Source organism: Microbacterium sp. OR16 (genome assembly GCF_047306725.1).
Classification (GTDB): domain Bacteria; phylum Actinomycetota; class Actinomycetes; order Actinomycetales; family Microbacteriaceae; genus Microbacterium.
In genome coordinates this window covers 287,508-344,669 of record NZ_JAZEXK010000002.1, presented here as the reverse complement: position 1 = coordinate 344,669, position 57,162 = coordinate 287,508, and the positions used below count along the sequence as shown (strand labels likewise).

The following is a 57,162-nucleotide window of genomic DNA, read 5'->3' as shown; positions in this document are numbered from 1 at the left end:
CCCGCGCTCGCCGTGACCACCCGCGGAACTCTGCTCGCCGCCTACGACGGCCGCCCGAACCTCGACGATCTGCCCAGCCCGATCGACCTGTTGCTGCGACGCAGCGCCGACGGCGGTGCGACGTGGCAGCCGCAGCAGGTCGTGCGCACCGGCACCGGGCTGCAGGGGTTCGGCGACCCGTCGCTGCTGGTCGACACCGCGACGGGGCGCATATTCATGTTCCACGCCGCCGGCACGCGGGCGGGTTTCTTCGAAGCCGTCGAGGGCACCGAGCCCGTCGACGAGGTGCAGCACGTCGACGTGTCGGTGTCGGACGATGACGGCCTCACCTGGGAGCATCGGCGGCTGACCGCGCAGCTCAAGCGGGCGGGCATCACCGGCATCTTCGCCGCATCGGGCACGGGCGTGCGCATCGCGGAGGGCGAGCACGCCGGCCGACTCGTGCAGCCCATGGTGCTGCTGGATGGCGGGGAGATCACGGCGGCCGCCGCCTACAGCGATGATCACGGCGAGACGTGGATGCTGGGAGCCGCCGTGGGCGGAGGCACGAACGAGTCGTCGATCGCGGCGCTGCTCGACGGGTCGCTGCTGCTGCACTCCCGAGGCACGCCGCACCGGCTGGCGTCGCGCTCGACCGACGGCGGCGCGACGTGGAGCGCCGTCGAGCAGGTCTCCGGTCTGCCCGACCCCAGCGACAACGGGTCGCTGCTCGCCCTGGCGGGTGCGTCCTCAGCGCCCGGAGCGCTGCTCGTCACCTCGAACCTCGACCCCGAGATGCGCCGCAACACGGCGGTGAGCCTGTCGTTCGACGCAGGTGCCAGCTGGCCGCACCAGCATGCGATCTGCGAGGGCAGCTCGGGTTACTCGTGCGCGGCCGCCCTGCCCGACGGCCGCATCGGGGTGCTGTACGAGCGGGAGGGATACTCCGAGATCGTCTTCACCACTGTGAGCCTGACGCAGATCCAGGATGCCGGCCCGATCGACCCGGAGGCCGCCCGGGTCGGCGCACCGCCCGTGCCCACCCTCGAGGTCATCCTGCGTTCGATCACGCCCGGACTGCCCGACGAGTGGGTGCACGTCGGCGAGCACCACGTATATCCCGTCGATGCCGGAGGCGTCGCTGCGAGTGCGTGGAAGGAGGTCGGCCAGGCGTACGGGGCGGCAGGGGGCATGATCCTCGGCACTCGTGAGGCACAGCTGCGCAACTACGGGCCTCCACGACCCGGGCTGCGTGCCGGAGACATCCTCGCCTTCCACGTGCGCGTGCGCATGCCAGCGGATGCGGGGGCGCGGAACGTCGTGCTCGAGCATCCGGGTGGGAGCACCTCGCCGCAGGACATCCCCGCCGGAGGACGGCTGCTGTTCTCTCAGCCCTACCCCGCACTCACCGTCGACGATGCCGATATCGCCGCGGGTGTCGTCACGGCGCGATTCGCCGTTCCCGAGCTCGGGCTCGACCGTGAGCTGCGCTTCGACTGCGCGACGGGCCGCCCGATCGGCTGAACACGCGCTCGATTCGTGGGAGCCCCGCAGAACCGTTATGATTGCAAGGCGCATCCAGTGAAACCGGGTGCCTGGAGACGTCGCATAGTCAGGCCTAGTGCACCACCCTGCTAAGGTGGAGTCCTCGCAAGGGGACCGAGGGTTCAAATCCCTCCGTCTCCGCTGAACAGAACGAGCCCCGGACGAAGTCCAGGGCTCGTTTCGTTCACCGGCGACGGGTGCAGCTTTTTCGCTCCGGGCCCCACGCGGCCGGAGGCTCGGCACGTCGCCCCTGCTCGCTCCTCGGTGGAGTGCACCGCATGACTGCGTTGAAGGTGCTGTTCATCGGTGGAACGGGAATCATCTCCTCTGCCGCGAGCGAACTCGCAGCCCGGCGTGGCATGGAGGTGACGCTGCTGAATCGCGGCCAGTCCCGCCGAGCGCCGGCGGAAGGCGTCGAAGTGCTGACGGCCGACATCTCGGATGCCGAGGCAGTCGACGCTGCGCTCCGCGGTCGCGAGTTCGACGTGGTCGCCGACATGATCGCCTTCACGCCTGATCACGTGCAGCGTGACATCGACCGCTTCGAAGGGCGCACCGGACAGTACGTCTTCATCAGCTCGGCATCCGCCTATCAGAAGCCGGTGGCGCACCTGCCGATCACCGAGTCGACCCCGCTGCGCAATCCGCACTGGCAGTACTCGCGCGACAAGATCGCGTGCGAGGAGCTGCTGACCCGGGCGTATCGCGATCGCGACTTCCCCGTGACGGTGCTGCGTCCCTCGCACACCTACGACAAGTGGACGATCCCGGCGTTCGGCGGGTGGACCGCGATCGACCGGATCCGCCGAGGCGAGGAGATCGTCGTCCACGGCGACGGCACGTCCCTGTGGACGCTCACCCACTCCACGGACTTCGCCGTCGGGTTCGTCGGACTGCTCGGCAACCCGCTCGCCTACGGCGACACCTTCCAGATCACGAGCGACTTCGTCTACACGTGGAACGAGATCTACTCGATCCTCGGTCGGGCCGCCGGGGCGGAACCGCGGCTGCGGCATGCGCCGAGCGCCGAGTTCGAGCGGCTCGCTCCGGAGCGGGCGGGACAGCTGACGGGTGACATGGCTCACTCCGTCGTCTTCGACAACACCAAGATCCGCCGCCTCGTCCCCGATTTCGCGCCGACCGTCGCCCTCCATCACGCGGCGCGGGAGATCATCGAGTGGCATGACGGGCATCCCGAACTGCAGCGCGTCGACCCTGCTCTGGACGCTCCGTTCACCGGACTACTGTCGCCCAGCCGCCGCGGGGGCGCCGACGATGCGGCTACGCCCTAGGCTCGATCGCATGCAGCATCGCACTCTGGGTCGCACTGGTCGCGACGTCTCCGTCATCGGTCTCGGCACATGGCAGCTCGGCGCCGACTGGGGCGAGGTGAGTGAAGCGGATGCCCGAGCCGTGCTCGATGCGAGCGCCGCATCCGGAGTCACCTTCTTCGACACTGCCGATGTGTACGGCGACGGGCGAAGCGAGTCGCTGATCGGGGCGTGGCGGCGCGAGAACCCGGATGCCCCGCTCACAATCGCGACCAAGATGGGCCGCCGCGTCGAGCAGATTCCGGCGAACTACGTGCTGGAGAACTTCCGGTCGTGGACCGACCGCAGCCGCCGCAACCTCGGTGTCGACACCCTCGACCTCGTGCAGCTGCACTGCCCGCCGACGGCGGTCTACTCCGACGACGCCGTGTTCGACGCGCTCGACACCCTGGTCGAGGAGCAGGCGATCGCCGCCTACGGTGTGAGCGTCGAGACGACCGCCGAGGCGCTCGCCGCCATCGCGCGACCGGGCGTCGCGACCGTGCAGATCATCCTGAACGCCTTCCGTCTGAAGCCACTCGACGAGGTCCTGCCCGCAGCCATCGAGGCGGGGGTCGGCATCATCGCCCGCGTGCCGCTCGCAAGCGGGCTTCTGTCGGGCCGTTACTCCCGCGACACGGAGTTCGCCGCGAACGATCACCGCAGCTTCAACCGGAACGGCGAGGCCTTCGACCAGGGTGAGACCTTTTCGGGCGTCGACTATGACCAGGGTGTGGAGGCCGCACAGGAGTTCTCCGCGCTTGCCGCGGGAGCAGGTCTCGCTCCGGCAACGGCGGCTCTCGCGTGGGTCTCTCAGCTTCCCGGCGTCTCGTCCGTGATCCCGGGCGCGCGCAGCGTCGCGCAGGCGGAATCGAACGCGGCCGCGGGGTGCGTCCCCGAGCTCGGCGACGACTTCACCGCAGCCGTGCGAGATCTCTACGACCGCCGGTTCCGGGCGGACGTCCACCCTCGGTGGTGAACAGCGAGATCTCGGCGCAGGGTTTTCTATCACCTCCGCTGGTCGGCGGCCAGGGCCTCGCCCGCGTCGGCCGCGCGCGAGATGGTCGTGGCATGAGCGAGAACGACGGCCCCATCGAGGGCATGACCCACGAGCAGAAGCTGCGCGACCAGTTCCTTCGCGCGCAGCACTCCACCGAGGCCGATGCGGCACCGCGCATCGAGGTGACCGAGCACGACGGCAATGTGCGCATTGACGTCGCCGACACCGCAGCCGTGCGCCCTGGCCCCGGGCCGGGCGTGGACGGTGCCGACGACCCCGCAGACGCGCCTCGCTCGGACTGAGCTCGGCGGCGAGGCCGGCTGTCGTCGTCTCGCCTCTCCGGTAGCCTCGGAGCATGGCGAATGCAACGGCGCAGACCAAGAGACGCGAGGCCTTCGGATCGCGCAACGTCTTCATCTTGTCGGCGATCGGATCCGCGGTCGGGCTCGGCAACATCTGGCGGTTCCCGTACGTCGCCTATGAGGGCGGCGGGGGCGCGTTCCTCATCCCTTACCTGTGCGCACTGCTGACCGCGGGCATCCCGCTGCTGTTCTTCGACTACGCGATCGGGCACCGCTTCCGTGGCTCCGCGCCGCTGGCGTTCCGGCGCATGAGCCGCGCGGCTGAGCCGCTGGGCTGGTGGCAGGTGCTGATCTGCGTCGTGATCGCCACCTATTACGCCGTGATCATCGCGTGGGCCGCCATGTACACCTGGTTCTCGGCCCAGATCACCTGGGGCGAGGGCAACGAGCAGGACTACTTCTTCTCCGACTTCCTGCAGATGGGCGACATCGAGAAGGGTGTCTCGCTCGAGTTCGTGCCGCAGGTGGGCATCCCACTCATCGGCGTGTGGCTCGTCGTGATCATCATCATGGCGCTGGGTGTCAAGCGCGGCATCGGCGCCGCGAACATGATCCTGATGCCGCTGCTGACGCTCATGTTCGCCCTGCTCGTCGTGCAGGCCCTGTTCCTGCCGGGAGCGATGGACGGGCTCAACGCGTTCTTCACCCCGAACTGGGAGGCGCTCGCCGACCCCGGGGTGTGGGCGTCGGCGTACGGCCACATCTTCTTCTCGCTGTCGGTCGCCTTCGGCATCATGGTCACCTACTCGTCGTATCTGAAGCGCAAGACCGACCTCACCGGCTCCGGTCTCGTCGTGGGCTTCGCGAACTCCGGCTTCGAGATCCTCGCCGGCATCGGCGTGTTCGCCGCCCTGGGATTCATGGCCCAGGCGCAGGGCACCGACGTCTCGGGCGTCGCATCATCGGGCATCGGGCTGGCGTTCATCGCCTTCCCGACCATCGTCTCGCAGGCCACCGGCGGCTCGATTCTCGGGGTGCTCTTCTTCGGCGCCCTGGTGTTCGCCGGAATCACCTCGCTCATCTCCGTGCTCGAGGTGGTGGTCGCCGCGCTGCAGGACAAGCTCGGCTGGGGCCGGGTGCGCACCACGCTCACAGTGGCCATCCCGGTCGCCCTGATCTCGATCGCGTTCTTCTCGACCACCACGGCGCTGCAGGTGCTCGATGCGACCGACGCGTTCATCAACGCCTTCGGCATCATGGCCGTGGCGCTGGTCGCGGTCATCCTCGTCGCGTGGATCCTGCGCAAACTGCCGGTGCTGCGCGAGCACCTCAACAAGCGCTCCAGCTTCCGGCTCGGGTGGGTCTGGATGCTGCTGGTGGGGGCGCTCGCCCCGGTCGTGCTCGGTTACCTGTTCATCAGCGAGATCATCACCAAGGTCACGACACCGTACGAGGGCTATCCGCTCTGGTTCCTGGCGATCTTCGGGTGGGGGATGGTGGTCGCGATCATCGTGTTCGCGATCATGCTGTCGCTGCTGCCGTGGAGCAGCCGCTCGCACGCGAAGGATGATCCTGAGTACGACGAGTTCCTCGTCGTCGAGAATTACGAACCGGATGCCGAGACCGGGAGCATCGCCGTGGCGGATGCCCGCCAGAACGGAGCACGATCATGACCCCCACAGCCGTCGTCATGATGATCGTCGCGATGGTCACCGTGTGGGGCGGGCTCGCCCTCGCCGTCGTGAACCTCGTGCGTCATCCCGAGGCCGCCGAAGACGAACCGGCGCCTCCCGTCGAGCTCTGAGGAGAGCCGGCCGGAATGCCGGAACACTGGCCGAATCGGCCGGGTGGTGGTTGAATCCGATCATGCCGTTGGGTGGAATGTCGGGCCTCGAATCAGAGCGTGTGGCCGATGCGCTCCGAGACGACATCATGTCGGGCCGACGCCCGCCGGGGTCGCGACTGGTCGAGCGCGACATCGCGGCCGAGCTGCAGGTGTCACGGCTGCCGGTGCGAGAGGCCATCAAGGCGCTGGTCGCCGACGGGATCGTCGTGGCACGCCCGCGCAGCGGAGCGACGGTCCGCGAGTTCTCACCGCACGACCTGCAGGGCTTCTTCGAAGTCCGAGAAGCGCTCGAGACGCTGTCGTTCGTGCTCGCGGCCCAGCGCGTCGATGAGGCGGGCATCGCACTGCTCGAGTCGCTCGTCGCGCAGGAGGCCGCCGCAGCCGCGCTCGACGACATCGAGTCCGCACGCCAGGCGTCTACGGCGTTCCACATGGCGGTCGTCCGTCTGTCGCAGAACGCGATGCTCGTCGAGCTTGCGGCCTCCCTCGTCACCCGGCTGCGCTGGCTGTTCGGGCAGCATGACGACCTCGCCGAGATGGCGTCGACCCACCGCGAGATCCTCGACGCGATCCGCGCGCGTGATGTCGAGGCCCTGCGCCGTCTGGTTCCCGAGCATCTCGCCGAAGGACGGGCGGCCGCTCACGAGCGCATGTTCGGGGCATCCGCTCCGCGCGAATGAACCCACCCCACCGCTGTGGGTGGGGTGCCGGTACGCTCGATGCGGGAGGTACTCGTGGGACGAACAGCTGATGCCGTCGCCGAGGGCGTCGCGATCGCCACGGCGGCCGTTCGGCTGACCGTGAAGAACCAGATCCTGGTCGGGACGATCGCGCAGGGAGGCACCTTCGAGATCGACCACTACATGGACGAGGCACGGGTCGCGCTGCGCGCGATGGCCGACGAATCCGAGCAGGCCGCAGAGCACCTCACGGCGCTGCGCAAACGCGCCCGCGGCCGGCACTCCGACCCGCACGGCACTCACGACTACCGCGACCGGGACGTGCGAAACCTGCGGCGCCGCGCCAAGCAGTCGCTCGGCGTCGCCACACATCTGCGTGAGATGACCGACGATCCCGAAGCGCTGCGAGCGCTCGTGGAGGAGGCGAGGGCCGCGGCGTGGACCGATGTGCGCAGCAATCTCGATCGTCGGCTGCGCGTCGAGGGGATGCGCGCCGATCAGGATCCCGAGTACGAGCAGATGCGCGAGGCTCGTATGCAGGCGCTCAAACTCGTCGATCTGCAGGCGCTGTCGTCGGAGCAGCGCGCCCGCCGCAAACGGGAGAAGGCGGCTGAGAAGGCAGCGGAGAAAGACACATCTCGGGCCGAGCGAGACGGCAAGCGCGCACTCTGGACACGCCGGGCGTGAGCCTGCTCCGGCGCGATTTCACTTCTCGCCGAAACGTGTTGTAGGCTGTTCTTCGGCCCGCTGAGCGGGCCGTGCGCCCCTAGCTCAATGGATAGAGCATCTGACTACGGATCAGAAGGTTGGGGGTTCGAGTCCCTCGGGGCGCGCACTGTGTTGAGACAGTATTGAAACCCCCGTCGCGGAAGCGGCGGGGGTTTCGCCTTTCCAGTGCAGCTGGGACATGCCGCCGGAAGCTCTGGGGCCGAGCCGGTTGCGCTATGTCTGCGGCCCCGAGAAGACCGGGCGGACGTAGGCTGGAGAGGTGACTGCGTACGTCTCGGCTTTCGACCTGTTCTCCATCGGTGTGGGGCCCTCGAGCTCGCACACCGTCGGTCCGATGCGCGCCGGCGTCGACTTCGCGGATCGGCTGAAGGTCGAAGGCCTGCTCGGCGACGTGTTGCGGGTGCGATGCGAGCTGTTCGGCTCGCTGGGTGCGACCGGGCTCGGACACGGCACGCCGGATGCCGTCGTCGCCGGCCTCGAGGGGCTGCACCCCGAGACCTGCGACCCCGACGACGTGCGCGAGCTGTGGAGCCGCTGGCCGGAGGGGCGCGACCTGCTGCTGGCGGGCGAGCACCGCATCTCGTTCGCGAAGGACGACATCGCGTTCGTGCCTCGCACGCGCCTACCCGGTCACCCCAACGCGATGACCCTGCACGCGCTCGACGCCGACGGCGCAGTCGTGCTCGAGCAGACCTATTACTCCGTCGGCGGCGGTTTCATCCGTCGCGACGGCGAAGAGGTGCGTGTGACCGCAGCCCCCCAGCCCTATCCGTACGACACCGCTGAAGAGCTGCTCACGCTCTGTGACGAGACGGGGATGTCGATCGCCGAGATCGCCCGTGCGAACGAGATGGCGGTGCGCTCCGAAGAGCAGGTCGCGGCCGGCCTCGACGCGGTCTGGGATGCCATGGCCGCCTGCGTCAACGCAGGGCTGCACTCGGAGGGCACGCTGCCGGGCATCCTGAAGGTGAAGCGTCGCGCAGGTGACATCCGCCAGCAGCTCGAGGCGGTCGAAGCCGACGGGCATCCGGCGCTTCCCGGCGAATGGCTCGGTGCCTTCGCCCTCGCGGTGAACGAGGAGAACGCGGCCGGCGGGCGCGTCGTCACCGCCCCGACCAACGGCGCGGCGGGCATCCTGCCAGCCGTCGCGATGTACTGGTGGCGTTTCCTCGCCGACTCCGGTCTGGGAGTCGGCAACGCGGTCACCCCACACGGCGAGCTCGTCGGCAGCGCCCTGCTCGGTTTCCGCTCGTCAGACGGCTCGCCGACATCTCGGACTGAGTCGCTGAGCCTGCCGAAGGGGCCGGCCTCCCCGGACGGTGAGGCCGACGCGCTGGCCGAGGCGAATCGCCGCCGAGGCATCCGACGTTTTCTGCTCACTGCTACGGCGCTCGGGTCGCTGTTCAAGGCGAACGCATCGATCTCGGGCGCCGAAGGCGGCTGCCAGGCCGAGGTCGGCTCGGCCTGCGCCATGGCGGCGGGTGGCCTCACTGCGGTGATGGGCGGAACCGTCCGGCAGATCGAGAACGCCGCCGAGATCGCCATGGAGCACCACCTCGGTCTCACCTGCGACCCGATCGGCGGGCTCGTGCAGATTCCGTGCATCGAGCGCAACGCGATCGCCGCGTCCACCGCCGTCACAGCCGCCCGTCTCGCACTGCGCGGCGACGGCCATCACTACGTCTCGCTGGATGCGGTGGTCGAGACGATGCGTCAGACCGGGCTCGACATGTCGACGAAGTACAAGGAGACCAGCGAGGGGGGCCTCGCCGTGAACGTCATCGAGTGCTGATCCGACGGGTCAGTCCCGCGCAGCCCGTCGAGTGGTGTGGCGGGTGGCCGTCGCTGCCCACGGGTCCTCGGGCCAGGGATGCTTGGGATAGCGACCGCGCATCTCCGCTCGCACCTGTGCGTACGGCCCTGACCAGAACGAGGCAAGATCGGCCGTCACCGCGAGCGGTCGCCCGGCGGGCGACAGCAGGTGGAAGAGCACGGGCACACGCCCGGCCACGAGCCGGGGCGTCTCGGCCCAGCCGAAGCACTCCTGCAGCTTCACCGCGACGACGGGTGGGGCGCTGACGTCGTCGAACGAGGGATAGGCGATGCGGATGCGTGAGCCGCTGGGCACCTCGAGCCGTTCCGGCGCCAGGGCGTCGAACTCGGCGGCGGCCGGCCACGGCAGCAGCCGCCGCAGCGGCGAGGCGAGGTCGATCCGCTCGGCTGGAGTCCCGCCTGCGAGGGCGGTGAGCTCGGGATCGAGCCACTCCTCGAGACGGGCCAGCAGCGCATCGTCGCCGACGTCGGGCCACGGGTCGCCGAGCACGCGGTGCAGAAAGGCCAGCCGGCTGCGCAGCTCATCGGCGGCGTCCGTCCAGGTGAAGACGCCGAGACCGTCTGCCTGCACCGCGCGCTGCACGGCGTCCCGGCCCTCTGCCGCAGACGCGCGCACCGGCACGGACGAGCGCACGATCGCCCCGACCCGCCGCTCGCGACGTGCACTGACGCGGCCGCCGACCAGCTGCGCCTCGACACGATCGGTGATCAGCTGGCCTGCGGCGCGCTCGACCTGCTGCTCGGTGATCGCCGCGGCGGCGCGGATGACCGCGCCCGAGCCGGCGGCGACGCGGCCGGACGCGCGAGCCACGTCGGCGACTGCCAGCCACTCGGCGTCTGCGAGGGGCCCGCCGATGCCCGCTCGCGTTCCGGATGCCAGCAGGAACGTCGCCCCATCCGACGAGCGTTCGACCCGCTTGGCGATCCGGCGGGGGAAAGCGAGCGCGACGACGAGCCCGAGGTCGTCCGTGCGCCCTCGTGCAGAGCGTCCGGGCGGCACGAGCCGCATCAGTCGATCGACCTCGCGCGCCCAGCGCTGCGCGTCGGGACTGCGTCCGTGCCGCAGCGCAGAGATCGCGGATGCGATGTCGGCGTCGCGCACGCGGACGTCACCGGCCACGAGCGCGACGACCTCGGCGGCGGTGCGTGCACCCACGACGTCGGCGCCGTCGCGCAGTGCCCTGGCGAGGCGCGGATCGGCCGGGATGCGCGCGAGCGCGCGCCCTTCGGCGGTCGCCCGACCGTCGTCGTCGACGGCGCCGAGGGCGAGCAGCGCGTCGATCGCCTCGCGCAGACTGTCGGACGGCAACGGGTCGATCAGTCGCAGGCCCGCACCGCCTGGAGCACCCCAGCACGCCAGCAGCAGAGCGGCATCGGTGAGGTCGGCGGTCGCGATCTCGGGGGCGGGGCGCGCCGGGGCGGCGGCGTACGTGCGTTCGTCGACGCACCGTACGACCGCGCCGGGTCCCTGCCGGGTCGCGCGTCCGGCGCGCTGCACGCACGACGATCGGGATGCTGCGGTCGTCACCAGCCCAGTCATCCCGCGAGCGGCATCGCGCTGCGGCTGCCGGGCCAGGCAGCTGTCGACGACGAGACGAACGCCGGGCACGGTCAGCGACGACTCGGCGAGGGAGGTCGTCACGATGATGCGCGGCCGGTCTCGGGCGGCGCGGCCGCGGATCACCGCGTCCTGGGCGGCCGAGGGCAGCTGCCCATGCAGCTCGCGCACGTCGAACTCGGGAGCGAGATCTGAGACGCGGCGTGCGACCTCGGCGACTTCGAGTGCCCCCGGGGCGAAGACGAGCGTGTCGGCGTCGGGCGCGCCGCTGATCAGGTCGCGGGCGGCGGATGCCGCCGTGCGGGCCACGTGATCGAGGAATGAGCGGGTGACGCCGCGCTCGTCGAGCCGCGGCCCCGGCCCGGGGGCCCATCGCTCGGCGAGCGGATGAGCGGCGACGCGGTGCTCGACGACCGGTGCGGGCGCGGTCGAGGTGCCGATCACCGACGAGATCCGCTCGGCGTCGACCGTGGCGGACATCGCGATCAGCGTGAGGTCGTCCCGCAGCTCGCGCACCTCGCCGAGCAGTCCGATCAGCAGATCGGTCTCGAGCGCACGCTCGTGCACCTCGTCGATGATGACGGCGTCGATGCCGTCGAGGCCCGGGGCATCGAGCATCCGGCGCAGCAGAACCCCCGCCGTGACGAACTCGACACGCATCTGCGGGCTCGTTCTGCGCTCGCCGCGGACGGTGAAGCCGACGCGGGCGCCGAGCGGTGACCCGTCGAGCTCGGCCAGGCGCCGGGCGGCGGCGCGCGCTGCCACGCGCCGCGGCTGGGTGACGATCACGCGTCCGCTGGTGCGCGCTGCCAGCAACGGAGGCACGAGTGTCGTCTTGCCCGTGCCCGGCGGCGCGCTGATGACCAGCGCGGTGCCCGCGTCGAGTGCGCGCTCGACGTCGCCGAGGGCCGCCGCGAACGACAGGCCCGCGCCGATGCGGGCGAGGTCGAACGCGCGGGAGGTCACGGTTCCAGTCTGCCCGGCCGAGACGTCGACTCGGCGAACCAGCCGCTGCGGGGTCGATCGTGTACGCCCGCCGGGCTGAAAGCGTACGAAAGTGACCCCGGATGCGGATGCGGATGCGGATGCGGAGTGTCCGGGCCGCGCGTGCACCTGGAGACGCGAAGAGCCGCCTCGCTGGGCGAGACGGCTCTTCAGAAGCGGCGGTTACTCGCCGGCGGTGGGCTCCGCCGGGTCGTCGAGGGTGCGCTCGACGATCGCGGTGGCCGAGCCTGCGGCCGAAGGCGAGGCGGCCGAGGCATCCGTCGCCTGAGCGACACCCGCACCGAAGCTGCGGCCGACGGCCTGACCCTGGATGATCGCGGCGAGGTCGAGACCGGTTGCGGCGCTCACGCTGTCGAACACCGAGCGCATCGCCTTGGCGTTGTCGCCGCCGACGACGCTGGACGCGCCGTCCTCGCCGGTCCCGCCGATGATCGAGACGTTGCCGATCGCCGAGTAGCCCTTCGCGAACTCCGCCATGATCTGCGGCAGCACCTCGAGCACGCGCTGCGACAGGAACGCCTCCTGGTTGGAAGCGATGGCCTTCGCCTCCGCCTCGACGGCGGCGGCGCGCGCCTCACCCTCGGCGCGGATCGCCTCGGCCTCGGCGTTGGCGCGAAGCCGGCGGGCCTCGGCCTCGGCGTCGGCCTGGGCGCGCAGCGCGTTGGCGTCACCGGTCGCCTTCGCTTCGGCGGCAGCGGCCTCACCGGCAGCACGTGCCTTGTCGGCCTGCGCCTGCTGCTCGGCGATGCGCGTGCGGGCCTCGGCCTGCTTGACCTGCTCGATCGCGGCGGCCTCGGCGGCCTTCTCGCGGGTGAACAGGTCGGCCTGGGCGCGGGTCTCGGCCTCGTACCGCTGCGCGTCGGCGACGCGCTTGACGTCGGCGTCGAGCTGCGCCTGCTTGTTCTCAGCCTGCTGCTGCAGCACGGCCTGCTCGGCCTGAGCGCGGGCCAGCTGCTCGGCCTGCTCGGCTTCGGCACGTGCGCGTCCGATGCCGGCGTTGGCATTGGCGGTGTTGGTGTCGAGCGCGGTCTGCTCGATCAGGTTCGCCTCTTGGTTGGCGATGTTCTTCTGGTTGATCGCCCGGTCGGCGTTCGTCTGCGAGATCTCGGCGGCCTGACGCTTCGCCTGGATCTCGGGCGCACCCAGCGACTGGATGTAGCCGACTTTGTCGGTGATGCCCTTGATCTGGAACGAGTCGAGGATGAGACCCTGTTCGGCGAGCTCCTGCGAGACGTCGGCGGCGATCTGGTCGGAGAACTTCTTGCGCTCGCGCATCAGCTCGACGACAGACAGCGTCGCGACGATGCCGCGCAGCGCGCCCTCGAGCTGCTCGGTGGTGAACTGCTCGATCGCCTTGTCCTGCGAGGCGAAGCGCTCGGCTGCTCGGCGAACGTACAGGGGGTCGGAGCCGATCTTGACGATCGCGACGCCGTCGACGTTGAGCGTGACGCTGTCGAGCGACTGCGCCTCGGCGTTCAGCGACACCTGACGCGAGCGCAGCGAGATGATCTCGTGACGCTGCGTGATCGGGTTGACGAGCGACTTGCCGTTGACGATCACCGTGACCGGCGACTCCGCCATCTCGGAGCTGGTGCTGCCGTCGGCATTGATGACGGCGCGCTGCACCTTCTGCTTGCGACCCGAGATGACAAGCGCCTCATCGGCTCGAGCGACCTTGATCCAGCTGCGGGCGAACAGCAGCAGGATCAGCGCGATGACGATCGCGGCGACGACCGCGATTCCGATGACGACCAGGATGCCGATTGCTCCGGCGATCTCCATGGTGACCTTCCTTCCCCCTTGTAGGTTTCAGGTACACCCTGCCAGAGTCTCGGCGGTCACACCCGGCGCAGCTTCTTCGTGAGCTGCAGCAGCGTCGCGAGTTCGGCGTCGTCGAGGGGCGACATCTTCTCGGCGATGGTGCGCCCGTGCACCGTCGCCAGTTGACGGAACGCCTTGGCTCCGGCGTCCGTCGCGGTGATCAGTGCACCGCGCCCGTCGTCGGGATCGATCGCCTTCGTGATGAGCCCGCGCGCCACCATGCGGTCGATGAGCCGCGAGACGCTCGGCTGGCTGATGAGCGACTTGGCGGTGATGTCGCGCAGTCGCGAGGTCATTCCGGGAGCACGAACGACGGTGAGCAGCACGTCGTACTCGCCCTGGGCCAGGTCCGATCCCTCGAAGTCGACGGCCATCTCCGCCAGCAGCTGGTGCTGCGCGCGGAACAGACTCTCCCACGCCTGCAGGGCGAGCTCGCGGTCGGTCATGATCTCAGCGTACTGTCGCGCGCCGACCTCGGATGGCAGCAGTAAGGGCCGGTCGGAGAGGCTTCCGACCGGCCCTTGTCCCTTGCACCAAAGAGAGTCCTGCAATCACATGCGGTGGATGCCACAGCAAACATTCACCGTGTGATGAGCATATAACGGCAAGGTAACGAATGCAACGTTTTGGTTACAAAGATTCGGTTGCGACCGGGACGGGTGCCCGGTGCCAGTGATTCTGCGCTCCGTGCCATTGATATTGATTCCGCGTCGTTGATCCCGTGTTCCGTGCCAGTGATTCTGCAACACGCGGATGCGGCCTTCCCGGCTGCCAGTGCTCCCGGTCTTACTCTGGCCGCGTCAGGTTCACGTTCTCGTTCCAACTGAACACACGTGGTGAGATCGGAGCGATCATGAAGCTGACCCAACAGCTTGTCGGCGGTTCGGGCGCGGTCGTACACGCGCAGATCGAGTTCGTCCGCGACGGCGATCCGAGTCGTCGCGATGCATCCGATGTCGTGGATGTCGCGTTCGAGTCCGTGGCTCGTGTGCGCACGCCGGCATCGTGGAAGCACAAGCGGAACTACGAGGGCCTCTACTGGGCGGCCACGATCGAGAGCCATGTCTGGTTCGAGTCGTTGTACGAGCGTGCGGCGGTGATGAGACTCGATCGGGGTCGAGATGTCGTCGGCATCGCGGCACAGCCGATGTGGATCCACTGGGCGTCGGGAGGCAAGCACGCGCCGGACTACTTCGTGCGCTACCGCGACGGGCGTGGCGTGCTCATCGATGTGAAGCCCGACAGCAATATCCGCGATGACGATGTGACGACGTTCGCGCTCACGGCGGACCTGTGCGACCGACTGGGCTGGGGATACACGGTGGTCAGTGACATTTCCGTGGAGGAGCACCGGAACCTTCGCTTCCTGTCGGGTTACCGATACCGACGGTGGGCATCCGAGCCGGTGAGGAGTCGACTCGGTGAGCACGCGGGAGAGAGGAACTCGCTGGCGGAGTGGGCGGAGCTGCTCGAGGATGCCTGCGATCAGCCGCTCGGTGCGGTGTACTCCGCGATGTGGTGGGGAGATCTGGACTTCGACGTTCGGACTCCGCTGTCGTTGAGCACCAGGGCGAGGGCGGTGTAGTCATGCGTGCCGGGATCGGGACGCGGTTGACCTGGGGAGACCAGGACTTCGTGGTGATCGCGGTCGACTATCGAGTCGCCGTGCTGCGTTCACTGGCTGAGGACTGCCTCCGCGAGGTGGTGATCGAGGAGTTGCTGCGGATGCCGGATGTGGTCTGGCATGAGCTGCGCCCGCCGGCGACGGCGCCGGCCGACGTTCAGCTCCTGGAGGGCCTCCCAGAGGAAGAGCGGCAGATCATCGAGGCCTGGGCCGAGCAGTTCGAGATCGTGAAGGCGCGTGTCGAGACGGGAGAGGATGCTGGGTCGCTGCTGGAAGATGTTCGTGTCGAGATGTCTCGGTTCGTCGGGGAGGTCTCGATTGCGACCGTGCGTCGCAAGTTCCAGCAGTACCGGCGGGAGGGTCTGCTCGGTCTGATCGACAAGCGTCGATACAACGGTCGTAAGCCGGTGCCTGACCCGCGGATCGCGGCTGCGTTGAGCGAGCTCGGCGCGGCGGGCAAGCTGCGATCGTCGGGCACCCGTCGCCGCACGGTCGATCAGGTGAAGTGGATGCTGGAGGAGGACTACGGCGAGCGGTTGGATCTGCCGAGCGATCGGACACTATACCGGCGGATCGCGGAGCATCCGACCGCGGGCAGGCTGAGCGGTTCGGCGCGGGCGAGGGAGGTCGCGGCGAACAAGCCTGATCGGGCGTTCGGTCTTCATGGGTCGATGCGGCCTGGGGAGCATGTTCAGATCGATTCCACGGCGATCGATGTGCCGTCGCGGCTGCTGGACGGCCGGCTGAACCGGGCGGAGCTGACGATCATCCACGATGTCGCAACCCGCTCGATCCTCGCCGCTGTCGTGCGTGCGGTCGCGACGAACAGCGCGGATCTCGCCGGTGTTCTGGCGCGGGTGCTGGTCCCGTACGAGCACCGTCCGCCTGGTGCGCGAGAGCAGCGGCGCAGGATGTCGGCGACCTGGGCGGGGCAGTTCATGATCGATCAGGAGCGTCTGGACCGGCATCGGCTGGCGCAGCCGTACATCTTCCCGGAGAACATCACCACGGACAACGGCAAGATCTTCCGATCTCGGGCATTCAGCCGCGGGTGCGCCCGTCTGGGGATCTCCCTCACATTCGCGGCGCGACAGACGCCGACGGATAAACCGCACGTCGAGCGCACGTTCGAGACGATCGTGACCCGCTTCGTGCAGTACCTCGAGGGGTTCACGGGCGGGAGCGTCGAGCGGCGCGGGCGGGAGGAGCCCACCGACGACACGCTGGCACTGGCCCAGCTGCAGGAGCTGCTGGAGGACTGGGTCGCTATCGAGTGGCAGAACCGTCCGCATGCCGGACTCATCGACCCGCTGCTCCCCGGCCGGACATTGACGCCGAACGAGATGTTCCGCGCATACCGCCGCGTCGCCCCGGAGATCCACGTCCCCTTCGAGCTGGACGACTTCATCGGCCTGCTGCCGGCGAAGACGTGCACGCTGCAGGATTACGGCATCAACCACGACCGCCGGGTCTACAAGTCGAACCGCCTCACCGAGCTACGCGCCGCCGGCGCCGGGGGAGAAGGCGCGACCCGCCCGTGTGTGATCCGTCACGACCCGCACAATCCGCTGTTCGTCTGGGTCGAGCACGACGGGGAGTTCGTCCCGTTCCGCGCCGCCCCAGACAGGCTCGACGACCCGATGGGCGGCGACGTGTGGCGCGAGGCATGGGCAGGCGACGCGGATGGAGATCGGGAAGCACGCGAGGACGCCGAGTACCTGTCCGATCGGATGAAACGTGCCCAGTGGGTACGCCCCGGCGCGAAGCGCAACCGCGCCGTGCGCGCCGCCGAGGTCGACCTCGACCCGCTGCATCTGACGAGCGTCACGAAGTCGGTGGCTCGCGAGGAGCCGGTGGAGGAACCGGACGATGATGAGGTGATCTGGGAGCGCGGCGGCGGCTTCTCGCTCCTCTCTGACGACGACGGCGTCTGGGACCGGCTGACATGACTCTGGCGATGAACACCAAGCAGGGATGGACCGGATTCGTCGACGAGATCCTCGACCAGCCGGTGCCGATGCGCCGGGAGGAGCTGGAGGCGCTGTCACCGGGAGATAGGGCGCTGAACCGGGAGGCGCGTAAGCAGTTCATGATTCGCGGGAGCGTGGTGCACACAGCGCAGTTCAAGGCGATCGAGACGGAGATCCTGCGTCGGCTGATGTTGAATCGGTACAAGTCGCACGGCAAGCTCGGCGTGATCGTGTCGGGAGAGCCGAACATCGGCAAGACGACCACGATCACGCAGATCGCCCGCCGGTTCGAACGCCGCCGCCGGGACATCGGCGCGGTCGGAAGCAACGCCATCCCGGTGATCTACGTGTCCGTGCCGCCGTCGTGCACGCCGAAGCTGATGCTCGGGGAGTTCGCCCACTTCCTGGGACTGCCCGAGCGTGCCCGGTACAACACGGGCGAACTGATGAACACGATCGCCACGCTGATCGGGACGTGCGGTACGGAGCTGATCGTCGTGGACGAGATCCACAACCTGAATCAGAGGTACCGGCAGATGGCGGAAGCATCCGACACGCTCAAGCAGCTGTCCGAGAAGTGCCCCGGGACCTTCGTCTACGCCGGCGTCGACGTGGAGGCCAGCGGCCTGCTGGATGGAACCCGCGGCCGGCAGATCAGCAGCCGCTTCCAGATCATGAACCTGCAGAAGTTCCCTCGCACCGGGAAGGCGAAACAGGCCTGGGCGAACCTGCTGGTCGCCGTCGAGGGATCCCTCGGACTGCTCGAGCAGCAGCCCGGCGCGATCCTCCGGCACGAGCGTGAGCTGCACGACGCGACCGGCGGGATCATCGGGGATCTGACGAGCACGCTGCACATGCTCGCCATCGACGCGATCGACTCCGGCGCCGAGCGCCTCGACCTGGACGCGGTGTTCGGCACCAAGCAGGCCCCTGCAGCTGCGGCATCGGCATGAGCAGGACGCCGATCCCGCCGGATCAGGTCCGGCCGCTCCCGGTCTCGGTGCGGCCGCTGGCGGGGGAGACGGTCACCGGATACCTCGCGCGCCTGGCGGTCGCGAACGCCCTCACGCCGACGCTGGTGCGGATCCACGTCACCCGGATCTCCGGGATCCCTCCGTACCGGCCCGACCTGGAGCGCGCGGCGGCGTGGGCGGAGCGCCTCGGCGGGCTGCCGGCCGGGCACTTCGACAGGGACGCTCGACGCAACGCGATGTATGTCCGCTGCCACCACCACGAGTGGGCGCCGCACCCATGCCGGCGCTGCGGATACACGCAGCAGCCGCGGGCCGCGTGTCGGCGCTGCGTGCACGGGGAGGAGACGACCGTGCGCAGCCGCGGCGGGGCCGTCTGCAACCGGCACCGCCGCTGGCATCTCGACGGCGCCGACGTCGACCTGACCGGGTTCCCCGAGTACATGCGTGCCGAGCGGTGCCTGTCCGGATCGCTGTGGAAACGCGGCGTCGGCCTGACCACCGGGGAACTGCAGCTGGCCGCGACCCTGATCCGGCACTGGGCCGCCGACGCGGACCTCCCACCCCGGTTCCGCGAGCGCATGGCGGCGTTCGGCCTTGATGCGGTGGACCAGGACAGCGTGTTCCTGATCGCGTACCCGGAGATCGTCCGTCTAGCGACGGTGCTCACCGACCTGTCCTTCGCCAGCTACCTCCTCACCCCGCGGTTCCGGCTGGCACAGCAGGTCTGGGCGCTCGAGGCCGCCGTCATCACGATCATGCACAGCTCCACGACCGACCAACTCCACCAGGTCGCCGAACGCATCGTCACCCAGGGGAAAACAGCTGTAGAGACGGCGAACGGGATGCGGCGGAGCCACACGAGCATGCGGCCGGCGACGCTGGAGAAGGCTCTCGTCGCCTCATCACAACGCCACCGCAGCTGCCTGCTGCGCCACCTCAGCACCGTCCGCATCCAGGTGCAACCCTACGAGCCCGGCGTCGCCGCACCCGCCAACCGGGTGCTCGACCGCCGCCGGCCCATGCCCGACGCCCTCCTCCACTGACGACCCGTCCGGATCAGGCCGGTTCTGCGCCGCCCGTTGAGGTGTCGAGGGCGTCGAGGAGTTCGCCGAGAACGATGCGGAACTCGTTGTATCCCTGCTCGTAGAAGATCGCGCCCATGCCCGGACGCTCCTCGTTGTCGTAGCCGGCGATCACCTGGCGGGCTTCACTGATCGCGGTCTCGAGGCGGGTCTGGATGCCGGGGATGGTGCGGATCCACTCGTCGATGACGGTGAACGGGATCGGGGCGTAGTCGTGCGCGTCGACGCCGACGTGGAACTGGTGCCCGTTCGGGCCGTGGTCGCGGGCGTGGGTGTGCCCGTGCAGCAGCGGCATCCCGTCGTCCCAACGGGGCCGGTGTGCCGTGTGCCGGTCTGCGTCTTGCGAGTCCCCGGCGTAGGGGTAGTGGGACGCCAGCAGCCTGTACCCGCGGCGGGTGCCCTCGATCACCTCGGGAAGGATCGTCCACCCCGTCGCCTCGTACAGCGGCCGGAACCGTTCGATCGCCCGCTTCGACTGCGTCGCAGGCGAGACCCGGTCGTGGTTGCCCGGCACCAGGAACCGGCGCCCGTTCAGCCGTGCCGTCAGAGCGAGGGACTGCTCGATCGGGCCGAGCGCGAGATCCCCGAGATGCAGCACCACATCATCGGGGCCGATCGTGGCGTTCCACCGGGCGATCAGCTCCGCATCCATCTCCTCGACCGTGCCGAACGGGCGGCCGGCGAGCTCGCTGATCCGGGCATGACTGAAGTGCGTGTCGGAGGTGACGTAGTCGACCTGATCGAAGTCGAACCAGGGATACTCACTCATCACGGCCCATCCGCTCCTCAAGGTCGATCCCGAACCGGCGAGCGACATCCGCCAGCGGAACGCTCTCCCCGGACGCCGTGCGCTCCCGCACGATCTGCGCGATCTCCGCCTCCTCGGCCGCATTCGCCTCATCGACGTTCGCGGCGAGCTCGGCCAGCAACACCGCCGGGTCGACACCGTGCTCCTCCGCGCGGCGGCGGATCTCCATAGCTGCAGCATTGAGAGTGTGCATGCGCTCTCACGGATGTTCGCCATGCCGCGTGGCCGCGACCGACTCGCGGGTGTACTCGGCGGGGTCGCCAGGCACCAGCCAGTGCTCGGAGCCGTCCGGGCCGATGTAGAAGTCGACGTAGCACTCCCCGCACGGCAGCCGGTAGATGCCCGGCTCGGTCGGTACGCCGGCAACCCTGCGGTCGATCATCCCGTCGATCACCTGATTCCAGCCCCCAGAATCGTTCTCAGCGCCCATCGAACCTCCTCATGCAGGACAGAGCAGTCTGACACTTCGTCTTGGGCGCTGTCTAGGACATGCGTCGTTCGGCAGGAGGACTGAACCGCGCTGAGTTTGATGCCGCGTTTTTCCGGTTGGAAGGAGGGCGTCATGCCTTAGAAGGCCGATCGCGTGGTCAGAGAGAGCGAGCCGTCAGACTCTCCCTCGACCCCCATGTGATCACCCATCGAAGGCGCATCCCGGTGCGCTGTGCGGCCTCAGTAGGTCGGTTGTTCAGCCCGCCTCCGGAGCCGAACTGATCTCACTCCACGTTCTCCCTGAGCCATGGCATGGGATCGATGGGTCGGCCGTTGATGTGGACCTCGAAGTGCAGGCAGGATCCGAAGACATAGCCGGTGGAGCCGACGTCGCCGAGATACTGGCCGGGAGTGACGCAGTCCCCGACTTCCACCGCGCGGGTCCCACTGTTCAGATGCGAGTAGAGGGTGCTGACCGTCTCTCCGTCGAGCAGGCTCTCGACCTGAATGCTCACGCCGTAGCCGCTGTTGCTCTCGGTTGAGAGCGAAACACAGCCTTCGACAGCCGCATAGATGGGCGTCCCGACCGACGCCGCGAGGTCTTGACCCATGTGCGAGCGACCCGGACGCGAGGCGCCGAACCCGTCGCTGAGGGAGTAGGTGCCGGATGCCAACGGCATGAGAACCTGTTGAGCTGTTGGCAGGTTCACAGCTGTCGAGAGGGGCCGGCCGGATGCGACGGCGGCCGTGATCGCCTGGGCGCGAGACGCGGCGATCTCCTCCTCCGTCGTTGCGGAGAAGTCTCCGCGAGGGAGGACCTCGACGCGGATGTCCTCTCCTGCGGTGTATGACTGTGCGTCAACGGTGACCGCGGCCTCGACCTGCTCCGATTCCGCGTCGGATGTTCCCGGAAGGGCGGCGCCGGTGATCATCACGCTGACGGCGAGGGCGGCTCCGAGCGCCTTCGCTCGTGCCCACGGGCTCCGGGCGCGTGGACGGCGGGGAGGTGTCGCAGACACTGCCGGTACGCGGCTTTCAGGTCCGTGCCGCGGAATGACGGGGGCTTGGCGGGTCGTGGTGGCTTTCTGCGACACCGGGCCGCCTTGGTGACGGAGATCGCGACGAAGGAGGGGGCGATCGGGGGAGCCGGGGTCTGCCGACGACGTCGACGCCTTCTCGGATGCGCGCTCGGGTAGCCCTGAAATGATGGTGGTCCTTCCGGTGGAGCAGAATGCTCATCTCGATCGCAGACCCGATCGTTACCGATTTGTAACGGTAGATAGTCCGATTCGCTCAGGTCAAATCGAGATGCGTCTTCACAGCATCTGCCCAGAGAGCAGGATCCACCTCCGTGGAGGAGGCTCAAAAGGTCGGCGCGGTACCCTTGCAGAGATGATTTCCTCGGCTCGGATGCAGCGCTCAGAAGTGCTTAGCGAGCAATTGTTGATAACGAGGATCATTACTGCGGTTGTGCTGGCTCTGCTTCTGATACTTGGTGCGGCCGGTGCATCGCACTCTGAGAGCGAAGGCCCTTCGACCTCACCGCTCCTGGTGAACACACTCGTCGATCCCCACGTCACCGTGGGGGAGAGCGGCAGCGCCGTCGACGAGCACCTGGCGGGCTCCGCTAGCGACGAGACAACGGGGGTTCTTGTCGGGGCGGCACTGTGCGCTCTTGGCGTGCTGTGCGGGCTCGTCCTCGTGATCTTCGCCCGCATGCTCTCGCGCCGGCGGGGAGTCGTGTATCTCGCTCCTCGGTGGGCGGCCCTCTCGCTCGTCCCGGTACGCATCATCGTTGCCCGGACCGGGGCACTGTCGTTGACACAGCTGGGTCTTTCCCGAACCTGACATTTCGGCATGCCGTCCTGTGCGGACGGCACCTCGCACCCGGGTACCCGCCCGGGGCCTGTTCCATGCCGTTTGATCCTGTTTGGAGTACTTGATGAACCCCTCTGGAAAGCCGCGCGCCACTGGTCGCAGCGCGCGTCCGATCCTGATCACTGCAGCACTCGTTGTCGTCCTCGTGCTGGGAGCGATCATCTACGTGATGATCAACAACCAAGGCTCGACGACTCCGTCACCCGAGGCGCCGGAGGGCCAGACGGCCGAGCCCCCGGCCGTCGTCGACGCCAGCTCGCACATCCTCGACGACGGTGGGGAAGGTGCGGTCGAGGTCGTGGAGTTCCTCGATTTCGAGTGCGAGGCCTGCGGGATGTTCTACCCGATCGTGGAGGATCTTCGCGAGAAGTACGCCGGGGAGATCACCTACGTGGTGCGCTACTTCCCGCTTCCGGGCCACTTCAACTCGACGAACGCGGCTCTCGCCGCAGAGGCCGCCGCCCAGCAGGATCGGCTTGAGGAGATGTACAACCGGCTGTTCGAGACGCAGGCGGAGTGGGGCGAGGCTCGGGAGTCCCGCGCTGATCTCTTCCGTGGTTTCGCCGAGGAGATCGGCCTGGACATGGCTGCCTACGACGCCGCCATCGCGGATCCCGCCACGCTCGAACGAGTCGAGTTCGACTTCAACGCGGGGCAGGAGCTCGGCGTCAACAGCACGCCGACGTTCTTCCTCGAGGGCGAGCAGCTCCAGCTGCAGCAGCTGGACGACCTCGAGAACGCCATCGAAGCAGCGGTGAACGGTGACGAGTGATGCGGGCAGGCCTGTCGCATAGACGAGTGATCGTCGTCGGCAGTGGTCAGGCCGGCCTCGCAGTGGCGGCCGCCCTGGTCGCGAGAGGACTGCATCCCCAGCAGGACTTCGTCGTGATCGACGGGGCCGCGCCAGGCCTGCGCAGCTGGGCTTCCCGGTGGCATTCGATGGTGCTTCTCAGCGACGTCCGTCACAGCGCTCTGCCGAGCCTGCCCTTCCTGGGCGATCAACGACGTCGGCCGCGTGTCGACGAGATGATCGAGTACCTCAGCTACGTCGAAGGCGATCTCGGCGTGAAGACCATCTGGGGTGTGCGCGCGACAGGCGTGGAGCGGCGCGGGTCCGGCTCGGTCCTGCACCTGTCGACCACGGAAGGCGAGGTGCAGACTCGCAACGTCGTGTGTGCGACCGGCGCCGCCGCGCATCCGCGCATCCCGACATGGGCAGCGGAACTTCAGGTGCCCGGAGTCGTGCTGCACAGCAGCGAGTACCTGTATCCGCGGCAGATCTCCACGAACGATGTGCTCATCGTCGGCGGCGGAAACAGCGGTGTACAGCTGGCCCGCGAACTCGCCCCCTCACATGCGGTGACCCTGGCTGTCCGCACGGCTCGTCGGCACCAGCCGGCAACGCGCTATCCGCGCCGGCAGCTCCTTGGTCGAGGATCGCGATCGGAGCCGGTGTTCGGGGATAGCTACGAGCAACTGCGTGACGCTGGGGTGAGGATCTGCCCCGCAGTGGCAAAGGCCGGGAAGAGCACCGTCACCTTCGTCGACGGAACGGTGGCCACGCCGAGCTCTGTGATCCTCGCCACCGGATTCGTTCCCGGAGACGACTGGCTACCGGACAGCGCCCGGATCGATCCTCCCCAGCGGGCCATGACCGGGATACCGGGCTTGTTCGTCGCCGGGATCCCCCAGTACGGCGGCAGAGGCTCCGACACCATCGCGGGGGTCTGGCGGGATGCCACGGCCATCGCCCGCCGCATCATCGAACGCCCGTGAAGAAAGCAGAACTCATGACATCCATCCGCCGCCGAAGGCTCTCGGCCTCTCGAACGTCGAGCAACCGGCGCCGTGGTTTCGCCGCGTCCGCCAGCCTGTCTGCTCTGCTGGTCATCGGCGGAGCCGTTCTCGGCACGGCGAGTCCCGCCGCTGCTCACGACGAGCTGCTCTCCACCTACCCCGAGGCATCCGCGACCGTATCTGGCGCCCCGGCGGAGATCTCCCTCACCTTCACGGGCGAGCTGCAGACGCTCGAGGGTGCCACGGCGATCGAGGTCATCGCAGAAGACGGCAGCAGTCTCGTCGACGGCGCTCCCGAGGTCCTCGAGGCGACGGTCACGCAGAACCTGTCCGACCAGCTGGTCGTCGGAGAGGTCACGGTGAGGTGGCGGGTGGTGTCCAGTGACGGACACCCGATCAGCGACGAGTACACGTTCATGGTGGAGACGACGGGGACGCCGACGAGCAGCCCCACGCCGACGAGCAGCCCCTCCCCATCGGAGGAGAACACGGAGACCGCGGCGCCGGCCGCGACGCCGACCGCCGAGTCCGGCTACGGCGACATCCACAGCCAGCCGAGCACGGATCTCGATGCGCTTCCCGTCCTGGTCGTCGCCGGGGGAGCGGCCCTCCTGGGCAGCGCAGCACTCCTGATGTTCATGGCCGGTCGTGATCGGCGCCGGCGTGATCGGGCGGCACAGCAGAAGAAGGAGAAGGAGAATGCCGATGAGTCCTAATCGGCCAAGACACCTCGCGGTCGCTGCCATTGTGGCGGCGGGGATCGTGGTGATCGATCAGGCCACGAAGGCGGCCGCACTCGCGACGCTGAGCGAGGAGGCGCGGATCCCGCTCCTGGGCGACCTGTTCGGTCTCCAGCTCGCGTTCAACCCGGGTGCGATCCTCTCCCTCGGGTCCGGATTCACCGGTCTGCTCACCCTGGTCGGAGCGGGCGCAGTGGTCTGGCTGATCATCGCCGCGCTCCGCGCACGCACGGCAGGGCTCGCGGTGGCTTTCGGGTTCATCCTGGGCGGCGCGCTCGGGAACCTGATCGACCGGCTGTTCTCACCGCCCGGCTTCGGGGTCGGGCACGTCACCGACTTCCTCGCCTACGGGACCCTGTTCATCGGGAACCTCGCCGACGTCGCGCTCGGCATCGGCGTCGTCCTTCTTCTCGGCATCACTTGGACCCGGCGGCGCAACGTCGAGCTGGCTCCTTCGGCACGAGCGGAAGCAGGTGCCGCATGAGCGCGAAACAACGCACGCCGTCCACGTTCCAGCGCAACGCGCTCGCACCGGGGCTGCTCGCGGGAGCGGTGCTCTTCACCACTCCGCTGTGGACTAACGGCGGCCTGTTCCAGGTGGTGCTGTTCGTCACAGCGATCCTCGCGGCGATCGTGGCCTGGTTCGCGGGACAGGCGCGCCAATGGTGGTGGATCCCGGTATTCGTCGCGGTCCTCGTCCTGTGGAACCCGGTCGTGCCCTTCCCGTTCACGGGGCCGATCTGGGCGGCGGCGCAGCCGGCCGCAGCCATCGTCTTCCTGATCGCGGGAGCACTGATCAAGGTGCGTCGCACATGATCCGCCGGATGATCGCCGCAGTCACAGCGCTGCTCCTGGGCGGCATCGCCCTGACGGGGTGCTCCGCGAACGACTCCCTGGCGCAGCAGTACCAGGAGGGGAACGAGAAGGGGTACATCGCCGGAGACTTCCGCGTCGTGGAGATCTCGGCGGGGGAGCGGGGCGACCCGGTCGTCTTCGAGGGCGTCACCGAGACTGGGGAGACGGTCTCCAGCGACGACTACCGCGGCGAGGTGCTGGTGGTGAACTTCTGGTACGCCGCCTGCGGGCCGTGCATCGTCGAAGCGCCGCTGCTCGAGGAGATGTGGCAGGAGTACCAGGACCAGGGCGTGTCGTTCCTCGGAGTGAACACCTACGATCAGCCCGCCACGGCGCTCTCCTTCGCTCGGGACAACAACGTCACCTACCCCAGCGTGATCGACGTCAACGACGGCAAGGTCAAGCTGGCATTCGCGCAGGTCACCCCGATCCAGGCGACTCCGACGACGCTCGTGGTCGACCGTGAGGGGCGGGTCGCCGCGCGCATCATCGGGCAGCTGCAGAGCGCATCCATCCTGTCGACCCTCGTCCGCGACGCCCTCGGGGAATCGCCGTGAAACCCGGCGATCTCGTCGCTGACGGGGCGCTGTGGGTCGCGATCCCGATCGCGGCCCTTGCGGGTCTGATCTCCTTCTTCTCCCCGTGCGTGCTGCCGCTGGTGCCCGGCTACCTCGGATATCTGGGCGGCGCCTCGACCGCCACCGCTGTCGGGGGCGCATCGACCCGCACGGCGACGGCGGAGCGCACGCGGCTGCTGCTGGGGGTGACGCTGTTCATAGCCGGGTTCACCGTCGTGTTCGTCACCGTGACGATCCTGGGCGGCACGTTCGGGTTGCTGCTGCTGCAGTACGCGAACGCCCTGACCCGTGTGTTCGGCGTCGTGGTGATCATCCTCGGCCTGGTCTTCATCGGGTTCTTCGGCGTCGCGCAGCGCACCCTCCGCCCGCGCATGCAGTCCCGTGCCGGGCTGCTCGGCGCGCCGCTGCTCGGGTTCGCGCTCGGCGTCGGGTGGACACCGTGCATCGGCCCGACGCTCGCGGCGATCCTGTCGGTCTCCTGGAACCTCGGCGACCCGGCCCGTGCGGGCCTGCTGGGCCTGGCCTATTCGCTCGGCCTCGGCCTGCCCTTCCTCGTGCTTGCCCTCGGCTGGGGGTGGGCGTCTCGGTCGGTCGCGTTCCTGCGCCGACACATCCGCACCCTGAACATCGTCGGCGGGGGAGTGCTCGTCCTCCTCGGCATCCTGATGGTGACCGGGCTGTGGACCGCGCTGATGTCCGCCCTCCAGCAGGTGGTGATCAATGTCCCCCTCCCGCTCTGAGACCGACACCGACGCGCCCGTCGACCCCCTGCGGCCCGACGACCACGCCGACGGCGACGGTTCCGCCATCGCCCAGCCGGCGCTGGGGGTCATGGGGTGGGCGAGATGGGCGTGGCGTCAGCTGACCAGCATGCGCACCGCTCTGCTGCTGCTGCTCCTGCTGGCAGTCGCCGCGGTGCCCGGATCGCTGTTCCCGCAGCGCAGCGCCGACCCCAACGGGGTGATCCAGTGGCAGCGTGACAACCCCGAGGCCTATCCGATCGTGGATGCCATCGGGCTGTTCGACGTGTATCAGTCGCCGTGGTTCTCGGCGATCTACCTGCTGCTGTTCGCCTCGCTGATCGGATGCGTCACCCCGCGCACGAAGCACCACTACAAGGCCCTGCGATCCCAGCCGCCCCGCACGCCGGTGCGGCTGTCCCGGCTCGATGACTACGAGGAGCGCACCGTCCCGGCCGCCGATCCCGCGAGCCAGGCGCGAGAGGCCGTCGACGTCGCCGATCGGCAGCTGCGTCGCGCCGGCTACCGGGTGCACCGCTACGACGGCCGCGGATGGCTCTCCGTGTCCGCCGAACGCGGATACCTGCGCGAGACCGGCAATCTCGTCTTCCACACGGCGCTGATCGGCGTGCTCGTCTCGGTCGGCCTGGGAGGCGGCTTTTCCTACACGGGCCAGCGCGTCGTCGTCGAGGGCACCACCTTCGTCAACGCCCTCAGCGACTACTCCTCGTTCGACGCCGGCCGGTTCATCGACGGGACCGGTCTCGCCCCGTACTCGCTCACCCTCGACGAGTTTCAGGTCACGTATCAGCGGCCCGGCACGCCGGGGGCCGGGCAGGCAGGGGACTTCTCCGCCGATGTCACCGTCCGCATCCCCGGTGAGGAGGATCGGACCGAGAGCGTGATCGTGAACTACCCCATCTCCGTCGCCGGCGACCGCATCCATCTGCTCGGCAACGGCTACGCTCCCACGATCACCGTGCGCGACGCGGCCGGTGAGCTTGTGTACACCGAGTCGCAGCCGTTCCTCCCGCAGGACTCGAACATGACCTCCCTCGGCATCATCAAGATCCCCGACGGGCTGCCCGAGCAGGTCGGCCTGGTCGGGTTCTTCTACCCCACCGCGGGCGTGCTGGACTCCGGCGCCTACACCTCCATCTACGGCGACGTCGTCAACCCGCTGCTCACCTTCAACGTGTACAGCGGCGGCCTCGGCATCGACGACGGCACCCCGCGATCGGTGTACACCCTCGAGACCGACGGCCTCACCCAGCACACCGGCGGTCAGACCGGAGTCGACTCCATCGAGCTGACGCCGGGGGAGACCGCGGAGCTGCCGAACGGGTGGGGCACCGTCACCTGGGAGATCGCGTCGCCCGAGGATCCGGTCAAGCGATTCGCGTCGCTGCAGATCCAGCGCGACCCGACCGCCGGATGGGTGCTGGCCTTCTCGATCCTCGCGATGCTCGGCCTCTTCGCCGGGCTCTTCGTGCCCCGTCGCCGCGTCTGGGTCAAAGCCCACCCGACCGACGACGGCGTCCGCCTCGAGTACGCGGGACTTGCCCGCGGCGAAGACCCCACCCTCCGCAAAGCCGTCGTCGACATCGCCGACGCCCACACGGAGGCGCTCACCGGCGTCTCCGACCCATCCCCACAGAAGGAGAGAACCGATGAACTGCCCCGTTGACGGCACGACGCTCCTGGTCACCGACCGTTCCGGCGTCGAGATCGACTACTGCCCGCAATGCCGCGGCGTGTGGCTGGACCGCGGTGAGCTCGACAAGATCATCGACCGCTCATCCGGCTACCAGGCCCCGGACTACCCCGAAGACGAGCACCGCCGCTCCCGGCATGACCGCGGCGGCAAGAGACGACGCGAGGGCTTCCTCGGCGATCTCTTCGACTTCTGAGCCCGCCGACCGATGACACGCCATGAACGACTGGATTCCCGACACACCGCCGACGCTGGAGGCGTTCCTCACGCCGATCCTGCCGCCGGTTCCGGTGCTGCCGGTGCTCGGTCTGCTCATGGCCGTGCTGTACCTGGCCGGCGCCATCCGGCTCTGGCGTCAGGGACGGCGATGGTCGGTCGCCCGCACGGTGTGCTTCCTCCTCGGATGCATCGTCCTGGTTGCCGTGACCGGCCTGGCGGTCGAGGGATACGGGCACCTGCTGTTCTCGGTCTTCATGTTCCAGCAGCTCACCCTGATGATGGCCATCCCGCCGCTGCTCGTGCTCGGCTCCCCAGGCACACTGCTGCTGCGCGCCACCCCGCATCGCGGCCTCGGGCGAGTGATCCTCCGCCTCGCCCTGGCCGGGCTGCGCAGCCGCATCGCACGATGGGCGCTGAGCCCCTGGATCGCGATGCCGCTGTTCCTGATGTCCTTCTACGGCCTCTACCTCGGAGGTCTCGCCGACCCGATCCTGCAGACCCCTGGCGGGCATCCGCTGCTCGAGATCGCCTTCCTGGCAGCCGGCGTGCTATTCACAATCCCGATCCTGTCCAACGACCCGCTCCCGGTGCGGATGACGTACCCCGGCCGGGCGATGGACCTGTTCGCCGAAGCAGCTCTGCACGCGTTCTTCGGCGTGTTCCTGATGATGAGCCCGACGCTGTTCGTCGAGACCTTCGCCGGCCCCACGACGGCGCTGGGCATCGATCCGCTGGAAGATCAGTGGCTCGCCGGCGCCCTGGCCTGGTCCTATGGAGAAGGCCCCACCGTGGTCATGCTCCTCTACGTCATGCACCGGTGGTTCCGTGATGACACCGTCCGTGCCGCCAAAGCCGACAAGTACGCCGACGCCCACGGCGATCCCGAGCTCGACGCCTACAACGCCTATCTCGATGCCCTCCGCAAGAAGGACACCTGACCGATGCACCCGACCTTGACACCAGCCGCGGCCGTCGCCACGCCCGCCGGCGGGGCGTCGTCCTCCCCGCCGAGCGGGCTTCCGCTCTGGGCAGCGGTCCCCGCCGCGATCATCGGAGGACTCGCCCTGAGCCTCGCCTCGCCGCCGGTCGGATGGTGGCCGCTGGCGCTGCTCAGCGTGACTCTGGCGCTGATCACCCTCGTCGGCCGGAGCATCGGCGGGGCACTGCTGGTCGGCGTCGCCTTCGGGGGAGTGTTCTTCTTCACCCACCTGATTTGGGTGGGGGAGTTCCTCGGCCCCCTCCCGTGGATCGCCCTCGCCGGCCTCGAGACGATCCTGTTCGGCACCGGCGCCGTCCTGATCACGCTCGCCTACCGGTGGACGGCGCGGTTCCCGCACCGGGGCGCGGCGCAGCTGGTCGCGGTTCCCCTCCTGGTGGCCGGCCTCTGGGCGGGCAGGGAGGTCGTTCTCGGCTCGTGGCCGTACTCCGGGTTCCCCTGGGCGCGCATCGGGATGACGCTCGTCGACGGCCCGCTGTCCGAGGTCGCATCCTGGACGGGCGTGACGGGACTCTCCTTCCTCTTCGTGACGATGTGCGCCGGCGTCGTGCAATGGGCACGCGCCGGCGGGCCGCGGTTCCTGCGTGGCTGCTTCCCCGCCCTGGCCGTGCTGGTCCTCCTGCTCCTCGTCCCGCAGTTCCCCACATCGCCCGCCGGCACGCTCGAGGTCGGGTGGGTGCAGGGCAACGGACCGGCGGCCTACTTCGACACCCGAGAACGCGGCGACGTGCTCGCCGCACAGGCGGAGGCGACCGCTCCGCTGCTCGGACAGCCGATGGATCTGCTGGCCTGGCCGGAAGGGGGAGTGGACTCCGATCCGCTCGCCGACCCCGCCACCGCCGCCACGCTCGACCGCATCGTCCGCCAAGCCGACGCTCCGCTGCTGATGAACGCCGCGACAGCGAGGGGAGCGGACGTCTTCAACTCGTCCCTGCTCTGGACCCCGGAACCCGACGAACGCCAGCGGCACGACAAGATCAATCCCGTCCCGTTCGGGGAGTACGTGCCGGATCGCTGGCTGTACGAGATGATCGTCCCCGACCTGGTCGGGCTGATCCAGCGCGAGTACACGCCCGGCACCGTCCCGCCCCTGGTCACCGTCGACGACGTCGGGGTCGGCCTGGCTATCTGCTTCGACGTGATCTACGACCAGGTCATCTGGGACGGCGCCCGCGCGGGCGCACAGCTGTACGTCTTCCAGACCAACAACGCCGACTTCCGCGGCACCGCTGAGAACCTGCAGCAGCTCGCCTTCGCCCGCATGCGCGCGATCGAGACCGGCCGCGCCGTCGTCAACGTCTCCACGACCGGCACCAGCCAGGTGATCGCCCCCGACGGCGCGACCATCGCCAGCATCCCCGTCGACACCGCCGCCGCGGCGATCACCACCGTCCCGCTGCGCACCGGCCTCACACCCGCCACGATCCTCGGCCCCTGGATCAGCGCGCTGATCCCGCTCGGGGCACTCGGAGCCCTGACCGCACTCGGGATCCTCCACCGCATCCGCAACCGCTCGTCCGTATGAAGGAGCTCACCATGCCCGGAACAGAAACGCTCTCCCTCGATGGCCTCTCACTGCTGCTGGTGTGGACGGCCATCGCGACCTACGCGCTGGCGTTCGTCGCCTACACCATCGATCTCGCACAGCGTTCCGCCCGCCCCGCCCCGGCTCGGGAGCAGCAGCGCGCACTGGTCCTCGTCGGCGCCGTCAACCAGGCGGCTCCAAGCGCTCCGGCCCCGCCCGACCATGCGCAGCCGGACGACATCCATGCTCCGCCCTCGCAGCGTCCCCGGCTGCTGTGGGCGAGGATCGGCACCGCGCTCACGGTGCTCGCCTTCCTCTTCCAGCTCGGCGGAACCGTCGCCCGCGGCATCGCCGCAGAACGGGTGCCATGGGCCAACATGTACGAGTTCGCTCTCACCGGGACGGTCCTGATCGTCGCCGTCTACCTCCTCGCCCTCCGCTGGTACGACCTGCGCTTCCTCGGCGCGTTCCTGGTGGGCATGATCGTCCTGCTGCTGGGCGGCGCCACGCTCAGCTTCTACGTCGAAGTCGTCCCGCTGATGGACCCGCTCAAGAGCGTCTGGCTCGTCATCCATGTCTTCGTCGCCTCCCTCGCCACCGCCCTGTTCGCCCTCGCCTGTGGTCTCTCCGTCACCCAGCTGCTGCAATCCCGTCGTGAACGTCGCACCAGCGTCTCACCCGATTCCGCAGGGCGCCGCGGCGGGTTCCTGCGCACGCTGCCCGCCGGAGAAGTCCTCGAAACTCTCGCCTACCGGTTCGTGATCGTCGGCTTCATGTTCTGGACGTTCACCCTGATCGCCGGAGCGATCTGGGCCAACGACTCCTGGGGACGCTACTGGGGCTTCGACACCAAAGAGGTCTGGACCTTCGTGATCTGGGTGCTGTACGCGGGCTACATCCACGCCCGCGCCACCCGCGGCTGGCGCGGCAACCGCTCCGCCTGGCTGTGCATCATCGGATTCGCCGCCGTGCTGTTCAACTTCACGGTCGTCAACGTGTACTTTCCCGGCCTGCACTCCTACTCCGGCCTCACCTGACCCCGCGCTCCGGCCGCGCCACGTCCGCGGCCGGAGCCGCCAACGCATGATCGCCTCGATGAAGGGAAATCCGCCATGCCGCCGATCGACCAGTGGGTCGCGTTCGAGCCCCTCGCGGGCTCGCCGGTCGCCATCGCCGCCCTGCTGCTTGCGGCGCTGTACCTGCGAGGAGCGATCTGGATGTGGCGGAACGGCCGGCGCTGGGCAATCGCCCGCACGGCATCGTTCCTGATCGGGTGTGCCCTGATCTTCGCCGTCACGACGTTCGGCGTAAACCGCCTCGCAACAGAGTCCGTCACAGCCCTGGTGTTCCAGCAGATCACCCTGCTCACTGTCGTCCCGCCGCTCCTGATCGCCGGGTCACCGGGACGGCTGCTCCTGCGCAGCACACCGCACACCGGCCTCGGACGTCTCGTGCTCCGCGCAGCACACGCCGGGCTCCGCTCACCGTTCTGGAGCGCCGCGCTGCACCCCGTGGTCGCCATCGTCACCGCGATGCTGCTGTACCCGGTCCTCTACCTGACCGACGCCATCAGCGTCGTCATGCGCGCTCCGTTCGGCCACGACGCCCTGCTCTTCGTCGTCCTCGTCCTCGGCGTCGTCGCGGCGACACCCCTGTGGTCGTCCGACCCGCTGCCGCGCGTCCCCTCCTTCGCCGCGCGATTCGTCGACATCGCCGTCGAGATCCAGATCCACGCCGTGTTCGGCCTGATCCTGCTCCGCACCAGCACGCCCCTGTTCAGCGCGTACGCCAACCCCGCCGGCGGTCATGATCCCATCCTGGACCAGGCGATAGCCGGCGCCCTGGTATGGACCTACGCGGAACTGCCGCTGTTCGTGGTGCTCATCGTCTGCCTCTCCCGCTGGCGTGCCCGCGAGGTGCGCACCTCGCGACAGCGGCAGAAGGTCGAGGACGCCGAGCTCGACTCCTACAACGAGTACCTCGCGAGCCTCTCCCGAGGACGGGATGAGAGCTAGGTACATCTCCTATCAGGCGTACCGGGTCAGGATTTGGCCAGCACATCGGGCCATGTCGAAGCTGATGAGGGTTCCGGATAGGACGTCACCGGTGCGATAGAACCAGGCGGTGCAAGCGCGTGGCGAATTCGGTGCCGGAAGGCATATCGACGATCATCCCGAGCATCATGATCGCGTGGGCTACCTGGTGCACGGCACTGTGCCAGCCGACGGATCCCCGGGTGGGATACGGCGCTGTGCCTGGAACACGGTCGCCGGCATGAACTACATCGTGCTGGCGAAGACGGGCAGCTGCCGGATGACGGGGATCACGGGACACAGTGTCAACGCAAAGCAATCATCACGAGGTGCTAAGAGTCTCCGACGACAAGGAACGGCTTGTCGTCTCGGACGAGCCGGAGCGACGGTCATCGCGTCTTCTTTCAGATCGGCTATCGGGTGCTGCGGACGCGCTGGATTCGGAGACTGTTGTAGACGACGAGGACGGACGAGAGGGACATCGCCGCGGCAGCGATGAGGGGGTTGAGCAGTCCTGCGGCGGCGATGGGGATGGCGGCGATGTTGTATCCGAATGCCCAGCCGAGGTTGGTGCGGATCGTGCGCAGGGTCTTGCGGGAGATGGCGATGGCGTCGGGGATGACGTGGAGGTCGTCGCGGACGAGGATGATGTCGGCGGCTTTGAGGGCGATGTCGGTGCCGGAGACGAGCGCGAGGCCGAGGTCGGCGGTGGCGAGGGCGACGGCGTCGTTGACGCCGTCGCCGACCATCGCGACCTTCTCTCCCGCGACCTGGAGTTCGCGGACCACGTCCGCCTTCTGGGCGGGCGCGACACCGGCATGGACACGTTCGATGCCGAGCTCGGCGGCGATGCGGGCGCCGGCGGCGGGGCTGTCTCCGGTGAGGAGCACGGTGGTGAGGTTCTGGGCGTGGAGAGCGCTGATGGCGTCGGCGGCGCCGGGTTTGATGGTGTCGGCGAGGGCGAGCAGGCCGATCAGGTTCCCATCGCGGGCGACGAGGGCGACGGTGTGCCCCTTCTCGTGGGCGCCTGCGAGCGCGGCGGCTGCGGGGGTGAGGTCGATGTCGTGCTCGCGGAGCAGGTCGGCGTTGCCGATGAGGAGGGTGCTGCCGGCGATGCGGGCGGTGGCGCCGAGACCGGGGAGCGCGGTGAAATCTTCCAGGGAGTGTAGGTCGGTGATGTGGGCGCGGGCGGCTTCCTGGATGGCACGGGCGATGGCGTGTTCTGATCCTTGTTCGACGGATGCGGCCAATCGCCACAGCTCATGTTCTTCGACGCCGTAGGGTGTCGCAGTTTCGACGGTCATGCGGCCGGTGGTGAGGGTTCCGGTCTTGTCGAGGATGACGGTGGTGATGGTGCCGGAGGCTTCGAGGGCGTCGTGGCCTTTGATGAGGATGCCGAGGGTCGCGGCCCTGCCGATGCCGACCATGAGCGCGGTGGGGGTCGCGAGCCCAAGGGCGCAGGGGCAGGCGATGATGAGGACGCTGATTCCGATGCCGAATGCCTGCGCGAACGGGGTTCCGGTGAGCGTCCAGGCGACGGTGACGATGATCGCGAGGGTGATGACGGCGGGGACGAACCAGGTGACGATGCGGTCGACGAGGTTCTGCACGCGGGCTTTGCGGGCTTGGGCCTGCTCGGTGAGGGCCGCCATCTGGGCGAGCTGGGTGTTCGCGCCGACCGACGTGGTGGTCACTTCCAGGCGCCCGTCGGTGCTGATCGTGCCTCCGGTCACGGATGCTCCCGGACCGACGGGAACGGGGACTGGTTCTCCGGTCATCATGCTCGCGTCGACCGCGGCCGTGCCCGCTCGGACGGTGCCGTCGGCGGGGATGGTCTCTCCGGGGAGGACGACGAAAGTGTCGCCGATCCGCAGCGCCGTGGCGGGCTCGATCGCCTCGATGCCGTCGCGGACGACCCGGACGTGAGTGGCGGCGAGGGCGTTGAGGGCTCCGAGCACGTCTCCGGCTTTGCGGCGGGAACGTGTTTCGAAGTAGCGGCCGGCGAGCTGGAATGTCGTCATGCCGGCGGCGACGTCGAGGTAGATGGAGTCGGCGCCTGCGGGGGTGACGCCGAATCCGAGCCAGTAGCCGGCGGCTTCCGTGGTGCCGAAGCCGAGCAGCAGGGTCAGGATCGCCCACCCGAAGGAGGCGGCGATGCCGAGGGAGACGAGGGTGTCCATGCTGACCGCGCCGTGGCGGAGGTTGCGGAGCGTTGCCCGGTGGAACGGCCAGGCCGCCCAGGTCACGATCGGCAGCGCCATCAGCACGCAGACCCACTCCCAGCCGGGGAACCGCCACCCGGGGACGAGGGCGAGGACGATGGTAATGTCCATCAGCGGCACGGTGAGCAGCGCGGAGACGGCGAGGCGGCGGCGCAGGGAGGAGATCCGTACCTCGGTGGCGCGCGCGGACCAGGCGTCGTCGCTGGCGTCGCGCAGGTGGGCGCCGTAGCCGGCGTTCTCGACCTGCCGGATAGCCGTCGCCACCTCGTTGTCCGGGAGACCCGTGACGATGGCGCGTTCGGTGGCGTAGTTGACGCTCGCTGTCACCCCGTCGAGCTTGTTCAGTGCGCGTTCAACGCGTCCTGCACAGGCGGCGCATGTCATCCCAGAGATGTCGAGCTCCACCGGGGTGAGAGTTGCCGGTGTGGTGGTGTCCGTGGTCGTCATGAGTGGGTGTCCTCTCGGACGGTCGGTCGGGGACCGGGGCGACTCGCGTCGCGGTCAGCGAGGCGTTGGAGCATCTGGTTGTAGGCGTCGTATTCGTCGTCGCGCCCGGTGTCGATGTGCCGGTCCTTACGGCGCGCATCCCGCGCGTCCTGTCTGCTCCATTGGATGCCGAGCGCGACGATGACGATCATCAGCGGGATCTCCCCGCCCGCCCAGGCGACTCCGCCGCCGAGGTACTGCTGGGCCTGCAGGTCAGCCCAGGGTAGGCCAAGGCGCAAGTAGAAGTCCTCGGCGATGATGTCGGGGCTGGTCATCAGGATCACGCCGAAGAACGCGTGGAACGGCATTGCCGCCAGCACGTAGCCGAGCTTGCCGATGTGCGGCAGCGGCCGTGGGGGCCGGTCGACGCCGATGATGAGGCTGTAGTACAGGTAGCCGACGATGAGGAAGTGCAGGTTCATGAGCTGGTGCGCCCAGTGGAACCGCATGTAGTCGCCGAAGATGCCGGTGAGGTACAGGCCGTAGTAGGAGCCGATGAAGACGACGAACACGATCAGGGGGTTGTAGAGGAACTGCAGGACCCGCCAGTGCAGCACCCACGTGATCCAGTCGTGCAGGCCTGCGGGCTTGTTCCGGTCCGAGCGGGTCGCGCGCAGCAGCAGAGTGATCACGCCGCCGAGGACGAGGAGCCCGGGGGCGAGCATGTTCAGCGACATGTGCACGATCATGTGCACCCCGAAGTCCGGGGCTGAGTACTTCCCGAACCCGGAACTGGTGGCGACGACCACGACGGTCCACCCGCCGATCCACGCGGCCGTCCGACCGAGAGGCCACCGGTCGCCCCGACGGCGGAGCGTGCGCACCGCGATCAGGTAGACGGTGACCGCAGCTACGGCGATGCCGAGGAACAGCAGGTTCGGACGCCACTGGCCGAACAACACATCGAGTGTCGGAGTGTCAGGGACCTCGAAGCCCATGAACACCTGCTCGATGCTCGTCGGTACGAAGTACTGCGGCGGAGGCTGTCGCGTCATCGCCACGCCGACCCCTGTCCACCCCGCCACCGTCACAGCGCCCAGGGAAAGCAATACGGTCAGGTTCCCCGCGCGTAGCCGTCCTCGCTGGGCGAGAACCACGGCGGCAACGAATGTCACCGCGAAGACGATCAGGCAGGCAAAGCCGGCGAGGATCAGCCACCCGGTCAGCGAGGCGGTGATGGGGCCGCCGGCGAGCTTGAACACCCCGATGATGATGTCTGTGCCCACAATAATCGGGAGTGCGACGGTACCGATCTGGAACAGTCGCCGCAGGGTCGCGGGGGGGACAAGCCGTCCGGAAAGGACACGCAAGACGGCGACCAGGATCGCTCCGAAGAAAGCGTTCACGCCGAGGGTTTGGAAGATGGCGGCATCGCTGCCGAAGTCATGATCGGGCCCGACGAGCACTTGCCCGGTGACGACGGGAGCGAGCACAGCGATCGCAGTCGCCCACAACGGGATGAGGAGCCCGGTCCACCGTTCTGCGAAGAAGGAGGCGAAAAAGACGATCAAAGCCGCCAGGAAACTGACCGTCCAGGCCTTCGGCGCGTCGCTCGCTTCCCACAAGAACGGCAAAGCCCGAGCGACGGTCAGCCGCACGAGCGGGGTGCCGTTGGCATCGAGAGCCTCGAAGACAATCAGCGCGCCGGCGCACACAGACCATGCACCAGAGGAGACACGCAGCACCGAGATCTCGAATCCCTCTGAGAGATATCGCGCCCCGCGGCCCGGGACATCGCGCAAGAACAGCAGATGCACGAGCGCGCCGCTGGTGATCAGCGTGGCGAGCTGCGCGACGGAGAGCAGGATCGTGGTAACCACAGCCACATCGACCCCGGGATACCCGACGAAGATCCGCTCATACGGTTCCTCCCCGAGAGCAACCGCCACGAGAACCGGGAAGAAGATCAGTACAACGACGGCCGCGCCGATCAGGAGCGCGGCCGACGCGATCAAGGGTCTGCGGGCGCGGGGGTCCGCAGCGGTCGCGGATGCTGCTACGGGAGTGGCGGTGTCGGTGTCAGGCATTCGTGGCTTGGGGCCAGGACCGCACCGTGTAGCCGGCGTCCTCGACGGCCGACTCCACCGCGTTCAGATCAACGGCCACTGCATGGCCCAGCTGGACACGGCCTGAGGCGGCGTCGACCCGAACATCGACGATACCGGGAAGGGCGGAGAGTTCAGCGGTGACTGCGCGCTCGCAGTGCTCGCAGGTCATTCCATTCACCCAGAACTCGAACTCGGCCATGACCACTCCTCTTAACGCCGGACCACTCCCTTAACTCTACATCGTGTCGTAGATGAGAGTGGCTGAGAGGACAGGTCAGGCGTGTGCGAGTGCCGTGTCGTGTCGGCGGCGTGGCGTCTTCCAGCGTCGGAGGGTGAGCCGGTCCGCGCGAAGCTCGAGCCCGGGATCGCCTGTGGTGCGCCCCATCGTCGCCAGGGCGTTCGCGAGATGGACGGCACCGGCGCGACGGGCGGCGGCATCGTCTGCGATGAGCTCGATCAGCAACAACGTGGCCCGCTTCAAGGCGCGACCGGCCGGGAACCGGCGAGGGAGGCAAAGGGAATTGATCTCAGCGATCCGCACAGCCCACCTATGATGCTGACGCAGATGGGCGCGCTCGTGTTCGATCACCGCCCGCAACTGCGGGTCGCTGAGCAGTTCCTTGAGGGCCGTGGAGAGGTAGATCTCCGGTTCGCCGGACGGGACGGCACATGCAGCGGGCTCTTCGGATTCGAACCACACGAGGGTGACCCCATTCGAGTCCTCGCGGGATACGGCGACCGGCGCGAAGCGCCCGACGGCTTCCCGCCATGAGTCGGCGAGCGGCTCCGCGGTCGCGGAGACGAAGGCGATCACGGCGGCGAGCACTCCCAGGCTCAACCAGCCCGCGATGGTCAAGAGCAGGCCCTCCGCAGGCGCGTGTGTCTCTCCGACCTCGACGCAGCACATCAGTGCTGTCGTGGCGGAGGCGACCGCGCACCCGATCCCGGCGAAGAGGGCACTGAACCACAGGGACAGTGCGGTGCGCGGGTGGCGCACCTGCCAGCGTCCGGCGGTCAGCACGAGGGGCGCGAGCAGGAGGATCAGCGCTGCTGCGGCGAGGAAGGAGCCGGTGGCGATCAATGGATCACCTACGCTTGCGGGAGGGCTTGCCGGTGATCGCGCTGCGAAGCAGATCGAGGTCTTCCTCGGCGAGGTTGCCGGCGAACTGCAACAGCGCAGCCTGCCGGTCGCCGGCGCCGTCCAGGGCGGTCATCATGGACCGGCCGACATGCTCGTCGCCGCTTCGTGCCGCATGGAAGCGGACTTTGCGCGGGGAGTCTCCAGACCGGACGACATCGCCCTTCTTCTGCAGCCGTTCGAGAGCGGTCATCAATGTCGTGTATGCCGGGACGTGACCGGTGAACACTGCCTGGATGTCGCGGGCGCTCAACGGTTCGGATGCCTCCCAGAGGATGCGCATGACCTCGCCCTCAAGCTCCCCGCGCTCCCGCGTCCGCTCACCTGCCATCTGGCACCTCCGACGCTCAGTCTACCCACGAGTAAATCTACATGATGTCGTAGACTCGCGGTGTTCTGTTTCGCATCGACAGCGAGGATCTTGCGCGTGGCCCTATCCCTCTTCCGATCTCGTCGCTCCGTGGCAAAGAAGCCCGCCACGTCCCCGCTGCCGGCTTCCGTGTCCTCGCCGCGGCGACGTGTCCGAGTGGTCAGGAAGGAACCTGTGTCCGACCGTGCTGTGCTGCTGGAGTTGCGGGACGCCGAGGGTGCGGCCCTGGACTCGTTCGAGGCGGGTGCCCATATCGATCTGCACATCGCTCCCGGGCTCATCCGGCAGTATTCGCTCGTCGATGTCGGTCGAAACGATGGTGCCTATACGATCTGCGTGCAGCGTGAGGAGGATGGGCGTGGGGGTTCCATCGCGGTCCATGATCGCGTCCGCGAGGGCGACACTCTAACGATCTCCTCCCCGCGCAACACGTTTCCGCTCAGGCAGCCGGATGGGGGCGTCCTTCTTTTGTCGGCGGGTGTGGGCGTGACTCCGCTGGTGTCGATGGCCGCCCATCTTCACCGGACTGGCGCCGATTTCGAGTTCCACGCTTACACGCGCTCCCCGAATGCCCTTCCTCTGCGCGAGCACCTCGAATCCGCGGCCTACCGGGACCGCGTGCTTGTGCACGACAGCAGCCGGGGCGACTCGTTCCGCACCTCTGCTCCCAGGCTCCTTCACCAGCCCGTCGAAGGCGGGGCGGTGTACGTCTGCGGGCCGGAGGCTTTCGTGGCGCTCGCGCGCGAGCGTGCGAGCGATGCGGGTTGGGGGCCGGAGCAGGTTCGCAGCGAGCGCTTCGTACCCACGGCGCCACCCGAGCCGGACGGTTCCGCGCCATTCGCGGTCGTCGCTGCATCCACCGGCGAGGAGATGACCGTCGCGCCTGATGAGTCGATCGCGGACGTGCTGGAGCGTCACGGGTATGAGACCTATCGCTCGTGCGGACAGGGCTATTGCGGCTCCTGCGTGACCCGTGTCATCTCCGGCATCCCGGACCATCGCGACGAGACGCAGAGCCCCGAGGAGCACGCTCGTAACTCCCATATCAACGTGTGCTGCTCCCGGTCCCTCAGCGCCGTGCTCGAACTGGACGTGTGACGAAGAGGATCGTGCGGCGAGAGGTCAGAGGTTCATCAGCCAGAGCATCGCCCCCATGCCCGCGGCCATCAGCGCGTGACACAGGGCGTGCATCCGATGACCCCGTGCCACGGCCGCACGGTACAGCCACCACGCGGCCCCCAGGGTACAGGCGACGATGAATGCCGTGTTGACGACGTCGGCCCAGACGGGAGTTGCCATCAGCCCCATCTCGTCACCGCCGCCGTGGTGTCCGGCGTGCGCGGACCCTCCGTCGCCGCCCATGTCCATCCCGGCCATCAGGAGCGGCATCGCGGCGAGCATCCAGATCATCGCCGCGTTCAGCACGACATGCCCGACCAGCTCCACGCGATGCGGGAACCCGTGGGCGCGGGCCAGCGCGGGCAGTAGGGCGAGGGCGAAGATCGCGAACAGGGCGATCTGCGCCCAGGTCACCGCGTCCAGCACTGTCACCCAGGTCATGAGGATCATCGCGGCGCTCATCACCGCGTGGTTGATGTCGATCAGCTCCTCGTCCGCCAGATCCTCCGTGCGCGCGGGGCGGCGGATGCGCCGTGCGATGAGGTCGCCGAGGCAGATGAGGCCGGTGGCGAAGAAGACGACGGTGAGGATGAGGTCCCAGGGCGATGCGATCACACCACCATCTTACTACTACAATATGTAGAGATAATTCGTTTGCTGTTCCGAGAGGCTTCCCGATGACCGCTGTCCAGACCGACACCGCCGGCACGTCGCCCCATGCTGCGCCGGCACCGCGACGACGCAAGACGAACTGGTACGGCGCGTTCTGGCGCTGGCACTTCTACGGCTCCCTGATCGTCATCCCGGTTCTGTTCGTCCTCGCAGTGACCGGCATGACCTACATGTTCCGCGCCGAAGTCGACGCCCTCACCCACCCGGGAGTCCTCACAGTGACGGCGCCGGAGGGAGCAGAGAGGCAGGCGCTGTCCACGCAGGAAGACGCCGTCCGTGACGCGTTCCCCGACAGGCCCATCCTCTCCGTCATCGACCACACCGGCGACCGGGCGACGGTGTTCGTCACCGAACGCGCGGACGGGGTCAACGCGAACGTCTACGTCGACCCGTACACGACAACGGTGACCGGGGAACTCACCGCGGACCAGTTGATCTCCGACTGGGCGGAACGCATCCACGGCGACCTGCTGATCGGCGAGGAAGGCATCGGGGATCGTATCGTCGAGCTCGGCGGCAGCTGGGCGATCGTGCTCACCATCACGGGCTTCATCATCTTCTTCCTCGGCCGCCGGCCCCGCAAAGCCGCACAGGCGAAAGGCGCCAAGGGTGCGCGGCTGCGCGGATGGCATGCGATCGTCGGCCTGCCCGTGGGCCTGGGCATCCTGATGCTCGTCGTCTCCGGCCTGCCCTGGACCGGAGTATGGGGCTCAGTCGCACAGCAGGTCGCATCCGGCAACGGCGTCTCGCTCTGGGGAGAAGACCCCGGCGCCGAATCCACGATCGATCAGCTCATCGAGGACACCAGCGGCACCAACGCCGAAGCGGGCTGGGCCATCGGCAACGGGCCCACCGGCACCAGCACGAGCGCCGGCACGACACCGATCTCCATCGACGACGCCGTCGCCGCGGCACAGGCCGAGGGAGCCCCCGAGCCGTACTCGATCATCTACCCCGACGGCGACACCGGTGTGTTCAGCGTCATGTCCAGCCAGTGGAACGACAACGGCAACCCCGCCGAATCCGAGGTGAGCCTCGAACGCACCATCCACATCGATCAGTACAGCGGAGAGATCGTCGGCACCTACGGGTACGACGACTACAGCATCACCGCGCAGGTCGTCTCACAGGGCATCGCCGTCCACGAGGGACGCCGCCTCGGCCTGGTCAACACGATCCTGTCCACCCTGTTCTGCCTCGCCGTGATGTTCATGTGCGTCTCCGCACCCATCATGTGGTGGAACCGGCGCGGCACCGCATCCGGCATGGCCGCACCCCGCGCGAAACTGCCCGTCTGGGGAAACTGGCTCCTCGTGATCATCATGCTCGGCCTCGGCATCTTCCTGCCCTTGTTCGGCCTGTCCCTCATCGTCATCCTCGCACTCGATCAAGTGCTGATCCGACGCGTGCCACGGATGAAGAAGTTCTTCGGCAGCGTCTGAGCCGCGGAGACCCTACCGCGGATACTCGCGAGACGTCCCCACAGCGCTGATACAGATGCGTCGCGCCAGAGTGAGGGCCTCACCGGTGCCCACGATGAGCAGCCCGGGACAGTTCTCTGCTGCCGCGCAGCGGCGGGGGAGCGAGATTGCGTGATGTCAATACGGACAGGACAGTGCGTCTTCTGTTGAGTAGACCTGCTGCGGCGGTGAGAGGGCGAGCACGTAGCTCTTGACGGTTTGCGAGTAACGCAAGTGGTCTACTTAGAGTTTCCTCGCCAGCGGCTACGCACCCACGCGCCGATCTTTCGAAATCGGTATCCCACGTCGTGCCACTCCTCGGCGAGAGAAGGTGATTCTTCCTCCTCCGGCCGTTGGGGAGCTCCTATTGCGATGAGAAAGATGATCACCAGGAGAGCAGTGGGCAACGCCAGTGCGCCCATCCACCATCCGATCTCCATGAGCATTCTGTCAGCTACTCGACCCGGCATCGATCACGTCTTGACTCGTTCCATGAGGATCAACGCGAGGGGCGGTCTTCGTGGTCGATGCCAGCGTGCTCCTTGCCACGCTCGAAGCCCAGGAGGCGAAGAGCGTTGGCCACGACGATGAGTGTCGAGCCCTCGTGGATGAGCACCACGGCACCGATGTTCAGCCCGATGAAGGTGGCGATCACCAGGAGGACGACGATCGCGAGACTCGCGATGAGGTTCTGACGGATGATCCGGCTGGTCGCGCGGCTCAGACGCACGGCGAACGGGACGCGTCCCAGGTCGTCGCTCATGAGAGCGATGTCACAGGTCTCCAGTGCGACGGTGGAACCGGCAGCCCCCATCGCGATGCCGATGTCCGCGCGAGCCATCGCGGGCGCGTCGTTCACGCCGTCCCCGACCATCGCGATGGGGCGATGCGTCTCGGCAAGACGAGTGATGTGCGCAACCTTGTCCTCCGGCAGCAGCTCACCGATTGCGGTGTCGACGCCGACCTCGCGGCCGACGGCATCCGCGACGCGCTGGTTGTCGCCGGAGATCATCACGAGCTGGCCGACGTTCGCGCTTCGCAACACGCGGAGTACCTGCGCGGACTCGGCGCGAGAGGTGTCCATCACGCCGACGACCCCCAGGAACCGATCACCGTGTCGGACGATCATCAGCGTCTGGCCGGAGTCGCGCGCCTCCGTGTAAGCGTTCTCGACTGACGAGGGAAGGGCGAGGCCCTGCTCGTCGAACATCCGCAGGTTACCGACCTCGACGATCTCTCCGTCGACCGTGGCGCGTACACCGCGGCCGACGACGGCGTTGAGGTCCGACGCCTCGACGCGCTCCGCCTCGGACACCTGACCTGCGAGGTCACGGACGATCGCTGCTGCGAGCGGGTGATCGCTGAGAGACTCCACGCCGACCAGGATGGGGACGAGGAGGCTGCCGTCCACGCCGTCCACGGGAGTGACCGACGTCACCTGCGGGTTGCCCCAGGTGAGGGTGCCGGTCTTGTCGAAGGCCATCGCCCTGACGCGCCCCAGGGTCTCCAGCGGAGCACCGCCCTTGACCAGCACGCCGGCGCGGGCCGCTCGGGCGACTCCAGCGAGAACGGCCGCCGGCGTCGCGATGGCCAGTGCGCACGGGCTCGCGGCCACGAGGACAGTCATTGCGAGATAGAAGGCATCCGTGAACGGCTGCGAGAACACGGACATCGCGACCATCAGGGTGGCGGCCACGCCGAGGATCACCGCGGGCACGTACCACCGCTGGAAACGGTTGATGAACTGCTGCGTCGGTGACGCAGCCTGGTCGGCCGTGCGGACCAGCTCGACGACCTTGCTCAGCGTCGAGTCCGCGGCCGTCGCCGACACCACGACCTCGAGCACTCCGGAGCCGTTCACCGTGCCGGCGAACACGCGATTCGCGGCCGGAAGGGTATCCACGGTGCGCATCGCCCGCTCGCGATCCGCGACCGGCTCCTTCTCGATGGGCATCGACTCACCGGTGACCGCCGACTGATCGACCGCCGAGATCCCGGCGATCACGAACCCGTCCGACGGGATCCTCGAGTTCGGGCGCACCACCACGACATCACCCACCGCGATCTGCTCCACGGGAACCTCGACGGGATCGTCGTCTCCGCGGCGCACCAGGGCACTCCGTGGCGCGAGTTCGGCCAGCGCTTCGATCGACTTGCTGGCGCGGCTCATCGCGTATTCCTCGAGGGAATGGCCGAGGCTGAAGAGGAACAGCAGCACCGCGCCCTCCGCCCACTTCCCGATCAGCGCGGCGCCGATCGCGGCGACGATCATGAGGAAGTCGACCTCGAACTTGCCCCGCAGCGTCGACGAGACCGCCGTGCGCACGGTGAAGAAGCCTCCGAAGAAGTAGGTGGCGATGAACAGGACCAAGGGCAGACCCATGAGCGGCAAGCCGACCGCATACTCTGCGATCATGCCCGCGGCGTAGGTGATTCCCGCGGCGATGGCGAACCACAACTCCCACCGGGCGGAGCCGTGTGCATGTTCCTCTGTGGTGTCGTGCGAGTTCGTGGCAGTCGAGCTGGTCATGCTTCGACAATACATCACAAGAACATGATATGTTGATATATGTGAATGATAATCGTGCTCATAGGGGAGGATGTCAACTATGACCGACTCGGCAGAATCGGCATCTGCTCCGCTGTCAGCGGGGGATGCCGAGCGGCTGGCTGAGATCATGCGGGCACTGGCGTCACCGGTCCGACTCCGCATCCTGAGCGCGCTGCGCATCCGGCCCAGCACGGTGACCGACCTCGGCGCGCAGCTCGGCATCGGACAGACGACGCTCTCCAACCACCTACGGCTTCTCCGGAATCTCAGCGTGGTCCGCGGCGATCGTGAGGGACGGCACATCCACTACGTGCTGTTCGACGACCACGTCGCAGATCTCTTCGACGAGGCCATGGGGCACCTTCGCCACCTTCCCAACGATCGGTGACCGCTCGGTCTCCACCGAGGGGCCGAGCGGTCCTGTGTCCTTCCGCCTTCGCTTCGTCGTGGGTCTTGAAGTCCGCCGCAGCCTCGTTGTCACGAACAGTTCCTCATGAGCCATGTCGCTGTTGCCAACGCCACGTTCGTCGCCGCAGCCTTCGGCTATGCCGATGTGCTGATAGCCGTTCGCAACGGTGTCGCGAGCCGCTCGGGTGATGACGTCGTCCTCGATCATCTGCTGCCACGTCGGTGCGATCTGGGAGTGTCCGGGGCGGCCCGCCCCGGCATCAGGAGCCGCCCCTTGCGACTGCGAACTACAGGATCAATGGCACTGGGCCAGCCTCAGCGCGTGTCGGTATGACGCCGATTGACCGACAATCCGCCGATCTTGGTCACAAGATCACTGGCACGCACTACAGAATCACTGTCGTCGGACAACGGGTCAGCGACCGGCGCGATCCATCGACCTCTGGATGGCGACCGAAGCGGCTCCGCGCGCCCACGCCCGGAACCCCGAGGTGTCGACGTGGATGTCGAGTGGTGCGGCCTGTGCGTCGCGTCCGTCGGCAACGGCTCTGCGGATGACCTCCTCCGCCACCTCGAACAGGCCCACCCCCTCCCCGGCCAGCACGACGGCTGACTGCAGGCTGAGGTTCGCGGCGAGAGCCATCAGCTTTCCGAGTGCGATGCCGGCGGCGTCGACCACGGTGCGGGCCGCCGGGTGGTCGGCGGCTGCCAGCTCGAGAGTCTCCGCATAATCGACCGGTCGCCCGAGCGCGGCCGACATCTGGGCCGTGATCGATCCCGACGACAGCATGGCCTGTGCGCAGCCGCGATGCCCGTCGGTGCAGAGCGGCCCGTACGGATCGAGGGGGATGTGCCCTCCGGTTCCCGTGGTGGCGTCCGGTGTGCGGACGACCTCTCCGGAGACGACGAGTCCGTATCCCACGCCCGCTCCGATGGTGAGGGTCACGAAGCCGTCGAGTCCTCTTCCGACTCCGAACCAGCGCTCGGCCTCAGCCAGCGCAACGACGTCGTTCTCGACCGCGACCGGGATGCTCAGCTCGCGCTCCAGCGTGCGTCGAACGTTCACGTCGGCCCAGCCGAGGAACGGCGCGAATGCGACCACGCCGTCGTGCACGACCCCGCCGAGGCTCACGCCCACACCACGAAGGCCGTCCAGGCCGAGACCGTGCACGGTCTCGACGACGAGCCGAAGAACAGCATCCGGCGAGGCGTCCTCGATCGTGCGCTCGTCGCAGGCGATCACCTCCGCCCGGATGTCTGTGCCGACGGCCACGATCTGATCGCCGGTGATCTTTACCCCGGCGAAAGATCCGAGACCGGGGGCGATGTCGAGCGGCCGTGTAGGTCTGCCGACGGAGCCGTCGGCGACCTCGTCGAGCTCCACCAGCAGGCCTCGTTCGAGGAGAGGCTTCGCCAGCCGCGTCAAGCTCGCAGGCGACAGCCCCAGCCGCGCTGTGAGATCACGACGTGACACCGGACCGTGAATCAGGACGGCGCGTGCGACAGCTGCTTCGCTCTCACTCATTCACCACTCCCCGCTTTTCTTTCATTCTGACATGAAGTGGGCGGGAGGACCGCGATCGCTCGCGGGGAAGTGGGCTCTTGACCTACCAGTTGTTTCCGTTGTAGAAATAACCCATGCTTCACCTCGAGGATGCGGTCTCCCACCCCGCCTACGCCGATTCGGTCGGACCGTCAGCCCCCGACGCTGTGCACCTGCGTCGCGCGGGGACGAGCGTCGTCGTCGACCTCGCCGGCGGCGAGCCGGTGATCGCCCACTGGGGCGAGGATCTCGGCGACGCATCGCACGAGACGATCGTCTCGCTCGCGACCGCCTCGCGCCTTCAGCGAGTGTCGGGTGGCCTCGACGAGACCGCCCGGCTCGGAGTCGTCGCCACGGCGGCAGCGGGGTGGCTCGGAACTCCCATGCTGGAAGGCCACCGTGATGGTGAAGCGGTGAGCGCGCTGCTCACGCTGACGGGCATCCAGGCGACATCCGATGCTCTCCAGCTGCACTTCGTCGACCCCGAGACCGAGATCTCGGCGCGGCACGAGCTGCGCGTCACGGCCTCCGGTCTCGTGCGAGCCCGGACCACGGTGCGCAATGACGGTGCGGGCGTCTACACCGTGCAGGCTCTGCACACGGCGCTTCCGCTGCCATGGGACAGCACGGAGCTTCTCGACACGACCGGCCGTCACCTGCGCGAGCGCTCGGCGCAGCGCCACGAGCTGACCTTCGGCACGCATGTGCGGGAATCCCGCCGCGGGCGCCCCGGCGCGGATGCGACGCTTCTGCTGGCCGCCGGTGTGCCCGGCTTCGGTTTCGAGCGCGGTCGGGTCCACGGCATCCACCTCGCCTGGAGCGGCAACTCGCGTGTGTTCGCGGAACGCACCTCGACCGGCGAATCGTTCCTCGGAGCGGGTGAGCTGTACCTGCCCGGTGAGATCCGCCTGGGTCAGGGCGAGGAGATCTCCTCGCCCGAGCTGCTCGGGTCATGGGGCGACGGGCTGGACGAGCTCTCCGCGCGCTTCCACGCTGAGTGGCGCGCCCGCCCGCAGCACCCGACGCGTCCGCGGCCGATCACCCTGAACACGTGGGAGGCGGTCTACTTCGACCACCGACTTCCCAAGCTCATCGCACTCGCAGACGCCGCCGCCGAGGTCGGCGTCGAGCGCTATGTGCTGGATGACGGCTGGTTCCGTCACCGCCGCGACGACACCGCCGGGCTCGGCGACTGGTATGTCGACGACACCGTCTGGCCCGACGGCCTGCACCCGATCGCTGACCATGTCGTGGCGAAGGGGATGGAGTTCGGCCTCTGGTTCGAGCCGGAGATGGTGAACCCCGACAGCGACCTCGCCCGCGCGCACCCCGAGTGGATCCTCCGTGGCCGTGTCGGGCTGCCCGCGTCCGCCCGCCAGCAGCAGGTTCTCAACCTGGCCCACCCCGACGCCTACGACTACATCCGAACCGTCATCGACGACATCCTCGACGAGTACCCCATCTCGTACATCAAGTGGGACCACAACCGTGACCTCGTCGATGCCGCCGCAGGCCCGGGCGGAGCCGGTCAGGTCCACGCGCAGACCCTGGCGGTCTACCGGCTGATCGACGAGCTGAAGGCCGCACACCCCGGCCTCGAGATCGAGAGCTGCGCATCGGGTGGGGCGCGAGTCGACCTCGGCATCCTCGATCGGACCGACCGCATCTGGACCAGCGACTGCCTCGACCCCGTCGAGCGTCTTGAGAACCAGCGCCACACCGCGCTCGTCGTGCCGCCCGAGATGATGGGCATGCACCTCACCACCCCGCACGTGCATTCCACCGGCCGCACCGTCTCGCTCTCCATGAGCGGCGCCGTCGCCCTGTTCGGCCACTTCGGCATCGAATGGGATGTCACGACGCTGTCCGAGGCGGACGCCGCGGAGGTCGCCGAGTGGGTGGCGCTTGCCAAACGGGTGCGCCCCCTCGTCGCGACTGGCCGCATCGTGAACAGCGACGTCGCCGACCCCGGCCTCGACGTCCGCGGCATCGTGGCGGCCGACGCCGCGTCGGCGTTCTTCACCATCACCCAGTCGCAGACTCTGATCTCTTCACCGACCGGGCGCGTGCGCCTGCCCGGGCTCGAGGACGACCGCACCTACCGCGTGCGGGTCGTCACCCCCGGCGGGATCGTCTCCGCCCCTGCGCAGTCACCGCTGGAGTGGGCGCACCACGACACCGTGCTGACGGGACGGCAGCTCGCCGTGGTCGGCCTTCGTCCCCCCGTCCAGAACCCCCAGCAGTCCACCGTCATCGAGATCGCGACCGCGTAGTTCGCGACACCGCGCAAGGAGGCGCCCATCATGAGACCCAGATTGCTCCGCACCGCCATCGCCGGCGCCCTCACAGCCGGGCTCACGCTCGCGCTGGGCGGGTGCGCCGGCAACGGCGCCGCCGATGTGACCACCCTCGACTTCTTCCAGTTCAAAGGCGAAGCGCTCGAGGACTTCAATGAGATCATCGCCGCGTTCGAAGCCGAGAACCCCGACATCAAGGTCGTCCAGAATCAGGTCGGGGACTCGGAGACGCTCATCCGGACGCTCTTGGTGAAAAACCGGACGCCCGACGTCATCACCCTCAATGCCAACGGCAACTTCGGCAAACTCGCCGAAGCCGGTGTCTTCTACGACTTCTCTGACGAACCGATCCTGGACACCATAAGCCCCGGAGTTCAGGAGATCCTCGCCGATCTTGGGAACTACGGCGATGAGGTCAATAGCCTCGGCTACGTCAACAACGCGAACGGCATCATCTACAACCAGGACATCTTCGAGCAAGAAGGCCTCGAGGTTCCGGAGACGTGGGACGAGCTCATCGCGCTCTGCGACACGCTGGAGGAGCGCGGCATCACACCCTTCGCCACCTCACTCGCGGAGAACTGGACGCCGATGCCGTCCTGGAACGGCATCGGTGCCTATTACGCGCAGGACGGCTTCTTCGACAAGATGCGTGCCGAGGGCGACACGGTCGGGCCCGATTCACCCGTCTCGTTCGAGAAGGACTTCCCCGAGGCGATGGAGCGGCAGGCCGAGCTCTTCCAGTACTCGCAGGACGGCTATCGGGGCGCGTCGTACGACGACAGTACGACGCTGTTCGCTCAGGGCGGCGCGGCGATGATGCTTCAGGGCATCTGGGCGCTCAGCCCGGTCAAGGCGGTCAATGCCGACATCAACGCCGGGATCTTCCCCTACCCCGTTCCCGACAACCCGGAGGACCGAATGCTGGTCTCCGGCGTCGACGTCACTGTGACGATGGCGCGGAACACCCCGCACAAGGAGGAGGCGCTGCGCTTCATCGAGTTCATGTTCCGACCCGACGTGATCGAGAAGTTCGCGGCGTCGCAGACGATGGTGCCCTCAGTCGAGGGAGCTCAGCTCAGCGACGACCCGGCGCTGCAGTCGATCGCTCCCTACTTCGACGCGGGCAAGATCACCGGCTTCATCGACCACCAGGTGCCTACCGCGATTCCGCTCACCGGTGTCGTGCAGCAGTACCTCTACGACGACGACGTCGAGGGTGCTCTGAGCACCCTCGACAAGGAATGGCGCAAGGTCGCCGCCCGCACCATCACGACAGACGAGGAGAACTGAGATGGCCACCGTCACCGCCGACGGCACGCGCCGCGCCGAGGGGGTCCGTCCTACGGAGCCGGCCATGCGTCGTCGCTCGAAGCTCGCGCCCCGCGCGTACTACTGGTTCGTCTGGCCGGCGGTCATCGCCTTCGCCGGCTTCCACACCCTGCCGGTCCTCATCGGCGTGTTCTTCAGCTTCACGAACTATCCCGGCTACGGCGCATGGGACTTCGTGGGGATCGCGAACTACGTGAACATCTTCCGCGACGACCGGGTGCTGCAGGCCTACGGGTTCTCATTCCTATTCGCGATCGTCGCCACCGTGTTCACGAACGCGATCTCGCTTGCGATCGCGATGGGGCTGAACGCGAAGATCCGGGCCCGGAACTTCTGGCGCGGGGTGTACTTCGTGCCGTACATCCTCGCCGTGCTGGTGGTCGGATACGTCTTCCAGTTCCTGTTCTCGAACTCGCTGCCGAAGATCCTCTCCGGCATCCCGATCTTCCGCGACAACATCCTCACCAACCCCGAGTGGGCATGGACCGCTGTCGTGGTGCTCGCGGTGTGGCAGGCATGCGCGTTCTCGATCATCATCTACCTCGCCGGACTTCAGACGATCCCCGCGGACATCTATGAGGCGGCATCCATCGACGGCGCCAGCCCAGCGCGCCAGTTCCGCTCCATCACGTTCCCGCTCATCAGCGCCTTCTTCACGATCAACGTCGTGCTGAGCCTGAAGGGGTTCCTGCAGGTGTTCGATCCGATCATCGCGCTCACGAACGGCGGGCCAGGAACCTCCACCGAGTCGGTCACGATGCTGATCTTCCGCGGCGGCTTCTCCGGGGGCGAATTCGCCTACCAGACCGCCAACGCGGTGATCTTCTTCATCGTCATCACGATCGTCTCCCTCCTCCAGTTCCGGGTCCTTCAGCGCAGAGAGGCCGACTTCTGATGTCCAGTTCCGTGACCACCCCCATCGAGGCCAACGAGGCAACCCGCGCCGTCGTCATTCCGCGCAAGCGTCGCCTCTCCGGCGGCGACCCCGACGACACGCGGCGCACCAACTGGTGGGCCACCGCGCTCATCGCCGTCTGCTCCCTGACGGTGCTCATCCCGCTGTATCTTGCGGTCGCCGTCGCCCTCAAGACACCTGCGCAGCTCGCGTCCGGCACCGGGTTCGAGCTGCCGTGGCCGATCAATTGGCAGAACTTCGCCGTCGCGTGGGAGCGCACGTCATTCCCGCAGGCGCTGATGAACACCGCGATCATCACGGTGGGCTCGGTCGTCTTCACCCTGCTCACCAGCTCGCTCGTCGCGTACGCGCTGGCGAGGAACCTGCATCGGCCGTTCTTCAAAGGCGTCTTCTACTACCTGCTGGCAGCGCTGTTCATCCCGTTCCCGATCATCATGCTCCCGCTCGTGAAGCAGACCTCGCTTCTGGGGCTCGACAACCCGGCCGGAATGATCGTCCTGTACACGATCTACGGTCTGAGCCTGAACATCTTCATCTACACCGCCTTCATCCGCTCGATCCCCATCGAGCTCGAAGAGGCGGCGAGGATGGACGGCGCCTCGACGTGGCGCGTCTTCCGGCAGATCGTGTTCCCGCTGCTCCTGCCGATGAACGCGACCGTCGGCATCCTCACCTGCGTGTGGGCGTGGAACGACTTCATCATGCCGCTGGTCGTGCTGACCTCGCCCTCAGACCGGACGCTGTCTCTCGCGCAGTATGTGTTCCAGGGGCAGTACAACACCGACTACACGGTGGCGTTCGCGTCGTACCTGATGGCCATGGCGCCCCTGCTGATCGTCTACATCTTCTCGCAGCGCTGGGTCATCTCCGGCGTGATGCGCGGGTCGATCAAGTAGGGCTGACCAGAGGGATCGGCGCCGACCCGGGAAGGCACGCGTCAGTGCCCGACCACGCCCAGCTCGTAGGCGCGGATCACCGCATCCACGCGGTTGCGCAGCTCGAGCTTCGACAGCACCCGCCCGACGTGGGCTTTCACCGTCGAATCGCTCAGGTGCAGGGCCGTGGCGATCTCGCCGTTGGTGCGCCCCTGGCCGATCAGCACGAAGATCTCCCGCTCCCGCGCGGTGAGTTCCCCGAGCGCGCGCTCCTCGTCGTCCGTCTGCCGCCCGCCCAGGTGGGGTGCGGCGGTCGCAATCAGGTGCGCGGTGATCCGCGGCGAGACGACCGCGTCGCCGGCGTGCACGGCATGGATCGCGGCGACGAGCTGCTCGGGCCTGGTGTCTTTCAGCAGGAATCCCGCCGCGCCGGCGCGCAGCGCGCCGAAGGCGTACTCGTCGAGGTCGTAGGTGGTGAGCACCAGCACGCGCGTGTGGGGCCGGCGGGCGAGGATCCGCCTGGTCGCCTCGATGCCGTCGGTGCCCGGCATCCGCACATCCATCAGGATCACGTCCGGATGCAGACGCTCGGCCGCACCGACCGCCCGCTCACCGTCGTCGGCCTCGCCGACGACGACGACGCCGGGCGTCGCATCGAGCATGAGCCGGAAGCCGTAGCGCACGAGCTCCTGGTCGTCGACGAGCAGCACGCGGATGTCATCGCTCATCTCCTGCTCCTTCCGTGTCGTTGCCGTGCAGTCGGGCGGAGACCCGCCATCCGAGACGGTGCGGACCCACCTCGATCGTCCCGTTGTACAGAGCCACTCTCTCCTGCATGCCGAGCAGCCCGCGCCCGACGGAGTCGCCATTCGCCGGCAGGGCGGGCCGGGATGCCGAGGTGTCCTGCACGACGATTGCGACGTCACCATCGAGCCATTCGACGTGCACTTCGACCGACTGGAGGTCGGTCGCGTGGCGGAGGGAGTTGGTGAGCGACTCCTGCACGATCCGGTACACCGTCAGGCCCAGCGCGGCATCGGCGGGTGGCCGCCCCGTGATGGTCAACCGCACCGGCAGGCCCGCGTCGGCGAACTCCTGCACGAGAGCCGGCAGCCTGCCCGCGTCGGGCTGCGGTGCGTGCTGCAGCTGCGTATCCGCTTCGCCCACGGCCACGTCGTCTCCGGCGCGCACCGTGCCGAGCAGCCGCCGCACCTCGCCGAGGGTTCGGCGCCCGGTCTCCGCGACGCGGGCGATGGCCTCCTTCGCCTGTTGCGGGTTCTCGTCGGCCGCCAGCCGCGCGCCGTCGGACACGGCGATCATCACGGTCAGGCTGTGGGCGATAACGTCGTGCATCTCCCTGGCGATGCGCTCCCGCTCGCGGGCACGCGCCGTCTCGGCCTGCTGATCGCGCTCTCGGGCGAGCTGCTCGGCACGATGCTGCAGTTCGCGCAACTGACGTCGACGGTGTCCGGCGTTGATGCCGAGCAGGGTCGCGATCAGCAGAAGCGCGGCGATCAGGCTGAAGAAGTTCAGCCAGTCCAGCAGCGAGTCGCGCGCCTCGACCGGCGGCTGCAGCCCGAGGATGTGCGGCAGTCGGGTGCCGCGCTGAGTGAGCGCGAGTGCAGCTGCGGCCGCGCACGCGAGCGCGGCCGCCAGCGCCGACCAGGCGACGCTCGCTCGGGCGCGCAGCCCCACCAGGTACATCGCGCCGATGGGAAGCATCCCCTCGGCCCCTGAGCCGACCGCGGCGGATACCAGCGCCAGCGCGAGCGCACCGGCGAACGCCGCACGAGGATGCCGGTGGCGCACGACCACCACCACTATCCCGCCGAGGGTGAGTGCGATGAGCGCCCCCAGCGGCGTGACGTACGGCGGCTCCAGCGAGAGCACCGCCATCGCGGCGGCCACCATGACGTACACGCCCAGCAGCACGGCATCCGCCATCCACAGACGGCGCAACCCGCGCGGCGCCTCGGAGGAGGCGCCGCGCGGGGCGGCCGGTGCGCTGTTCAGACGTCCCCCCGTCGTAGGCGCAGAAGACCGAGGAGCAGGAACGTGAGCGCCCACGCGGCGGCGATCGTCCAGCCGGCGCCCCAGCTGATGTATCCGTCGACGAGGTTCACGAACCCTCCCAGGCTCTCCGGGGCATTGCTCATGGCATCGCCCGCCTTCGACATCGTCAGCAGCTGCACGTTGCGCACCGTCTGCGACGCCGGCAGCGCCGACAGCACGATCGGCACGAGCAGAGTCAGGCTGATCGCGCCGGCGATGCTCGGCGCCACCGCACGCAGCAGAGCGCCGATACCCACCCCGAGGATAGCCGACAGGCCGAGGTAGACCGAGGCGCCGATGAGCGCCGGCAGCACGCCGGGGGCGGTGAGCGGCACGGCGAGCCCGAGTGCGTCGAAGAGCGGATAGCTCGACGCCCACGACCCGACTGTGGTGAGCATGCCCGCCCCTGTCGCCGCCGTGAACACCACGCACGCCTTCGCCAGCAGAACCGGGGTGCGAGTGGGGACGGCGGTCATGGTCGACTGGATCGACCCGCTCGCGTACTCGCCGCTGATCGTCAGCACCCCGAGCACCACGGCGATGACATGACCGAACAGCACGGTGCCGACCGTGACCTGGTCGAGCATGAAGCCCGTCGAGGGCTGATCGGGAACGCCCGCATCTGCCATCGTCACAGCGAGCGCCAGGCTGACTCCCACGCCGAGCACGGCGATCGACGCGAGCATCGCTCGGTTCGAGCGCAGGCTCACGAGCTTGATGTACTCCGAGCGGAGCACACCCGAGAAGCTCAGTCCGGCGCGGGAGGGAATGAAGGTCGTGCGCTTGTGATCGATGGCGGTCATCGGACGACTCCTTCGGTCGAGGTCGAGGTCGAGGTCGATGGCGGGGCGGAGCGGTACTCCACGTCGCCGGCGGTGAGGGCGAGATAGGCGTCTTCCAGCGAGCCGGACGAGCCGATGACGTCGTCGAGGGTGCCGTCCGCGAGGATGCGACCGCGGCCGATCACGATCAGCCGATCAGCCGTCTGCGACATCTCGCTCATCAGGTGCGACGACAGCAGCACCGTGCGGCCCTCTGCCGCAAGCGTGCGCATCAGGGTGCGCACCCACCGCACGCCCTCCGGATCGAGCCCGTTGACCGGCTCGTCGAGGATGACGGTGCCGGGGTCGCCGAGCAGCGCCGCAGCGATGCCGAGCCGCTGGCCCATGCCGAGCGAGAACCCGCCCACCCTCTTGCCGGCGACGGACTCCAGGCCGGCGAGCTCGAGCACCTCGCGCACCCGTGAGGCGCCGATGCCGTGCGTCGCCGCGATGCCGCGCAGGTGCTGGTAGGCCGTTCGGCCACGGTTCGCCGCCTTCGCGTCGAGCAGCACGCCCACCTCGTGCAGCGGTGCCGGGTGACGGGCGTAGGAGCGACCGTTCACGCGCACCGACCCCGAGGTCGCACGATCGAGGCCGACGATCATTCGCATCGTGGTCGACTTGCCGGCCCCATTCGGGCCGAGGAATCCGGTCACCTGACCGGGTTCGACGGTGAAGTCGATGCTGTCGACGGCGGTTCTGGAGCCGTAGCGCTTGACGAGCGCTTCGGCGGAGATCACTGGTTTCCCTTTCGCATGCATCGACAGTACGGACGGCGCCCCCTCCCGCACATCGGACGTGAGTGCACCCTTTTTGCTCGACCGGTACCTGGGTACCGGTCGCCCAGCGAAGGTGCGCTCAACGCCGGATGATCGCCGCCGACTCCGCGAGCAGAGTCGTGCGCTCTGCGGTCGATACGGTCTCTCGCGTCGCGAGCAGGACCTCGCCCGCGACGTCGAACGCGACATCGTCGGAGGTCAGATTGATCAGGATGCTCAGCCCGCCGCGGTCGATGCGGAAAGCACGCCGCTGCGGCTCGTCGCTCGGCACGACGAGATGCACCGACGGCTCCCGGATGCCGGGCTCGGTCAGCTCCGGGAGCTCCCGTCGCAGCGCCGCGAGCCGACGGTAGAGATCGAGCAGCCGCCCATGGCGGGCGATCGCGAGCTCATCCCAGTCGAGGTGGGATCGCTCGAAGGTCTCCGGATCCTGCGGATCGGGGACGAGCGCGGCATCCCACCCCATCCGGGCGAACTCGGCGATGCGCCCCTCTGCCGTCGC

54 protein-coding genes and 2 tRNA genes (2 of these 56 running past the window's edge) are annotated in these 57,162 nt (G+C 68.2%); 36 read left to right on the top strand and 20 right to left on the bottom strand.

All coding sequences use genetic code 11. The features are described 5' to 3' along the window. From V2S05_RS12195 to V2S05_RS12145, 11 genes are all read left to right on the top strand, one after another. Window positions 1–1,503, top strand: partial view of a sialidase family protein gene (locus V2S05_RS12195; RefSeq protein ID WP_413635618.1) — the 3' portion only. 57 nt of this gene lie to the left of the window's left edge; only the last 1,503 of its 1,560 coding nucleotides appear in the window; its start codon lies beyond the left edge, outside the window; its stop codon occupies window positions 1,501–1,503. A 73-nt stretch (window positions 1,504–1,576) separates the two neighbouring features. Further along, window positions 1,577–1,665 (top strand) — tRNA-Ser (locus tag V2S05_RS12190). 137 nt (window positions 1,666–1,802) lie between these two features. Continuing rightward, complete coding sequence (locus V2S05_RS12185; protein ID WP_413635616.1) at window positions 1,803–2,816, top strand: SDR family oxidoreductase; 1,014 nt, start codon at window positions 1,803–1,805, stop codon at window positions 2,814–2,816. 10 nt (window positions 2,817–2,826) lie between these two features. Next, window positions 2,827–3,813, top strand: a complete 987-nt coding sequence (locus V2S05_RS12180) for an aldo/keto reductase (protein WP_413635614.1) — start codon at window positions 2,827–2,829, stop codon at window positions 3,811–3,813. A 92-nt stretch (window positions 3,814–3,905) separates the two neighbouring features. Then, window positions 3,906–4,136, top strand: a complete 231-nt coding sequence (locus V2S05_RS12175) for a multidrug transporter (protein WP_413635612.1) — start codon at window positions 3,906–3,908, stop codon at window positions 4,134–4,136. A 53-nt stretch (window positions 4,137–4,189) separates the two neighbouring features. Then, entirely contained in the window at window positions 4,190–5,809 is a 1,620-nt protein-coding gene (locus tag V2S05_RS12170; RefSeq protein WP_413635610.1) for a sodium-dependent transporter, read from the top strand. Continuing rightward, complete coding sequence (locus V2S05_RS12165) at window positions 5,806–5,940, top strand: methionine/alanine import family NSS transporter small subunit (protein WP_071644853.1); 135 nt, start codon at window positions 5,806–5,808, stop codon at window positions 5,938–5,940. Before V2S05_RS12170 ends, V2S05_RS12165 begins: the two co-directional genes overlap by 4 nt. Before the next feature lie 62 nt (window positions 5,941–6,002). Next, entirely contained in the window at window positions 6,003–6,662 is a 660-nt protein-coding gene (locus V2S05_RS12160) for a GntR family transcriptional regulator (RefSeq protein WP_413635608.1), read from the top strand. Window positions 6,663–6,716: 54 nt separating this feature from the next. Next, the gene (locus V2S05_RS12155; RefSeq protein ID WP_271638628.1) at window positions 6,717–7,349 is read left to right on the top strand and encodes an asparagine synthase; all 633 of its coding nucleotides are present in this window, start codon (window positions 6,717–6,719) and stop codon (window positions 7,347–7,349) included. A gap of 73 nt (window positions 7,350–7,422) precedes the next feature. Further along, window positions 7,423–7,495, top strand: a tRNA-Arg gene (locus V2S05_RS12150). Between the two features lie 155 nt (window positions 7,496–7,650). Next, window positions 7,651–9,183, top strand: coding sequence for an L-serine ammonia-lyase, iron-sulfur-dependent, subunit alpha (locus V2S05_RS12145; protein WP_413635606.1), 1,533 nt, complete (start codon window positions 7,651–7,653; stop codon window positions 9,181–9,183). A 9-nt stretch (window positions 9,184–9,192) separates the two neighbouring features. Here V2S05_RS12145 and hrpB read toward each other — a convergent pair whose 3' ends face one another. From hrpB to V2S05_RS12130, 3 genes are all read right to left on the bottom strand, one after another. Further along, the gene (hrpB, locus tag V2S05_RS12140) at window positions 9,193–11,748 is read right to left on the bottom strand and encodes an ATP-dependent helicase HrpB (RefSeq protein WP_413635605.1); all 2,556 of its coding nucleotides are present in this window, start codon (window positions 11,746–11,748) and stop codon (window positions 9,193–9,195) included. A 201-nt stretch (window positions 11,749–11,949) separates the two neighbouring features. Then, window positions 11,950–13,569, bottom strand: coding sequence for an SPFH domain-containing protein (locus tag V2S05_RS12135; RefSeq protein WP_413635604.1), 1,620 nt, complete (start codon window positions 13,567–13,569; stop codon window positions 11,950–11,952). A 56-nt stretch (window positions 13,570–13,625) separates the two neighbouring features. Beyond that, window positions 13,626–14,054 carry a MarR family winged helix-turn-helix transcriptional regulator gene (locus V2S05_RS12130; RefSeq protein ID WP_413635603.1) on the bottom strand — a complete coding sequence of 143 codons (429 nt, stop codon included), beginning with the start codon at window positions 14,052–14,054 and terminating at the stop codon, window positions 13,626–13,628. 407 nt (window positions 14,055–14,461) lie between these two features. On the opposite strand from V2S05_RS12130, the gene V2S05_RS12125 reads away from it, so the two are divergent. Genes V2S05_RS12125 through V2S05_RS12110 form a run of 4 tightly spaced genes read left to right on the top strand, consistent with a single transcriptional unit; the run spans window position 14,462 to window position 19,219 of the window. Beyond that, window positions 14,462–15,193, top strand: coding sequence for a TnsA-like heteromeric transposase endonuclease subunit (locus V2S05_RS12125; RefSeq protein ID WP_271638623.1), 732 nt, complete (start codon window positions 14,462–14,464; stop codon window positions 15,191–15,193). A 2-nt stretch (window positions 15,194–15,195) separates the two neighbouring features. Further along, window positions 15,196–17,181 carry a hypothetical protein gene (locus V2S05_RS12120; RefSeq protein ID WP_413635601.1) on the top strand — a complete coding sequence of 662 codons (1,986 nt, stop codon included), beginning with the start codon at window positions 15,196–15,198 and terminating at the stop codon, window positions 17,179–17,181. A gap of 8 nt (window positions 17,182–17,189) precedes the next feature. Further along, window positions 17,190–18,155 carry a TniB family NTP-binding protein gene (locus V2S05_RS12115; protein WP_271638621.1) on the top strand — a complete coding sequence of 322 codons (966 nt, stop codon included), beginning with the start codon at window positions 17,190–17,192 and terminating at the stop codon, window positions 18,153–18,155. 47 nt (window positions 18,156–18,202) lie between these two features. Next, a complete protein-coding gene (locus V2S05_RS12110; RefSeq protein WP_271638620.1) occupies window positions 18,203–19,219 on the top strand; it encodes a hypothetical protein in 1,017 nt (338 codons plus the stop codon). Between the two features lie 13 nt (window positions 19,220–19,232). Here the strand turns inward: V2S05_RS12110 and V2S05_RS12105 are convergent, their stop codons facing one another. The 4 genes from V2S05_RS12105 to V2S05_RS12090 form a co-directional block, all read right to left on the bottom strand. Then, complete coding sequence (locus V2S05_RS12105; RefSeq protein WP_271638619.1) at window positions 19,233–20,027, bottom strand: metallophosphoesterase; 795 nt, start codon at window positions 20,025–20,027, stop codon at window positions 19,233–19,235. Further along, window positions 20,020–20,235 (bottom strand): hypothetical protein, encoded by a 216-nt coding sequence (locus tag V2S05_RS12100; protein WP_271638618.1) that lies wholly within the window; start codon window positions 20,233–20,235, stop codon window positions 20,020–20,022. The genes V2S05_RS12105 and V2S05_RS12100 overlap by 8 nt, the downstream gene beginning before the upstream one ends. Window positions 20,236–20,265: 30 nt before the next feature. After that, window positions 20,266–20,496 carry a hypothetical protein gene (locus V2S05_RS12095; RefSeq protein ID WP_271638617.1) on the bottom strand — a complete coding sequence of 77 codons (231 nt, stop codon included), beginning with the start codon at window positions 20,494–20,496 and terminating at the stop codon, window positions 20,266–20,268. Between the two features lie 283 nt (window positions 20,497–20,779). After that, window positions 20,780–21,514, bottom strand: a complete 735-nt coding sequence (locus tag V2S05_RS12090) for a M23 family metallopeptidase (RefSeq protein ID WP_271638616.1) — start codon at window positions 21,512–21,514, stop codon at window positions 20,780–20,782. A 373-nt stretch (window positions 21,515–21,887) separates the two neighbouring features. Between V2S05_RS12090 and V2S05_RS12085 the strand changes: the two genes are divergently transcribed. The 14 genes from V2S05_RS12085 (at window position 21,888) to V2S05_RS12020 (ending at window position 33,553) form a co-directional block, all read left to right on the top strand. Continuing rightward, window positions 21,888–22,343 (top strand): hypothetical protein, encoded by a 456-nt coding sequence (locus V2S05_RS12085; RefSeq protein ID WP_271638615.1) that lies wholly within the window; start codon window positions 21,888–21,890, stop codon window positions 22,341–22,343. 94 nt (window positions 22,344–22,437) lie between these two features. Further along, window positions 22,438–23,145 (top strand): DsbA family protein, encoded by a 708-nt coding sequence (locus tag V2S05_RS12080; protein WP_271638614.1) that lies wholly within the window; start codon window positions 22,438–22,440, stop codon window positions 23,143–23,145. A 26-nt stretch (window positions 23,146–23,171) separates the two neighbouring features. Continuing rightward, window positions 23,172–24,149: an NAD(P)-binding domain-containing protein gene (locus V2S05_RS12075; RefSeq protein WP_271638613.1), complete on the top strand. Its 978-nt coding sequence runs from the start codon at window positions 23,172–23,174 to the stop codon at window positions 24,147–24,149. Between the two features lie 14 nt (window positions 24,150–24,163). Further along, window positions 24,164–24,886 carry a copper resistance protein CopC gene (locus tag V2S05_RS12070; protein WP_271638612.1) on the top strand — a complete coding sequence of 241 codons (723 nt, stop codon included), beginning with the start codon at window positions 24,164–24,166 and terminating at the stop codon, window positions 24,884–24,886. Window positions 24,887–24,932: 46 nt separating this feature from the next. Then, the gene (locus V2S05_RS12065; protein WP_333909430.1) at window positions 24,933–25,394 is read left to right on the top strand and encodes a signal peptidase II; all 462 of its coding nucleotides are present in this window, start codon (window positions 24,933–24,935) and stop codon (window positions 25,392–25,394) included. Further along, on the top strand, window positions 25,391–25,726 hold the full coding sequence (locus tag V2S05_RS12060) for a DUF6804 family protein (protein WP_271638610.1): 336 nt from the start codon (window positions 25,391–25,393) through the stop codon (window positions 25,724–25,726). The genes V2S05_RS12065 and V2S05_RS12060 overlap by 4 nt, the downstream gene beginning before the upstream one ends. 8 nt (window positions 25,727–25,734) lie before the next feature. After that, complete coding sequence (locus tag V2S05_RS12055; protein ID WP_271638609.1) at window positions 25,735–26,322, top strand: TlpA family protein disulfide reductase; 588 nt, start codon at window positions 25,735–25,737, stop codon at window positions 26,320–26,322. After that, window positions 26,319–27,083, top strand: coding sequence for a cytochrome c biogenesis CcdA family protein (locus tag V2S05_RS12050; protein ID WP_271638608.1), 765 nt, complete (start codon window positions 26,319–26,321; stop codon window positions 27,081–27,083). The genes V2S05_RS12055 and V2S05_RS12050 overlap by 4 nt, the downstream gene beginning before the upstream one ends. Next, a complete protein-coding gene (locus V2S05_RS12045; RefSeq protein ID WP_413635599.1) occupies window positions 27,064–28,770 on the top strand; it encodes a cytochrome c biogenesis protein ResB in 1,707 nt (568 codons plus the stop codon). Before V2S05_RS12050 ends, V2S05_RS12045 begins: the two co-directional genes overlap by 20 nt. Continuing rightward, a complete protein-coding gene (locus V2S05_RS12040; protein ID WP_071644158.1) occupies window positions 28,754–28,993 on the top strand; it encodes a zf-TFIIB domain-containing protein in 240 nt (79 codons plus the stop codon). Before V2S05_RS12045 ends, V2S05_RS12040 begins: the two co-directional genes overlap by 17 nt. Before the next feature lie 22 nt (window positions 28,994–29,015). Continuing rightward, on the top strand, window positions 29,016–29,954 hold the full coding sequence (locus tag V2S05_RS12035; protein ID WP_271638606.1) for a cytochrome c oxidase assembly protein: 939 nt from the start codon (window positions 29,016–29,018) through the stop codon (window positions 29,952–29,954). 3 nt (window positions 29,955–29,957) lie between these two features. Next, window positions 29,958–31,538, top strand: coding sequence for an apolipoprotein N-acyltransferase (gene lnt / locus V2S05_RS12030; protein ID WP_271638605.1), 1,581 nt, complete (start codon window positions 29,958–29,960; stop codon window positions 31,536–31,538). A gap of 11 nt (window positions 31,539–31,549) precedes the next feature. Next, the gene (gene ccsB / locus V2S05_RS12025) at window positions 31,550–32,575 is read left to right on the top strand and encodes a c-type cytochrome biogenesis protein CcsB (RefSeq protein ID WP_271638604.1); all 1,026 of its coding nucleotides are present in this window, start codon (window positions 31,550–31,552) and stop codon (window positions 32,573–32,575) included. Window positions 32,576–32,650: 75 nt separating this feature from the next. Then, a complete protein-coding gene (locus tag V2S05_RS12020) occupies window positions 32,651–33,553 on the top strand; it encodes a cytochrome c oxidase assembly protein (protein ID WP_271638603.1) in 903 nt (300 codons plus the stop codon). 431 nt (window positions 33,554–33,984) lie between these two features. On the opposite strand, the gene V2S05_RS12015 is transcribed toward V2S05_RS12020, so the two are convergent. The 5 genes from V2S05_RS12015 to V2S05_RS11995 form a co-directional block, all read right to left on the bottom strand. Further along, window positions 33,985–36,240, bottom strand: a complete 2,256-nt coding sequence (locus V2S05_RS12015; RefSeq protein WP_271638602.1) for a heavy metal translocating P-type ATPase — start codon at window positions 36,238–36,240, stop codon at window positions 33,985–33,987. Then, on the bottom strand, window positions 36,237–38,099 hold the full coding sequence (locus tag V2S05_RS12010; RefSeq protein ID WP_413635597.1) for a cytochrome c oxidase assembly protein: 1,863 nt from the start codon (window positions 38,097–38,099) through the stop codon (window positions 36,237–36,239). The genes V2S05_RS12015 and V2S05_RS12010 overlap by 4 nt, the downstream gene beginning before the upstream one ends. 199 nt (window positions 38,100–38,298) lie before the next feature. Continuing rightward, window positions 38,299–38,526, bottom strand: coding sequence for a heavy-metal-associated domain-containing protein (locus V2S05_RS12005; RefSeq protein ID WP_271638600.1), 228 nt, complete (start codon window positions 38,524–38,526; stop codon window positions 38,299–38,301). Between the two features lie 75 nt (window positions 38,527–38,601). Beyond that, on the bottom strand, window positions 38,602–39,408 hold the full coding sequence (locus tag V2S05_RS12000; protein ID WP_413635596.1) for a M56 family metallopeptidase: 807 nt from the start codon (window positions 39,406–39,408) through the stop codon (window positions 38,602–38,604). A gap of 4 nt (window positions 39,409–39,412) precedes the next feature. Further along, window positions 39,413–39,796, bottom strand: a complete 384-nt coding sequence (locus V2S05_RS11995) for a BlaI/MecI/CopY family transcriptional regulator (protein ID WP_282186585.1) — start codon at window positions 39,794–39,796, stop codon at window positions 39,413–39,415. Window positions 39,797–40,009: 213 nt separating this feature from the next. Between V2S05_RS11995 and V2S05_RS11990 the strand changes: the two genes are divergently transcribed. Further along, window positions 40,010–40,933 carry a PDR/VanB family oxidoreductase gene (locus tag V2S05_RS11990; RefSeq protein WP_271638598.1) on the top strand — a complete coding sequence of 308 codons (924 nt, stop codon included), beginning with the start codon at window positions 40,010–40,012 and terminating at the stop codon, window positions 40,931–40,933. 24 nt (window positions 40,934–40,957) lie between these two features. Here the strand turns inward: V2S05_RS11990 and V2S05_RS11985 are convergent, their stop codons facing one another. Continuing rightward, window positions 40,958–41,569, bottom strand: coding sequence for a DUF5134 domain-containing protein (locus tag V2S05_RS11985; protein WP_271638597.1), 612 nt, complete (start codon window positions 41,567–41,569; stop codon window positions 40,958–40,960). Window positions 41,570–41,631: 62 nt separating this feature from the next. On the opposite strand from V2S05_RS11985, the gene V2S05_RS11980 reads away from it, so the two are divergent. Beyond that, the gene (locus V2S05_RS11980; protein WP_271638596.1) at window positions 41,632–43,068 is read left to right on the top strand and encodes a PepSY-associated TM helix domain-containing protein; all 1,437 of its coding nucleotides are present in this window, start codon (window positions 41,632–41,634) and stop codon (window positions 43,066–43,068) included. A gap of 517 nt (window positions 43,069–43,585) precedes the next feature. Here V2S05_RS11980 and V2S05_RS11975 read toward each other — a convergent pair. Then, window positions 43,586–45,616, bottom strand: a complete 2,031-nt coding sequence (locus tag V2S05_RS11975; RefSeq protein WP_271638595.1) for a heavy metal translocating P-type ATPase — start codon at window positions 45,614–45,616, stop codon at window positions 43,586–43,588. Between the two features lie 79 nt (window positions 45,617–45,695). Here V2S05_RS11975 and V2S05_RS11970 point away from each other — a divergent pair, with 79 nt between their 5' ends. Beyond that, window positions 45,696–46,025, top strand: a complete 330-nt coding sequence (locus tag V2S05_RS11970) for an ArsR/SmtB family transcription factor (protein WP_271638594.1) — start codon at window positions 45,696–45,698, stop codon at window positions 46,023–46,025. A gap of 435 nt (window positions 46,026–46,460) precedes the next feature. On the opposite strand, the gene V2S05_RS11965 is transcribed toward V2S05_RS11970, so the two are convergent. Further along, window positions 46,461–47,471, bottom strand: coding sequence for an ROK family protein (locus tag V2S05_RS11965; RefSeq protein ID WP_413635594.1), 1,011 nt, complete (start codon window positions 47,469–47,471; stop codon window positions 46,461–46,463). Window positions 47,472–47,683: 212 nt separating this feature from the next. Here V2S05_RS11965 and V2S05_RS11960 point away from each other — a divergent pair, with 212 nt between their 5' ends. From V2S05_RS11960 to V2S05_RS11945, 4 genes are read left to right on the top strand one after another with little or no spacing between them, the layout of a single operon-like run. Continuing rightward, window positions 47,684–49,861, top strand: coding sequence for an alpha-galactosidase (locus V2S05_RS11960; protein ID WP_413635592.1), 2,178 nt, complete (start codon window positions 47,684–47,686; stop codon window positions 49,859–49,861). Between the two features lie 30 nt (window positions 49,862–49,891). Then, window positions 49,892–51,178, top strand: a complete 1,287-nt coding sequence (locus V2S05_RS11955; protein WP_099195003.1) for an ABC transporter substrate-binding protein — start codon at window positions 49,892–49,894, stop codon at window positions 51,176–51,178. A 1-nt stretch (window position 51,179) separates the two neighbouring features. Next, the gene (locus V2S05_RS11950; RefSeq protein WP_099195004.1) at window positions 51,180–52,112 is read left to right on the top strand and encodes a carbohydrate ABC transporter permease; all 933 of its coding nucleotides are present in this window, start codon (window positions 51,180–51,182) and stop codon (window positions 52,110–52,112) included. Between the two features lie 11 nt (window positions 52,113–52,123). Next, a complete protein-coding gene (locus V2S05_RS11945) occupies window positions 52,124–53,029 on the top strand; it encodes a carbohydrate ABC transporter permease (RefSeq protein ID WP_413635591.1) in 906 nt (301 codons plus the stop codon). A 41-nt stretch (window positions 53,030–53,070) separates the two neighbouring features. On the opposite strand, the gene V2S05_RS11940 is transcribed toward V2S05_RS11945, so the two are convergent. From V2S05_RS11940 to treZ, 5 genes are all read right to left on the bottom strand, one after another. Continuing rightward, window positions 53,071–53,736 (bottom strand): response regulator, encoded by a 666-nt coding sequence (locus V2S05_RS11940; RefSeq protein WP_413635589.1) that lies wholly within the window; start codon window positions 53,734–53,736, stop codon window positions 53,071–53,073. Further along, window positions 53,726–54,967, bottom strand: a complete 1,242-nt coding sequence (locus tag V2S05_RS11935) for a sensor histidine kinase (protein WP_413635588.1) — start codon at window positions 54,965–54,967, stop codon at window positions 53,726–53,728. The genes V2S05_RS11940 and V2S05_RS11935 overlap by 11 nt, the downstream gene beginning before the upstream one ends. Before the next feature lie 50 nt (window positions 54,968–55,017). Continuing rightward, the gene (locus tag V2S05_RS11930; RefSeq protein ID WP_413635586.1) at window positions 55,018–55,863 is read right to left on the bottom strand and encodes a hypothetical protein; all 846 of its coding nucleotides are present in this window, start codon (window positions 55,861–55,863) and stop codon (window positions 55,018–55,020) included. Then, window positions 55,860–56,621: an ABC transporter ATP-binding protein gene (locus tag V2S05_RS11925; protein ID WP_413635584.1), complete on the bottom strand. Its 762-nt coding sequence runs from the start codon at window positions 56,619–56,621 to the stop codon at window positions 55,860–55,862. Before V2S05_RS11925 ends, V2S05_RS11930 begins: the two co-directional genes overlap by 4 nt. Before the next feature lie 118 nt (window positions 56,622–56,739). Next, on the bottom strand, window positions 56,740–57,162 hold the 3' end of the coding sequence (gene treZ / locus V2S05_RS11920) for a malto-oligosyltrehalose trehalohydrolase (protein ID WP_413635583.1). The gene runs 1,332 nt beyond the window's last position; only the last 423 of its 1,755 coding nucleotides appear in the window; its start codon lies beyond the right edge, outside the window; its stop codon occupies window positions 56,740–56,742.

Excerpts from the sequence above, each read along its gene's own strand:
- V2S05_RS12070 (WP_271638612.1), top strand. The coding sequence starts at position 24,164 with ATGACATCCATCCGCCGCCGAAGGCTCTCGGCCTCTCGAACGTCGAGC.
- lnt (WP_271638605.1), top strand. The coding sequence starts at position 29,958 with ATGCACCCGACCTTGACACCAGCCGCGGCCGTCGCCACGCCCGCCGGC.
- V2S05_RS12080 (WP_271638614.1), top strand. The coding sequence starts at position 22,438 with ATGAACCCCTCTGGAAAGCCGCGCGCCACTGGTCGCAGCGCGCGTCCG.
- V2S05_RS11970 (WP_271638594.1), top strand. The coding sequence starts at position 45,696 with ATGACCGACTCGGCAGAATCGGCATCTGCTCCGCTGTCAGCGGGGGAT.
- V2S05_RS12180 (WP_413635614.1), top strand. The coding sequence starts at position 2,827 with ATGCAGCATCGCACTCTGGGTCGCACTGGTCGCGACGTCTCCGTCATC.
- V2S05_RS12105 (WP_271638619.1), bottom strand. The coding sequence starts at position 20,027 with ATGAGTGAGTATCCCTGGTTCGACTTCGATCAGGTCGACTACGTCACC.
- V2S05_RS11930 (WP_413635586.1), bottom strand. The coding sequence starts at position 55,863 with ATGACCGCCATCGATCACAAGCGCACGACCTTCATTCCCTCCCGCGCC.
- V2S05_RS12170 (WP_413635610.1), top strand. The coding sequence starts at position 4,190 with ATGGCGAATGCAACGGCGCAGACCAAGAGACGCGAGGCCTTCGGATCG.
- V2S05_RS12015 (WP_271638602.1), bottom strand. The coding sequence starts at position 36,240 with ATGACGACCACGGACACCACCACACCGGCAACTCTCACCCCGGTGGAG.
- V2S05_RS12185 (WP_413635616.1), top strand. The coding sequence starts at position 1,803 with ATGACTGCGTTGAAGGTGCTGTTCATCGGTGGAACGGGAATCATCTCC.
- V2S05_RS11960 (WP_413635592.1), top strand. The coding sequence starts at position 47,684 with ATGCTTCACCTCGAGGATGCGGTCTCCCACCCCGCCTACGCCGATTCG.
- V2S05_RS11950 (WP_099195004.1), top strand. The coding sequence starts at position 51,180 with ATGGCCACCGTCACCGCCGACGGCACGCGCCGCGCCGAGGGGGTCCGT.
- V2S05_RS12055 (WP_271638609.1), top strand. The coding sequence starts at position 25,735 with ATGATCGCCGCAGTCACAGCGCTGCTCCTGGGCGGCATCGCCCTGACG.
- V2S05_RS12160 (WP_413635608.1), top strand. The coding sequence starts at position 6,003 with ATGCCGTTGGGTGGAATGTCGGGCCTCGAATCAGAGCGTGTGGCCGAT.
- V2S05_RS12085 (WP_271638615.1), top strand. The coding sequence starts at position 21,888 with ATGATTTCCTCGGCTCGGATGCAGCGCTCAGAAGTGCTTAGCGAGCAA.
- V2S05_RS12005 (WP_271638600.1), bottom strand. The coding sequence starts at position 38,526 with ATGGCCGAGTTCGAGTTCTGGGTGAATGGAATGACCTGCGAGCACTGC.
- V2S05_RS12020 (WP_271638603.1), top strand. The coding sequence starts at position 32,651 with ATGCCGCCGATCGACCAGTGGGTCGCGTTCGAGCCCCTCGCGGGCTCG.
- V2S05_RS11995 (WP_282186585.1), bottom strand. The coding sequence starts at position 39,796 with ATGGCAGGTGAGCGGACGCGGGAGCGCGGGGAGCTTGAGGGCGAGGTC.
- V2S05_RS11955 (WP_099195003.1), top strand. The coding sequence starts at position 49,892 with ATGAGACCCAGATTGCTCCGCACCGCCATCGCCGGCGCCCTCACAGCC.
- V2S05_RS12060 (WP_271638610.1), top strand. The coding sequence starts at position 25,391 with ATGAGCGCGAAACAACGCACGCCGTCCACGTTCCAGCGCAACGCGCTC.
- V2S05_RS12125 (WP_271638623.1), top strand. The coding sequence starts at position 14,462 with ATGAAGCTGACCCAACAGCTTGTCGGCGGTTCGGGCGCGGTCGTACAC.
- V2S05_RS11975 (WP_271638595.1), bottom strand. The coding sequence starts at position 45,616 with ATGACCAGCTCGACTGCCACGAACTCGCACGACACCACAGAGGAACAT.
- V2S05_RS12045 (WP_413635599.1), top strand. The coding sequence starts at position 27,064 with ATGTCCCCCTCCCGCTCTGAGACCGACACCGACGCGCCCGTCGACCCC.
- V2S05_RS11940 (WP_413635589.1), bottom strand. The coding sequence starts at position 53,736 with ATGAGCGATGACATCCGCGTGCTGCTCGTCGACGACCAGGAGCTCGTG.
- V2S05_RS12100 (WP_271638618.1), bottom strand. The coding sequence starts at position 20,235 with ATGGAGATCCGCCGCCGCGCGGAGGAGCACGGTGTCGACCCGGCGGTG.
- V2S05_RS12120 (WP_413635601.1), top strand. The coding sequence starts at position 15,196 with ATGCGTGCCGGGATCGGGACGCGGTTGACCTGGGGAGACCAGGACTTC.
- V2S05_RS12165 (WP_071644853.1), top strand. The coding sequence starts at position 5,806 with ATGACCCCCACAGCCGTCGTCATGATGATCGTCGCGATGGTCACCGTG.
- V2S05_RS12035 (WP_271638606.1), top strand. The coding sequence starts at position 29,016 with ATGAACGACTGGATTCCCGACACACCGCCGACGCTGGAGGCGTTCCTC.
- V2S05_RS11980 (WP_271638596.1), top strand. The coding sequence starts at position 41,632 with ATGACCGCTGTCCAGACCGACACCGCCGGCACGTCGCCCCATGCTGCG.
- V2S05_RS12135 (WP_413635604.1), bottom strand. The coding sequence starts at position 13,569 with ATGGAGATCGCCGGAGCAATCGGCATCCTGGTCGTCATCGGAATCGCG.
- V2S05_RS12040 (WP_071644158.1), top strand. The coding sequence starts at position 28,754 with ATGAACTGCCCCGTTGACGGCACGACGCTCCTGGTCACCGACCGTTCC.
- V2S05_RS12095 (WP_271638617.1), bottom strand. The coding sequence starts at position 20,496 with ATGGGCGCTGAGAACGATTCTGGGGGCTGGAATCAGGTGATCGACGGG.
- V2S05_RS12175 (WP_413635612.1), top strand. The coding sequence starts at position 3,906 with ATGAGCGAGAACGACGGCCCCATCGAGGGCATGACCCACGAGCAGAAG.
- V2S05_RS12115 (WP_271638621.1), top strand. The coding sequence starts at position 17,190 with ATGAACACCAAGCAGGGATGGACCGGATTCGTCGACGAGATCCTCGAC.
- V2S05_RS12130 (WP_413635603.1), bottom strand. The coding sequence starts at position 14,054 with ATGACCGACCGCGAGCTCGCCCTGCAGGCGTGGGAGAGTCTGTTCCGC.
- ccsB (WP_271638604.1), top strand. The coding sequence starts at position 31,550 with ATGCCCGGAACAGAAACGCTCTCCCTCGATGGCCTCTCACTGCTGCTG.